Origin of the sequence: Paenibacillus sp. cl6col (assembly GCF_900102125.1) — a bacterium.
In the GTDB taxonomy this organism is placed as follows: domain Bacteria; phylum Bacillota; class Bacilli; order Paenibacillales; family Paenibacillaceae; genus Paenibacillus_B; species Paenibacillus_B suaedae.
Genome location: NZ_FNAZ01000002.1, coordinates 127,180 through 184,850, shown reverse-complemented (window position 1 = coordinate 184,850; position 57,671 = coordinate 127,180). Strand labels below are relative to the sequence as shown.

The window sequence follows — 57,671 nt, the reverse complement described above, 5'->3', positions numbered from 1 at the left end:
TACGTCTGTATAAATATGCTCGTCGGCTACACCGATCAAGGTTAAGAAGTCTTCGAGCAGCTGATGGCGATCCACCAATCGCTTGCCGATCTTCTTCCCCTTGCTAGTCAGCACGAGCCCGCGATATTTCTCATAAATAAGATAATCGTCCTTATCGAGCTTCTGAATCATCTTCGTCACAGAAGAAGGGTGCACTTCCAATCCTTCTGCGATATCGGATACGCGAGCATATCCTTTCTCGTCAATCAGTTTATAGATACGTTCCAAATAGTCTTCCATGCTTGGTGTAGGCATCAAGCGTCCCTCATTTCCTTCCACGTTACACGACTTGTCCAAAAGCGCTTCCTGCTTCAATATGTTCCTCATTTCACATCAATAAAGATTACTTTCCCTTAGCGGGAAATGAAGCATGCATATTCATATACGGAAATAATCGTGTATCTTTAAGTTTACATGGTTTCGAGATCAAGTTCAACCTTAGACCTGTTTTGCTCGACATTTACCATAGCTGCGATCTGTGGAAATTCATAGAAAGACCGCTCCATCTATGAAATTAGACGGCAGCGGTCACGGTAGATATGATTTAATTATGTAGGTTCTGTCAGTTATGTCAGTCTTCTCATCCACTCTGGGGTAATCTGCTGCAGCCAAATATTTAGCTGACTCAAATGATCGGTGAACAAGAGTATCCCCATCACGATCATAATTGCCCCGCCTACCTTCATCATGACGCCCGAATATTTCGTAAGCCATCGAGTTGAGCCAATGAAGAAGGATAGAATAAAGAATGGTAAACCAAAACCAATACAATAGGCGGTAATCATTAACATTCCTGTGCTTGGCTCAGATGCACTTAATGAAATGATGGCAGTCAAAATTGGGCCAATGCAAGGCGACCAGCCTGCGGAGAAGCCCATCCCGAACAAAAAGGAGCCTAAGTATCCGCTCTTCTGTCCAAAATCCAGCTTCCGTTCCTTCATTAAGAGTTGAGGCTTGAATACACCGATGAGCACAAGCCCCATAATGAGAATGAAAATAGCCGAAATCTGACGAATCAAATCTCGATATTCAGCCAAGTAAGAACCGAGCAGTGTAGCGCCCAGACCAAGTGTATAGAACACAACACTGATCCCTAAAATGAAAAACAACGTGTGAGTCATTGTGCGCCATCTAACCTCGCGCTTATTCTGCTTATCCTTTAATTGACTCACCGACATCCCCGTAATGATCGAAATGTAAGATGGATATAACGGCAAACAGCATGGAGATATAAAGGATACAAATCCCGCCCAGAAAGCTATCCACACCGTAATATGACCCAACCGCTTCGCCTCCCCGTATTAGTCGATTGCCCTAACAGGAAGAAGATGGGCGCTGTATCACACCCGAATTCCTCTTCTTGCTATCAATGTCAATATTAACACGGCAATGAGCAATAGGACAATCGTAGCCCCTGGCGCTAAATTCCAAATCCCTGCGGTCAGCAGCCCGCCAACGACAGCAGCTTCGGCTACAAGCACTGATACGATAACTGACTGCTTGAATCCCTTGGCTACAAACAGACTAATGGCTACTGGGATCGTTAATAAGGCCGAGACGAGAAGTGCGCCTACAATTTTGATGGCTGCACTAATTACGAGCGCGGTCAGCACCGTGACGGCAATATTAAGCATTCGTACCGGAAGACCATTTACCGCAGCTGCATCTTCATCAAAGGTAAGCAAAAACATTTCCTTGAAGAAGAGGAGCAGAAATACGACAACGATAAGGGTTACAACCCCAACTACGATCAAGTCAGTGCCATTCAGAGTATAAATACTTCCGAACAAATAATTGTTCACATTCGCGCTAAAGTTCATTCCTAGCGTAAAAAAGAGCGATGCCAGCGCAACACCGCCTGACATGATGACAGCAATGGAGAGCTCAGCGTACGTTTTGTAAGCTTTGCGAAGCTTCTCAATCGCAATCGCACCCACAAGCGCGAATACAAGCCCCATGGCCAGCGGATACACGCCGAGCAGAAACCCAAGTGCTACCCCAGCGATTGTCACATGCGCGAGGGTATCCCCTATCATGGACAACCGACGCAGCACAAGAAACATTCCCATAAGCGGGCCTATGGCGCCAATTAATAATCCCCCGATCAATGCGCGTATAAAAAAATCAGATTGTATGATGTCCAGCAATGACAACGTCCCCTTTAATTCAATTCCATGCTAAGCAAGGAGCAGTCTTTCTTATTGTGCGTGTTCAAAAAGGTCGGTTTTCAGCACCGAAGCTTATGCTTCCGATGTGCGTTTTTTCAAAACGCCTCATTTGGATGAAGCTAGGGCCTGAGGAGCGGAGTGTACGTTTTGGGTACATGAGCACCTGAGATGTTTCCGCAGGAAACATACTTCGTAAGCATCTGCTTAGGCCCGGCTGAATTCAACTTTCGATGTTGAGTCCACCTCATGATTTACTTCGTGATCAAAAGCGGACTTTTTGAACAACCTCTTAGAGTATACCGTGCGATAGATCCGGCTCTGAACATTGCACATTGTGCGAATGCCTCACATAGAAGTTCAGCTTGCCGCATGTCCCCTTCGGATCACAGCCAAGCCATGAATTCACAAGATCCATATCATGAGAAACCATAATGAAGGTCATATGGTGATGTTCATGTAAATGCTGCAGCAGGTTGAAGAAATCGTTTTGCGTTTCCGTGTCGATCCCAACTGTAGGCTCATCCAATATGAGCAGTTCAGGCTTATTCACCATCGCTCGCGCTAGAAATACCCGCTGCTGCTGCCCCCCCGATAACTGCCCGATGCGCTTATCCGCCAAGTCCTCAACCCGCATCACACGCATCGCATCACGGCATTGATTGATTTCCTCCTGCTTCAGCCGTCGGAACATTCGCCGGCGATTGTACATGCCGGATTGTACGACCTCCATCACAGTCGCTGGAAATAATGGATTAAAGGAATTCTTCTGCGGCACATACCCAATCCGATCCCATTCCTTGAACCGATTGATCGGCGTTCCGAACAGCTTAATTTGCCCTGAGGTGGGCTTCAGCAAACCGACCATCAGTCGCAGGAGCGTCGTCTTGCCAGCGCCATTCGTGCCGATAACACCTACAAAATCCCGCTCATATACAGTGAAGTTGACATTGCGCAGAACCGTCTGTCCTTCATAGCTGAAGCCAACATCCTCTATTGAAATCACCTGGTTATGGCAGGTGTCCGTCATATTCATCATTGTGCTCATTGTGCCCTCTCTCTTCCTTGCACGAACCGTCCAGCCGTGCAACTCTCGGTAACGGACTTTGATCCGTTCCTCATTTATTGTAGCGCGACAAGGAGATTTTGCAAATTGCGTTCCATGAGCGTTACGTAATTGTCCCCTTGATCTGCTTGCTGCTTCGTTAAGCCTTCAAGCGGGTTCAATACAAGTGTGCTCACACCCGCTTCACCAGCCAGTGTATTCGCTAATTGATCCGATACAAGCTCCTCAAAGAATACGTACTTTAACCCCTTCTCCTTCACCAGCTTCGAGAGCTTCACCAAATCTTGCGCTCTTGGTTCAGCATCAGGCGTAATGCCCATAATTGCATGCTGCGTCAATCCATAATCCCGGCACAAGTATCCAAATGCATGATGGGATACCACTATCTCACGCTGCTTCAGCGAGCTTAGCTTCTCCGTATATAACTTATCTACGGATTCAATTTTCGACTTTAGCTGCTTATAATTTGCTTCATATTCACCCTTATGCGCACCATCGGCTTGAACGAGTGCATCCTTAACATTGCTTGCCATCGTCAATGCGGATTTTGGACTCACCCACGTGTGCGGATCTGTGCTGCCATGTTCGTGTTCATGCGCATGTTCGGAAGCATCGCCTTCTCCTTCGTGATGCTCGTGCTCGCTTCCATCTGCCTCAATGAGAGGAATGCCCTTGCTTACCTCAAGTGTCTTCACATTAGACGAGGAATCCAAGCCTTTCAAAAAATCGTCCAGCCATGTTTCGAAGCCTGCACCATTGACGAGCAACAGCTGGGCATTCGATGCGTTATGCAGGTCACGGCTTTTTGGTGTCCAATCGTGTGGCTCAATCCCAGTTGGAATGAGATTGATGGTATTTACATGTTCGCCGCCAATTTGTTCTGTCAGAAAGGCAATCGGATAAAAGCTCGTAACAACATTAAGTTTCCCTTCTACAATACCGGATTGAGAACCTTGTGTACATCCTGCCAACACCAATGCGAAGCAGCACAGGGTCAACAAGGAATGACGCAATCTTCTATATTTACTTCTCAGCTTCATATGAATAACTCCTTCTGCGCAAATTATGTAGTTACGCATGTTAATTTTCTGTAATTCGTAATGATTACTATTAAGATTATAAAAAGGCTTCTCTCCCTTGTCAATCCTAACTTTTCTGCCATTCCAATTTCCTGCCTGCATACTCATTGGAAGCAGATGTGACAAAATTGTAAGGCACTCTCTATCATGTTACTCTTTGACATCATTGATAGACGATACTAATATGATAGAGTGCCTATTCCTACCGTTAGGCTCAAAACTATATCGAAAAGAATAAATTAAGGAGTGAATGATTTGGATTGGATCGAATGGCTGAAATATGCCGTGCTTGGATTGGTGCAGGGTTTCACTGAACCAATACCGGTATCGTCAAGCGGGCATTTGGTTATTGCTGAGCGATTATTCGGATTACATATCGAAGGCCTCGGCTTTGAGGTGCTCGTCAACTTTGCCTCCTTGCTAGCTATTTTGCTCATTTATCGTAAAGATATCGTACGGCTTACCGTAAATACGTTCCGCTTCCTGTTCACACGCGCTCAGGATGCGAAAGACGACTTCATGTTCGTTATTTATTTAATTCTCGCTACGATTCCAGCAGGGATTATCGGAGTCGTGTTTAAGGATACGATTGCAGATGTGTTCAAAGGTGTTAAGATTATCGGCGCAACGCTGCTCGTGACCGCATTAGCTCTCTGGCTGATACGCAACTTGCGTGGCCGCAAGGGGGACAAGGATCTGTCCTTCGGTGAAACGTTTATCGTTGGTCTGGCGCAAGCGGTCGCACTCATTCCCGGCATTAGCCGTTCCGGCTCAACAATCGTTGCTGCGATGGCATTGGGATGGAAGCAGGAAACTGCCCTTCGCTTCTCCTTCTTCTTGTACATTCCGGTCAGCGTTGGAAGTATGATTCTCGAAGGGAAGGATATGATCAAAGACCCGACACTGGGGCAAATGATGATTCCATACCTGCTTGCCTTCGTATGCTCCTTCGTTGCATCCTACTTCGCTTTGAAATGGTTCATGGGCATTATGGCACGCGGCAATCTAAAATGGTTCTCGCTCTATTGTGTATTTGCAGGACTGTTCGTCCTATTCTTCGTGAATTAATGACGTTCAACAAATAAAGGCCGGAATCGTTTAGATCCCGGCCTTTTTCTATGGCAATTCATACCCTAATCATCCACGTATGCCTGCCACCTATTTATTTCGTTCAAACCTCTGTTACTTCACAATTGCACCATTCGGCATGCTGTCTGGGACTGTCGCAACCGTCAATTGACCGTCCTTCGAAGCAGCCAAAATCATACCTTGGGACAAGACACCCCGCAGCTTCACTGGCTTCAGATTCGCTACACAGATTACTTTGCGTCCGATAAGCTCTTCTGGCTTGTAATATTGAGCGATTCCAGATACAACCTGACGCTGTTCATAGCCCATATCCAATTCCAATCGCAACAGCTTATCTGCTTTAGGAACAGGTTCACAATGTGTGACTTGTGCAACGCGCAGCTCTACCTTCGCAAAATCATCAATTGCGATTTCTTCTTTGGCATCCTCCGGCTTCGCCGACCCTGTCTCAGCCGCAGCAGCACTGTTGTCTGCTTTAGCTTGGGCAGGTGCTTCTTCAGCTGCTGGCTCTGCCTTCTTACCTCCGTTCATTGCTTCAGCGATGATTTGCACCTCTTCAGCTACTTCCAGACGAGGGAAGATCGGGTCACCCTTCACGACCTTGGTTCCGTTCGGAATGGCTCCGAATGTGCGAACAGATTCCCAAGACGTAATCGTTCCCGCTTCAATACCAAGCTGAGCCCACACCTTCGCTGGGGCTTGTGTCAAGAACGGCTGCAGCAGAATGGAGGAAATACGCAGGCTCTCTGCCAAATGCGCCATAACAGAAGCCAATTCTGCACGCTTGGATTCATCCTTCGCAAGTGCCCAAGGCTGTGTCTCATCAATGTATTTGTTCGTACGGCTAATGAACTGCCAGATGGCAGTCAGAGCTACGGAGAATTCCATATCTTCCATAGCTGCTTCCACTTTATCCACTGTCTGCGCAGCGAAGGCTGCAATTTCACCATCGAAAGCCGTAACTTGGCCTGCATATGCAGGAATCTCGCCGTCGAAGTACTTCTCGATCATTGCAACGGTGCGGTTCAACAGGTTGCCAAGATCGTTCGCCAAATCGAAGTTAATGCGTTCTACGAAGCCTTCCGGCGTAAACGTACCATCTGATCCGAACGGCACCTCGCGCAGCAAGTAGTAACGAAGCGCGTCCAATCCGTAACGATCAATCAGCATAACAGGATCGACGACATTGCCTTTGGACTTCGACATTTTGCCGTCCTTCATCAGTAGCCAGCCGTGTCCGAACACTTTCTTCGGAAGCGGAAGATCAAGCGCCATCAGCATAATCGGCCAGTAAATCGTATGGAAACGAATGATCTCTTTCCCGACCAAATGAACATCCGCTGGCCAGTACTTCTTGTACAATTCATCATTGTCCGAGCCATATCCTAGAGCGGAAATGTAGTTGGACAGTGCATCGATCCATACATAAACAACATGCTTCGGATCGTCTTTCACCTTCACGCCCCAATCGAAAGACGTACGGGATACAGCAAGGTCTTCCAAGCCTGGCTTAATGAAGTTGTTAATCATTTCATTTTTACGGGATTCTGGCTGAATGAACTCTGGGTTCGCTTCATAGAATTCCAACAGTCGATCCGCATATTTGCTCATGCGGAAGAAGTAACTCTCTTCCTTAACCAGTTCCACAGAACGGCCGCAATCCGGGCAGTTGCCATTCTCGAGCTGACGTTCTGTGAAGAACGATTCGCACGGTGTACAATACCAGCCTTCATACGTCCCCTTGTAAATGTCTCCTTGCTGAACCAAGCGGTCGAAAATCGTCTGAACCACATTCTTATGACGGTCTTCAGTTGTGCGAATAAAGTCATCATAAGTGATATCCAGCTTGTTCCACAGTTCCTTAATCCCACTTACAATGTTGTCAACGAACTGCTGTGGAGTTACCCCTGCGTCCTTCGCCTTGCGTTCGATCTTCTGACCATGCTCGTCTGTACCCGTCAAGTAGCGAACATCAAAACCGCGCAAACGCTTATAGCGTGCCATTGCGTCCCCTGCTACAGTTGTGTACGCATGACCGATATGCAGCTTGTCGCTTGGATAGTAGATCGGCGTTGTGATGTAAAATGTGTTGCGTTGTTGACTCATTGTTCGTTCATCCTCCTCAGCATATGCCTCTTCATGCAGCAAATCCGATGTTGTCTTTCTTGCACTTCACTAGAGTTTCAATCAAAGCTTCGACAAAAGCTTCAATAAACAGAAAAAGCCCCCGCCCAATTTGGGACGAGAGCTGTATCTCACGTGGTACCACCCAATTTCCCACCTGCATACATATCGACAGGCGGCTTCATTGTGACCGGTATGTAGCCGATCAAGCATTCGTTAACGGGAATGATGCGCCAACAGCTTACGGTAGAGCCTGCTTCTCGCAGCTCAATCACTCGCTCACCATCAGTTCCTCCCGGACCATGTTCGGAAGAGTGTCCATACCGGTTCCCAGCAATACCGGCTCTCTGAAATGGCATCTCTGCTTACTTATCCGTTCCTCGGAGATATCGATTTCCAATTATGTGCATCCAACAACTACCCTCAAATATAAATCAGGAACTGTCCCTCTGTCAAGGACGCTTCGGAGGAACCTTGTCTATTCCTCCAGGGTGAAATGGATGGCACTTGGCGATTCGCTTCATCGTCAGCCATGTGCCCTTCACAGGCCCATGGACTTCCAATGCTTCCATCGCATAAGTGGAACATGTCGGATAGAAGCGGCACGTAGGCGGTTTGAGCGGTGATATCCATTTGCGGTAGGCTCGAACTGGTGCCTGTGCCACCCTTGTTCCTAGACTTCGTCGAATTTGACGCTTGTCAGCTTGGCACTCAGCGTGTTCCTCACTTAAGGAGCAGCATTGCTTGCCTTCATCCTCCGTCATATTCCGGTTCCACCTGCATCATGGTTAGGTACAGAAGATGATGAATTATCCTTATCAGTGCATGTAGAGCAATATCCAAACACTTCGAATTTATGTTGAACGACCTGAAATTGATCAGGTACATCGGTCTGCGACATCGGGCAGAAATGGATAGGATACGTCTTCTCACACTGCAAACATATCATGTGATGGTGATGATGCCCATCTGCACAAGTTACGCGGAACTTGACTCCATCCTCGAACACTACCTGCTCAAGAACGCCTAGATCGAACATGATTCGCAAATTGCGGTATACCGTGTCGAAGCTCAAGCCGGAATAGCGTTTCCCCATAAATTCGTATACATCCTTAGGTGTTAAATATCCATTCGTGTCAGCGAACAGCTTCGCTAAGGTTCGACGCTGATCCGTAATCCTCATCCCTGAATCAGCCATTTTCTCTATAATTTGTTCTGTCTTCAGCATCGAAGTCCCTCCTCTATGATGTGGAACCCGTCACTACTATAATGCGCTATTACTAGCGGTAAAGTCAAACCCGAAGTATAGAAAAAGGACTGCCCCTATTCTACAAAAATCGGAGACAGTCCTTCTCAAAAAAATGGCTCAATGTTATACAAAATGAGTGCTCTGGTTATTCCTAATGCACAAAAAGATTCCTATTGGGTTAAGACTTCGCCTTCGGAAGTGGCATGAATATGAAATTGACCGGCAAGCTGCTGCCTGCTGCAGGAGAGAATAAAATCTCAACCTTTTCTTCATAATCTCCTGTACGATAGACGACACTTGCTTCATTCGAACCTTTTAGCAATCCCTGATTCGGCGTATTTACCGCCTTACCATTTACTAATATGGCACCCGTATATGATCCTGCGCGCGAATTGAAGGCAATAAGTGTGTTAGGCGCGACCTTGTTCAAGTGGATACGATACAACACTCCATAATTGCCCGCATTTAGACGATCTTCAAACGTCATCATGTCGGATCCGGTAATGTACTTATCGCTATTGTTATCTGCGATTAACAGGCGTTCTTCCTTGGTACCAACTGTTTCGTCCACCGTGAACACCCGATCGGCATTTTCGAATGTTCCGCGGATATGCTTCCCGTCAATCGGCAGCTGAGGCAAATTCTCGAATTCTTTTAATACATCCTTCTTCGCATCCAGCGCTACGATCGTATATTCAAGCGTACTATCTCCGTAGAAATCCGAATATAACGTAAACACATCTCTCGGCTTGAATGTAGGATTACTCAATTCCGGTACTACAATTTTCGTTTCATTCGGCTTCAACTTTGTTTCCGTTGTTTTGCCATCCTCAAATGATTGGAAATAACGAACTGTCGCCTTCATCCCCGTATCTTGCGGACTGGGACTAGGCCCTGCAAAGCCTTGGTGCTGCACCGTCAAGGTAGCCGGATCATCGGATACGTTCGTGACCAAAATGTAAAACTTCATATTATAATTGGTCGAATTCAAATGGTGAGCAAAAATCCGCGCTCCGCCTGCAACGCGATCTTGATATAGGATTCCATCTTTCAATACTTCTTCTGGACTGTTCGCGCGGTACAATGCACGGCGTTCTTCGGTCACTTTTGGTTTGATTTCCTTATAACCAAGAATAGACCCAGCGTCTACTTGATATTTATCCCCTTGTGGTGTGAACAATTTGTTAAAATCATCGAACGTGTACAGCACTTCATCCGTTACAGAGATCGTTTGGCTTACTTCAGCCGTAAGGCCGTACTTGTTCTTTACTTTCAGCGTAATTGTCTTTTCGCCCGGCTCGAAGAATGCCGGTTGCTTGTTCACCCACTCGCGTTTCAATTCCGTATCTTCTTCATCCGTACTCAAATCGTCATATTTAATCGGTTCACCCATTTTATATGTCGTTTTATCCGTACGGAAGCTTGCTACTGGCGGTGTATGCGGTCTTGTAACCGTAATTGTCTGGGAATACGGATCACTCCACTCCCCATCCTCATCACGTACGCGCAGTGTAATCGTATATGTGCCTGGCTCGTCATAGATTTCTTGATTCCCGTCCCAATCTACTTCAACAATCTGCCGGCCACGTGGATGCGTGGATTGATCTGTGAATGTAACACGAGTCTCTCCTGCAATAATGTCTTTCTGATCAACTTTAAACTTCGCAATTGGCTTAGCGCTAAGCTGAATGATGATGCGCTTCGACGCTTGTTCCCACTTATATGGAATTGCCATTGCATCCATCGCGGATGTAACTGGAACCATGAATACGCTATTTGAAATATAAGAAGCGCCCTTCATTTTTGTAGAGACACCGTTTACCCGATAGTCTGCACTTCCCATTTTGTAACGAAGTTCTTTGTCACCGTTCTTGATGATCGTTTCCTTCGTCTTGTTATCAAAGTCCAGCTTGAATCCAAAGCGATCTATCAGTGAACGAATTGCGATATAGGAAACGCCCTTCTTGACCGTAATCGGCTGTGGAGATGTGTATTCAATCCCATCTTGATAGATCTTATTGCTGTCTGCAATTAGGACAACAACATTCTTGTCATATTCCCCAGGTAGAACGGATTGAACACGTGCCTGCGAAACTTGCTTGTTGTCTTGCTGATTCTCTTCCTGATTGCTGCTGTCTTCCGCTGTGTTTGAAGACTTATCCGTTTCGACTGTACCACTTACCTCAGTATTCGTCGTCCCCTCTGCAGCGAACACAGGTACTACTGTGAGCAATTGCACTGCGGCTACACAGGCAACGAAAAGCTTTTTCCAAGATTTCATAGTAAATGTCCTACTCCTCATCCATCATTTATATTTCGAAATGTTAATACAATGTGTACGATTGAACATAGTTATAGACGCATTGCTGGGTAAAAAGTTTCTATTTTTTCATTCTTTTTTTAAGGAATATTAAATGAAAGTCAATTTTTTCATTTCATTTTCTGAAATCGTTGTGATTTACATTGTCTTCATATCCAGAAAAAAAGACCTGCACCGATCGATCGGTACAGGTCTCGAGATGAGTTCTATTGCTGTTTCGCGTAAGAAGCACTGTGCCCAAATGGGTATTGCTCCGAAATCGTAACCGGCAGTTTGCCCTTCGGCTCCTGTAAGCCGAGCAGTACATTTCCCAGCGCCTTCATCGCAGCAGGGCGGTTCTCATAGCAGCACAAGTACGTAGGTACATCAGGGAATTGATTCAGATCATATGGATTACGAGTCGATGCAACAATGACGCGTGTATTGCTGCGTGCTAACAATGCATTCACCACATCAACCTGTCCTTGATGTAGCTTCGATACTGGATTGTAAGTCAGGATCACAATCTGACTATATCCTTCTGTGCTTGCCAAAATTTCTTCCACTTCAACGGAGTCTGGATCATTGTTAATCCGGAGCAGCTCCACATCGTTCATATGTGGTTGCAGTGCAGATGCCAACGTATATTCCTGTACGATAAGATCATCGACCTCTGAACGATTCCGCACTTGAGGCCAGATCACAAGCGTTTTCGCGATGCGATCAAGCGGCAGTGCACCCGCCTCATCCTTAACAAGTGTCGTACTGTCCTCGAACATACGATCAACCAATGCCTTAGATTCAGGCGTAGCGAAATAAGAAGCGAAATCCTCTGGAACTTCTGTCTCTTCGCCCATATGACGCTTATTTTTCAAGGTAATGATACGATCGATGGATTCGTCGATGCGCGATTCAGCGATGCGACCGGTACGAACGGCCTCGCACAGCGCTTGAATCGATGCAACTTGCTCTTCATACGTATGGCTGACTAGCAAAATATCAGCACCGGCTTCAACTGCGCGCACCGCGCCTTCAGCCACACCAACTTCCTTCGAAATTGCATGCATCTCCAAGCAATCTGTTACGATCAAGCCATCATAGCCCATGCGGTGGCGGAGCAGCTTCGTAAGCACATTATGGGACAACGTAGCTGGGATGGAATCCGGCTCAAATGCAGGGAAAATGACATGCGCCGTCATAATGCAATCAACACCCTCTTGAATCGCACGGGCAAATGGAGCAAGCTCAACTGCAACCAAACGTTCCTCATCATGCGTTACAGCAGCAAGGCCGTGATGAGAGTCGACAGCCGTGTCGCCATGTCCTGGGAAATGCTTCGCTGTTGCAGCCACATTTGCCTCTTGCAGGCCGCGAATTTGTGCAGTTCCAAGTTCAGCTACCAGATCAGGACGTTCACTGTATGAACGAACTCCGATTACAGGATTCTCCGGATTGTTGTTCACATCCAAGCTCGGTGCGAAGTTCATGTTAATGCCAAGACGGAGCATCTCTTCTCCGCAAATACGTGCAGCCTCATAAGCATGCTCAGCACTGCGCGTGGCTCCAATTGTCATATTGCCTGGGATCAGCGTAATATCCTCCCAGTCGATCCGTGCCACCATACCGCCTTCTTGGTCAATACTAATGAAGAGCGGAATATTCGTCTGTTCACCGGAAATCTCTTGCAAATGATGAGATAACGCACTTACTTGCTCTTTGTTAACTACGTTGCGCTTGAAATAAATAATGCCTCCAACGTGGTGCTCCTTAATCAAGGAACGGATATTATCGTTTACCTCTGTCGTTGCGAATCCACACATCACCATTTGGCCAATTTTTTGCTCAAGTGTCAGTTGAAGTTTACTCATCTCACTCATCCCATCCTCTTCATATCGTGAATTCTTGATGTGATTCATTTAAGCGTTATCATTTTCCCGTCTGAACGGCATCCTCGCGATATTCCGTCGGCTTCTTGCCTGTGTACTTCTGGAATACCTTGGAGAAGTACCGTCTTTCTGAATATCCAACAAGCGCACCAATCTGTGTAATGCTCTTGTCTGTTGTGCGGAGCAATGACATCGCCAGCTCCATTCGCTGACGCGTCACGTATTCAACAAACGTTTCCCCGAAATGATTCTTAAACAACAAACTGAAATAACTGCAGCTGATTCCTAAGTAATCAGCCATTTCCTCAACGCCGATATCTGAGCCTAAATTGCGGTGAATATAGTCTTTGGCTGATATCATCAGGAGCTCGCTCGACTTCTTGTTCATCGCGTGTTCCTTCGTATGATCGACTAACTCCATAATCGCACACATTAAGTCCTTGACGCCCATCATATGCTGAAGCTTATTCCACACCGCTTCTTCTTCTTGTGGTGTAACTAGTTCCCACTCTCTCATCTCACGAATCAAGTGAATGATGACATAATGAAGGAACGTCTCCGCACGAACGATGGACTGCTCAGACATATACATCAGGCTGGATTGCAAGGCATGCATTCCGTCATCGACCTTAGAGCGATCATTCTGCTTCATCCCCGCCACGATATCTTCGACTAACTGCCACTGTGAGACAGAGGCCGCCTGTCTTGCTACTGAGCCTTCATCGACAGATACGAGCTGTTCATCATCGGTATGCAAAATAAGAGTACGCTGCAGGCGTTTGTACGTATGTGCCAAGCTCATGAGAGGGATCGGCCCATTATCCCATGCAAGGCTTACGGTCATCTTCACATGGCCTCGAACCGCCTGCTGAATTTCCTGTGCCCAGCGCGCCATATCGACCGAAGTAACCTCATGCTGGTCACGATAGCATTGAAGAAGTACGCACCACTCCCCTTCACGCATTTGCAATACGGCATATTTATTCCAATCATCCACTATAGCATCCTGCAGCACGTTGCGAACTGCGAAATTCCACAGCTTGCGCTCATTGTCACTCCAAGAGGCGCTTTGCTGCGCATAGCCATCCAAGTCAACGAGCAGCAGCGAGTAAGCCAACTTGTCAATCGGCTGCTCTTCATCGACCATGAAGGCCGCAAGTGCGCCAGTGGAGAATCCCATAAGAACATCGAACATCATCTTCTCATAAGCGAGACTAATCATGCGCCCCCAGCGCCTTTCCGACAGCTTCTTCTCCAGTTGACGGGTGCGTACAAGATCAGCAAGCTTCTTCACGGTCAATTCCAGCTCATCGTAGTTAATCGGCTTCAGTACATAATCACGAACACCATGCTGCATTGCGATGCGAGCATACTCGAATTCCTGATAGCCCGTCAGCATCATAACCTCGGCTTCACAACCAATTTTACGAATTTCCCGCAGAAAGTCCATACCGTCCATAACGGGCATACGAATATCACACAAAATGATGTCTGGCTCGTGCTGCCGCACCATTTCCAGCCCTTCCACACCATTGCGAGCTGTGCCTACTAATTCAACATTCAGCTCATCCCACGGGATGACCAGCTTCAAGTTGTTCAAAATCGGTACCTCATCATCAATGAGCAATGCCTTCACACTCATAACGTATCACCCTGTTCGTATTTCGGTATCACACACTGAATCATCGTTCCCATCTGTGAAGCGGAACAGATGAACAATCCATAACCAGGACCATATCGAATGCGCAAGCGATCTGCTACACTGCGAACTCCGAGTCCCCTACGTTCCGTATTGTACGACTCTTCTTCCTGCGGCAGAACCGATTTTTGCTCATCGGAGAGCATATATTGGAACTTTCTTAATTGTTCATTCGACATGCCCATCCCATTATCCTCTACCCGAATGAGAATGCGATCTTCATCCTCAAATGCGGTAATGCGGATCCATCCTGTGTGCTCAATTCCATCAAATCCGTGTTGGATTGAGTTCTCGACAAGCGGCTGCAGGGTCAGCTTCATCACCTTGCAGTGCATGATGTGCTCCGGCACGTCAATTTCGAAGTTGAACAGCTCCTCGAATCGGAACTTTTGAATTTCAAGATAGCTCTTCAAATATTCAAGTTCTTCGCGAAGCGTAATCTCCTCTTTATCCTGAATGCTAATGCGTAAAATATTGCCGAGGCGATAAACCATCTGGCTAACTTTTCGCCCTTCATTTTGAATAGCCAGCACATTAATCGATTCAAGTGTATTAAATAAAAAGTGCGGCTTAATTTGAGCTTCCAGCACTCTCATTTCCGCCTTATTCTTCTGCTGCTGCTCATTCTTCACTTGATCAATAAGGCCAGACACACGCTCCATGAGACTATTGAATCCGTGCGAGAGCATCCTTAACTCATCTCTGCCCTCTTCATCAACACGGGCGTTCAGATCTCCATCCTCAACCCTGCGCATAAATCGAACGATGCGCGTAATGTTGCGCGTTATTCGGTTCGTAAACAACAGGTTGAACAGCAGCGCTCCAAGGATGCAGAGGAATAAGATGGTAGACACCCATTTCAGAAATACGACCATCTCCTTCGAGAGAGAGCTCCAGTCGCGCACGGAAATCAAATACCAGCCGTAATCACTCATGGGGTGGTACGTGATCACACTTTCGCGTTCCCCGAATTTGTCCTTGTAGCTTACATATGTATTTTCGAACTTGATCGGCTTCGAAGCATAATCAGCGATCATATGGCCAGCGAGCTGCTTCGAGTTGTCGTATAGAATCTGTCCATCACGATTGACGATAAAGAACTTCGTATTCTCCATCTGATCAGCCGTATAAAACTTGTTAAAGAACGTGTCGAGATCCCAGTTCTTAATCTGGATGATCGATATTCCAATTGGCCTCATCGTCGATAGATCCTTCACAACTCGAATCTGGGTAAAGACCTGCTCGGAGCCCGTCAGTTCTGGAAATTCATTTGGCCCGACCCATAACGGAACCCCGTTCAAGTCCATGACTTTCTTAAACACAGGATGCTTTTTGAATTCATGAAAAGGCATTTCCTTGAAGTTGTCTTTGGAAAATATAGGGATAATCCCTTCTCTTTGTGCATATGGGCTGAAATTGTACAAAAAGGCATAACTAATCGCAGGATGGTTGAACAGCAGCTTGCGGAAATTTTGCTGGCGTTCGTTCATCCGGATATAGTCCGTGCCTTTTAGCGTATCATCAACTTGCTTCCCGACTGGCCGCCCCTGTTCATCCACGAAGTACAGCTTTCCATTATCGTCATATCTGACGACGCTTGAGCTTACCATATCGTGTTCGTAAGGATTAGGCGATACCAACGCCTTCTGGAAGACGTTATTCGCAATGCCTGTGTCGGATACTTTATTGATTTCATCGAATATGTAGCCGATGCTGTGGCTCATGGCCCGCATCGAGAATTGCGCTTGCTCACTATATTTCTTCTCTAGCAAATTGAATGTAATCACAAATGTAATCGTTCCAAGTAAAAGCAAAGGGATAATGATAAGCAAAATAAATCCACTAAACATCTTAAATCGTAAATTCATTGTGCACATTACCCCTTTACTCTCTCTAGTCATCTATGAATATATTAACACGTAAGAGCTTACATTTCATGCAGAAACTATGAAAAGATTAGCCCTTAACCCCGCCTGCTGTGAGACCCTCAATAATTTTCTCTTGCAGGATAGCGTAGATGACCATAACAGGTACGACACTGTATACGATACCAGCCGCCATCTGCGCGTAGTTCGTGTTATACGTATCACGGAAGCCGACCATACCGACCGGAAGTGTACGCAAGTTGTCTGTTGAGATAAAGAAGTTTGCGAGCAAGAATTCATTCCAGTTGCCGAGGAAGTTGACAATGAATACGGTCACGAGCGCTGGTACCGTCAACGGCAAGATGACTTTGAAGAAAATGCCTGGTGCCTTCAAGCCGTCAATTACAGCTGCTTCCTCAATCTCAGACGGGAGACTTCGCATAAATGCCGCCAAGATAATAATCGTAAATGGTATTGCCCCTGCCGTGTAAGGAACATATAGGGCCCAGTGCTTATCGAGCATGTTCAAGTTCTTCAAGATGCCGTAAATCGGAAGCAGCAATGCATTGCCCGGAATGAGCAAGCCTAGCAAAATAAACTGGAACACTGCTGCACTCATCTTCTTATAGCGCATACGTGTAATCGCAAAAGATGCAAGAGACGCGATGAGAATCGTAGACACGGATGCTGCAAGAGAAATGTACAAGCTATTTACGAAATAAGTGCTAATTTTGGCATTGACCCAAGCTTTCACATAGTTATCCCAAGCAAATTCTGTCGGCAAACCGAATGGATTCGCTGCAATGGCTCCGTTGTCTGTCTTTACCGATGAGAACAAGACGAACAGGAATGGGAATAGAATAACCGCCAAATACAACAGTAGGAAAATATGAGGGGTGCCCTTTTTCAGCTGTTTCATCATTAGTATTCAATCCTTTCCGTTCTACGCGCAATAAGTACTTGGTAAAGCACAGTAACGATGAGCGTGAACACGAAGATAAGGACTGCGATGCTGTTCCCATAGCCATATTTGAAGCTTGTAATCGAATGCTTGATCATATAAGTTGCCATAACATCGGTTGCCCCTGCCGGGCCGCCCTTGGTCATAACGATGACGATATCTGCCGCCTTCATTGCACCTGCGATCGATAGCATAATAACCACGGAGATGATCGGCATAATAAGCGGAATCGTAATGCGCATCGCACGTTGAACGCCAGTTGCGCCATCAATCATCGCTGCTTCGTCAAGATCTTTCGGAATCGCTAGAATTGCAGCCAACACCATAACAATGTAGAAACCGGTCCACTGCCAAGCGTTCGTAATCAAGATCGAAATCATTGCCGTTTTCTTGTCTGCCAGCCACATAAGCGGATCGATACCGAACAAACCTAACAGCTTGTTAAGAAGCCCTGTGTCCGGATCGTAAATGAAGCCCCACAAAATACCGATGACGGCCGTGGACATAACAGACGGCATGAATACTGCTGTCTTGTACAATCCTTTCAAACGCTTGACATTGGAGATGAGCAGTGAGAAGAAAATGATTAACGGGACTTGGACTAACAAAGAGAACAAAATAAAGTATCCATTGTTCTTCACCGATTCCCAAAAGTCTGGCTTACTCATCACATTGAGATAGTTGTCAAAGCCAATAAATGTAACGTCCTTCGATATTCCGTTCCAACTCGTAAAGCTGTAGTAAATCGCATTGATTACCGGGTATATAAAGAATGCGATGAACAAAACGAGCGTAGGAAGCAAAAATAACACATATGTTAAGGGGTTTCTTAATGCTTTATTCATATGATTTCCCTCCGTCCGTCCCACATCGTAATCATACTGGTTGACTGCTGCTCAGGATGATAAATGAGCACCACCCCCCGATACGGACAGGTGGTGCTCCTTGTGGTCAAGCTTGCTTTTTATTTATCTTATTTCGATGCTGCGTTCGCTTCTTCTTGTACTTTTTGTACGGCATCCAGAGCCGCTTGTGGTTCAGCTTCGCCGCTAATCATTTTTTGGAGCTGTTGACCGAGTGCCGTATTCACATCCGCTTGTACGAGAGCGTCAAATGCAGGCCATGTGAATTTCACGTCTTTCATTTGAGCCATAATCGCTTGCAGCAAGTCGTTTCCTTGGGAAGCTTCATCCAGCTTCGCTTGGTCAACCTTCATTGCAGGGATAACGCCATCTTCCTTCAAGCCGCGTACTTGCATGTCTTCGTTATACAAGTTCTTGATGAACGCTTTTACCGCTTCCATCTTGCGTGGATCTTCAGCAATCTTGGAAGAGAATGCATAACCGTTGTTCGAGTCGAACATTACGCTGTAGCCTTCGCCTTCTTTAGCTGGAGGCATCATGAAGAAACCAGCTTTGTTATGCAATTTACCGGATTGTGTTGCATCAGCGAATACGGAAGATGCCCAAGATCCATCGAACATCATAACTGCTTCACCATTTACCAACTGTGTACGTTGTGTTGCATAGTCAAGACCAAGCTCGCCTTTTTTGAAGTAGCCTTTCTTGATCCAATCTTGGTGTTTCGCAAATGCTTCTACCATTTTTGGATCGTTCCACTTCGTTGTTCCTTTCGCAAATCCGGAAGTAATGTCCGCACCGCCGAAGTAGGACCACAACGTGTTTGTTGTCATCAATGGCACCCAAGCATCCTTGGAACCAATTGCGAATGGAATTTTGCCGTCAGCCTTTACTTTTTCAGCGATTGCTTCAAGCTCAGCCAATGTTTTTGGAATTTGAATTCCTTTTTCAGCGAAATAGTCTTTGTTATAGAAGTAACCTTCAATTGAAGCACCGATTGGCAAACCGTAGATCTTGTCTTCTACTGTCCATTGTGCAAGGGATTGGAACTTGTCCTTCAATCCAAGCTCATCCAGAATCGGAGCTACATCAAGTATAAGTCCATTCTCCGCGTACAATTTCACGTCTGGGTTACCGAAGGCATCAAAGATATCTGGAGGAGATCCGCTTCCCATTTCTGCACGAAGCTTCTCTTTACGGTTAACCTCAGAGTCAACACCGTCAAGCTTAATTGTTAGACCTGGAACTTCGGATTCTGTCTTCTTCACAACATCTTGCAAGATAGCGAAGCGATTTTTCTTCGAATCGCCTAGCTGCGTATGACGAAGTGTAAGCTCAAATGGTTCAACCTTTTTATCTTCACCAGCTGTTTGGTTCGCTGGCTTCTCAGAACCACTCTCTGTCTTCGATCCGCATCCTGTAAGCGCTGTCGTTGCGATGAACAGAAGCGTCAGAATCATTACCAATCCTTTTTTCATGTAAGGACCCTCCCGTATGTTTTTGTCTGCCAGTATCTTCTTGTTGTTTGGTACGCTTTTATTATAATTCGACAATGTCCTTCCTGTAAGGACGACATTTTAACTATTGGGGGATAAAATCCTCTAACAAATGAGGGATAAAATAAAACAGCGGTCAAAACCTCGATTTGAGGATTTGACCGCTAATTTGTGAAACAACTATAAGATTTGCTTGTCTAGTATTTCCCAATTCAGCTTACGCATTACAATTTTATAGAGCAGGTGATTGAATATAAGCTATTGCATTTGCATCCTCTAATTTAATTCCCTCTTGTGAAATTGTACAGCCTATCATACAGCGCACGTATGCTAGGATTCGTACTGTTTGCTGCATCGCGCAGAACCGGCCCGCTTCCTTTATAATACGCAGTAAAGCCTTTCCCCGCGAATCCATATTGATAGCCTGCGTTCATATAATCATTGAATCGGTTGCGGAACATATTATCCGTTAACATACGGTTGTCGAACTCGACCTCAACGCCCATACCATATCGTTTGGCAGTTTGAATACCATCTACAAGACGATCGATTGACAAATCTTCAAAAAAGTAGTTCGGTTGGTACGTCGCTGCATCGAAGCCTGCGTCCTTCCATATAAAACTCTTATAGGTCAAGGAATGCGGGATCCAGAACGATTTCAACCCTCTTGCATGAACATCCGAGTTCATCATCCGCAGGAAGTCTGGGGCTGACTTGGACCAGCTAATCTCTTCATCCACCCAGTACATGCCAACCAGTTCAAGGTTGGAGTAGTTGTTGGCATTCCAGCGGTTTTGTACCTCTTGCAGCCACCATCTGACTGCCTTCTGGCGTGTCGCCAAGGCTTTCTCTATGCCCACGCTGGCTTCACTAAAATTCTCGGTAATGCCGTCTCCGTCAATATCACCGAAATTCGTCGTTGTTTCTCCCGGATTTGGGAGCATTATGACAACCTTCGTTTTGTGGTTCGGCTGCCCTAGTTGGATTCCTACTTCCTTCGTTGCCTCATTCAACTGCTTTAAGTCACCTTGAGCGCCAAATGTTTTATCCAGATACCATTGCCAATCCGTCAGGAGTGAATTATTTCCGAAATCACGACCCGCCGGAGATTGGAGACCCAGCATCAACACACCATCAAAGAACCAATCCTGAACTTGACCTGCTTGATTCACGTAACCAATTTCCGGAATCAGGCTGTCTTTTGTCCACGCAGGAACGTCAGGATAATACCCATTATAGACAAGCGATAAATTACGAATTCCAGCAGTATCGACGCCTGGATACTGGAATTCGAACGGCTTCATATTCACGACAACTGCTCCATCAGCCTTGCCGTCTGTTCCCATAATTTCAATCTCATCTATAAATGTCCATGCCCGTGGATGCATCGAGAACACAACCTTCACGTAGCGTGCATAGGCCATCGTAGCACCTTGCCCTCCGCCTGCAACCCCATCTTTGCTGCCATCCCATACATAGGTTTGATCAATCGGAGGGCCATTCGTCCAGCCTCGTTCCGTTGCTTTGTGCCCGACAATTCCCCAATTAATACTATCATCTGACACATATATAGATACGCTCAACGGGAACAATATCGCAGAACCCGGCCAATCTTGAAGGAAGTGCGCCTTAACACTTGCTATCGATTTCCGTTGGCCCAAGTCAAACGTGACTTCCCGCGCCTTCTTCTTAATGTGCCCTACCCACGCTGGATCCGTCACATTCGCAGCGCCCTTAACGCCATTAGTCAGCTTGTTGCCTGGATCCGGATAATTCGATTCCGGCGCTTCCGACCAAGTGTAGGTTGAGCTCGGTGCAAGATTGCTGAGCTGTGGTGCCGCTTGAGCATTCGGCATGTTCGGAATGATTGACAATACCAGCATCATGCTAAGCACAAGTGCTGTCATCTTTTTCTTCATAATCAATATCCCTCCTTTATACGTTCATTTTCGAAGAATACGGCCCGGATCATCTAATGATTAAGCTGCAATCATACCTCCTCTATTCATAAATTCATCCAAGAAAGCTGATCCCTCATGATGCCTGATGCCTTTTCTATGTTGAACCAGTAGCTAACAGCATCTCTTCACCTACTAGTCATGAGGACAATAGAATGCATTTCAACAGCATATATGTTTGGCGATAAAATATTTTATATGATAGCGCTTCCATTATAGATTAGGGGGATTTCCTTTTTTTTCATCCTTACAGCGCATTATAGTTTTTTCCTTCCATTTTAGAAATAGTTCTTTTCGATCATTTTACACACAATACTATTGAATGCACGTTCTAAGTGAACACTCTTTCCTCTATTGCAACAAAAAAAGAGATGACCTCTTCCCTGCTAGGCAAGTCATCTCTCTTCCTATATAAATAGATATGAAATACACTATACGCTCGTCTGCCTGCGGCCCTTCTCAATAAGCGCATAAGCACGCTCCACCTCTTCTGCAGTCGGGGAAGGAATCCCTTCAAGCGGATACTTCTCACCTAGCTGTTCCCACTTGTATACGCCCATTTGATGGTACGGCAGGATTTCGAATTTCTCAACACCTTGCAGTGTACCGATAAAACGACCCAGTTCAAGCAAATCCTCTTCATCGTCGTTAATCGTCGGTACGAATACGTGGCGAATCCACATTTTCTTGCCATGCTCAGATAACCAACGCGCCGTATCCAGCGTACGTGCATTCGGCACACCTGTAAGTGCAATATGTTTCTCATTGTTAATATGCTTAATATCCAGCAGTACTAGATCCGTAACATTCATCAATTCTTCGAGCTTCGCTACTTCGTTGAAACCGTTCGAATCCAGGGTTGTATGCAGATCCCAGCGCTGCTTCACTTCACGGAATAGCTCTCTAACGAATGCAGCTTGCAGCGTTGGCTCCCCGCCCGATACGGTCAAACCGCCGCCAGAGCTGCGGTAATAAGGCAAGTAAGGTTCAATTTCAGCAAGTACTTCCTCAAGTGTCATTTCTTTGCCGTCACCTAAGCTCCATGTATCACGGTTATGGCAATATTGGCATTTGAGCGCGCACCCCTGCATGAATAAAATAAATCGTATGCCAGGTCCATCAACGGTACCGAATGTTTCTAACGAGTGAATACGTCCGATCATCTCTATCACTTTCCTCTCCAGCCCATTACAACCTGCTTACATGACAAGAGGGGCGCTCCCTCCCTGCCATTGACCGAAAGGTACTAGGCATGTGGTGTAGTTGCGCCCCTTTACTTATCAAATATCGAGTATATCCTTTACATTGCTCAACTTACTTCGATTTCAACCGTTCAGAAGGTTCTTACATCGAACCATGGAATGTGCGGTTGATTACATCCAATTGCTGCTCGCGAGTCAGTTTGATGAAGTTAACTGCATAACCCGATACGCGAATTGTCAATTGCGGGTAGTTCTCTGGATGTTCCATCGCGTCCATCAGCTGTTCACGGTCGAACACGTTAACGTTCAGATGGTGCGCATTGCTGCCGAAGTATCCATCCATCATCGATACGAGGTTGGATTTGCGAACATCAAGTTCTTTACCAAGCGCCTTAGGCACGATGGAGAATGTGTTCGAGATTCCATCCAAGCTGTGCTCATATGGAAGCTTCGCTACCGAACTAAGCGATGCGAGCGCACCCTTCTTATCGCGGCCATGCATTGGGTTCGCACCTGGAGCGAACGGTTCGCCAGCTTTACGTCCGTCAGGAGTTGTACCTGTCTTCTTACCGTACACAACGTTCGACGTAATCGTCAGTACCGATTGTGTTGGCAATGCATTGCGATAAGCTTTGTGCTTGCGAATCATGTTCATGAACGATTCAACAAGTTCAACAGCGATGCTGTCTACGCGATCATCGTTGTTACCGTAGCAAGGATATTCACCTTCGATTTGGAAGTCAACGGCAATGCCTTCTTCGTTGCGAATCGGTGTTACCTTAGCATATTTGATTGCACTCAGGGAGTCAGCTGCTACCGACAAGCCGGCAATACCGCAAGCCATTGTGCGCAAGATTTCTTTATCATGCAGCGCCATCTCAATGCGCTCATAGCAATATTTATCATGCATGAAGTGAATCACGTTCAGTGTGTTCATGTACAACTTCGCGAGCCATTCCATCATCTGCTTGAAGCGTTTCACGACTTCGTCGTAGTCCAATACGTCGCTTGTGATTGGAGGAAGCTCAGGTCCTACTTGCAAGCCAAGCTTCTCGTCTTTACCGCCGTTGATTGCGTACAGCAAGCATTTCGCCAAGTTGGCGCGAGCGCCGAAGAACTGCATTTGCTTACCGATACGCATTGCGGATACGCAACATGCGATACCGTAGTCGTCACCATAGATTGGGCGCATCAGGTCGTCATTTTCATATTGAATGGAGCTTGTTTCAATCGATACTTTCGCACAATACTTCTTGAACGCTTCAGGAAGCTTCGTCGACCAGAGTACAGTTAAGTTAGGCTCTGGAGCAGGTCCCAAGTTGTACAAGGAATGCAAGAAACGGAAGCTGTTCTTCGTTACACGTGTTGTACCGTCAGAAGCCATACCACCGATCGATTCTGTTACCCAAGTTGGGTCACCGCTGAACAGGTCGTTGTAAGCAGGTGTGCGCAAGAATTTAACGATACGCAATTTCATAATGAAATGGTCAACCAATTCTTGAGCTTCTTGCTCTGTCAAAGTACCTTCTTGAATATCGCGTTCCACATACACATCGAGGAACGAGGATACACGACCAAGGGACATTGCTGCACCGTTCTGTTCTTTGATGGCTGCCAAGTAACCGAAGTATACCCATTGGAACGCCTCTTGTGCGTTGACAGCTGGTTTCGAAATGTCCATACCGTGCATTGCAGCCATTTCTTTCAATTCAGCGAGTGCGCGAATTTGTTCTGAAATTTCTTCACGGTCACGGATAGTAACTTCATCCATTGCATCCAGCTCAAGATTATTCAGATCGTTTTTCTTTTGTTTAATCAAGAAGTCTATACCGTACAGCGCTACACGGCGGTAGTCACCGATGATGCGGCCGCGGCCGTAAGCATCTGGCAATCCTGTGATAATACCAGCTTTACGCGCCATGCGCATGTCGGATGTATAAGCATCGAATACGCCTTGGTTGTGTGTTTTGCGAATGTCTGTGAAAATTTTGATAACATCTTCCGGCATTTCGAAGCCGTATGCTTTACAAGCATCGATCATCATCTTAATACCGCCAAATGGTTGAATCGAGCGGCGGAACGGAGCATCCGTTTGTACACCTACTACTTTTTCTTTTTCTTTATCTAAGTATCCCGGTTTGTGCGATACGATCGTTGAAGGCGTGTTAACATCAACATCCCATACACCACCGCGTTCACGTTCTTCTTTGGAGAGCTGGCTCACGATATCCCACAGATCCTTCGTATTTTGCGTTGGACCTGCCAAGAATGCTTCATCGCCCAAGTAAGGCTTGATGTGTCCGTCCAAGAAGTTCGGGACATCCACGTGTGTTTGCCATTTGCCTGCTTTTAATCCACGCCAAGGATTCATTTCATTTGTTTCTGTCATGTTCTTTTCCATCACCGACATCGTAATCCCTCCATACATGTTTGTTTTTCTGTATGTGTTGTAATCGAATTGAAAGCACACACCCAGCAAGATGTTCTCGTTCCCATTTCACATTGCTTGTGATGATTTTCACGAAAAAGGCTGCAAGGCGGTTATCTTATCTTTCGCATTCGTTCGATAGCTGCCTTTTCGTAATGCCGAGTGAGGCTATGCAGCAAGTTTTTTAGAGGCGAATTCTGAACCTTTTTCGTTCCTCCCTTGCTACGCCTTCATTGTACCTCTTTTCACACTTTCAATTATGTGATATTTATCACAATATAAGCTAGACAAATGATTTTTTTCACATAATATAATTCAAAATGTTGTAATCTCCACTGCTGCCCTGCTTTTTGCAGGTGGTTAGCACTTAATTAGCACTCGTTTACCGCATTATAAGCAATGGTTCAGAAGTTGATTATACAACAAAGACAGCGGGGAAGATCTTCCCCGCTGCCCACTGCCCTGCTATCGTATCATTCTAACTTATTCAAATCGTCCATAGAATGCGTTCCGATATACATCAGCCAACTCTGTTACGAGTGGAAGCTTCGGATTCGCTGTTGTACATTGGTCTTCAAAGGCGCGGTCTGCCAAGTAATCAACATTGGATTCGAAGTCCTTGGCATCGAAGCCAATTGCTTGGAACGATTCTGGAATACCCAGTTCGCGGTTCAATTCCCGAATTGCGTTGATAAGGCTGTTCACGCCCTCTTCCGTGGTGCGGCATGGAAGACCGAGGATGCGTGCAATTTCCGCGTAGCGCTCATCTGCTACGAAGTGGTCATATTTCGGGAACGAAGCGTACTTCGTTGGTTTCTTCGCATTGTAGCGAATGACATGCGGCATGAGAATCGCATTCGTGCGACCATGTGCAGTATGGTATTGCGCTCCCCATTTATGCGCCAAGCTGTGGTTGATGCCTAGGAACGCATTCGCGAATGCCATACCAGCAAGTGTCGATGCGTTGTGCATTTTCTCGCGCGCTTTCGGACATGCTTCATGATGGGATTTCACCAAGTTCTCGAACACGAGCTGAATGGCCTTTATTGCCAGACCATCAGTATAGTCGCTTGCCATTACCGATACATACGCTTCAATCGCGTGCGTCAAAACGTCCATTCCCGTATCAGCAACTGCCGTCTTCGGCAAGCTGTACACGAACTCTGGGTCAATAATCGCTACGTCCGGCGTCAGCTCATAATCAGCTAGCGGATATTTCGTATTGCCTTTTTCCTTATCCGTAATAACCGCGAACGAGGTTACTTCCGAACCAGTACCCGAAGTCGTTGGAATTGCGACGAACTTCGCCTTCTGGCCAAGACGTGGATACTTGAATGTACGCTTGCGGATGTCTAAGAACTTCTGCTTCAGGTTATCGAATTCAGCATCTGGATGTTCGTAGAATAGCCACATGCCCTTCGCTGCATCCATCGGCGAGCCGCCGCCCAAGGCGATAATGCAGTCTGGCTCGAAGCTGAGCATCATTTCTGTACCACGTTCCACTGTTTTCGTCGAAGGATCTGGCTCGACATCCGAGAACACTTCAATGACGACTGGGTTGCGGCGTTGACGCAAATAGTATTCCAGCTTCTCCACGTAGCCCAGCTTCACCATCATTGGGTCGGTAACAATCATGACACGGCTAATATCCGGCATCTTCGCCAAGTACTGTGTTGCACCCTTCTCGAAGTAAATCTTATTTGGCACCTTGAACCATTGCATATTCACTGTACGCTTCGCCACCCGTTTAATATTCAGCAAATTGACCGCTGTTACGTTCGAAGAAGTTGAGTTGCGGCCATACGATCCGCAGCCAAGTGTCAACGAAGGAATATTGGTGTTGTACAAGTCTCCAATCGCGCCATGAGTAGAAGGAGAGTTGACCAGAATGCGGCCTGTTTGCAGACGGTCGGCGAACTTACGAATTACCTCGTCATCATTCGAGTGGATGACCGAAGAGTGACCCATACCGCCAAATGCCACAATTTCAGCCGCGCGGTCAACGCCTTCTTCTGCGGTCTTCACCTTGTAGCAAGCAAGCACGGGGCTCAGCTTCTCTGCAGACAGTGGGAACTTCGGCCCCACACCATCCAGCTCAGCTACAAGTATTTTCGTTGTATCTGGTACTTGAAGTCCGGCCATCTCAGCAATTTTCTTTGCAGATTGGCCCACGATGTTCGGATTCACCGCACAGGTGTCTGTCTTCATTGCCATCGCTTGGAGCTTGCCGGTCTCTTCCTTATTCAAGAAGTAGCAGCCCTGTGTGGTCATCATTTTCTTCGTTTGTGCGTAAATCGGCTCTTCAATGATGACGGCTTGCTCGGATGCGCAGATCATGCCATTATCGAACGTCTTGGACAGAATCAAATCCGTTACCGCTTGATTCAGATCTGCCGTCTTCTCGATGAAGCACGGCACGTTACCTGGGCCAACGCCTAAGGCAGGCTTGCCGCAGCTATAAGCGGAGCGAACCATACCAGCACCGCCTGTCGCCAGGATTAGCGCCACATCAGGGTGGTTCATCAAGCCGTTAGTCGCATCCATCGACGGATACTCAATCCATTGGATACAATGCTCAGGAGCACCATATTTCACTGCTGCCTCATGCAGGATGCGAGCTGCTTCCGCACTGCATTTCTGAGCGGATGGATGGAAGCCGAAAATAATCGGGTTGCGTGTCTTTATCGCGATGAGCGCCTTGAACATGGTTGTTGAAGTTGGGTTCGTTACCGGCGTAATCCCCATGACAATTCCAACCGGTTCCGCAATCTTCATATAAGCACCCTGCGGATTGTCCTCGATGACACCTACCGTTTTGTCATACTTGATATAGTTGTGGATATATTCAGTTGCGAAAATGTTTTTCGTAATTTTATCTTCATACACACCGCGGCCCGTTTCTTCAACAGCCATCTTGGCAAGCATCATATGCTTATCCAAGCCAGCGAGTGCCATTTGCTGTACGATCTTGTCTATCTGCTCTTGGTTCATGTCCATAAATGCTTCCTGCGCCTTATTCGCGCGGTCAATCAGTTGCTGAATGTGCTTCGTAACATCGACTTGCTCCGTTTTTTTCTCTACAGTTGGTTTCGTTTCTTGTTTTGTCGCCATTCTCTCCGCCTCCATTCATGGATACCTTGCAATGAACCTAAGAAAGGGTTTCTCTATACGGTGTGTCTGCTGTTCTGTTACGGTCCTTTTCTGAGGTTCGTGTTGGTTACAATTGTTTGTGAATCATTTCACACTTTCATTGTATCCATCTTTCGCGTGTTAGTATGTGATTAATTTCACAACTCTGATTGATTTTGCTTATTTTTTTATTTCTCCCCGATTTTATTTGATTGGCGTGATATTAATCACTCGATTTAACCAAACTGTAAATAATTTTAATCGTAAATAAATTGACAACTGCGTGCGGAACATCCATGATAGTAATACGTATTCATATAGTGAAACTTGTCACATGGAATTCTTTGGGTCAAAATTACTAAAATTTGAAATATGTAAATTGGAGGGGAACAGAGTGACTAACATCACCGACAAATTTGGAGAGCCCTGCAATACCTCTTGTTTCTCAGAACAGAATGTAGAACGATTAATCAATATCGGTAAAGAACGTACCTATCCTGACAGCTCTCATCTCTTCTGGGAAGGAGATCTATCTGATAAGCTGTTCCTCCTGAAGAGCGGACGTGTAAAAATCACAAAGTCTACAGATGAAGGCAAAGAGCTAATTCTGTACATGTATCAAGCTGGGGATTTAGTCGGCCAAGTTGATCCATTCCATAGTACAAAGCACACATTCACAGCGGAAGTCCTTGAAGAAGCTGAGGTATTGCTTATTGAGCAGAAGGATATTGAGATTCTCATATGCCAGCACTGCGACTTCTCGATCGATTTCATGAAGTGGATGGGGATCCATCACCGCCTGACTCAGACCAAGTTCCGCGATCTAATGATGTATGGTAAACCAGGCGCGCTATGCTCCACTCTCATCAGATTGTCCAATACTTACGGTGAAGAATTAGAAGACGGCGGTCTCCTGATCAACAAAAAAATTACACATACCGATCTATCGAATATGATCGGCGCTACTCGTGAGAGCGTCAATCGTATGTTAAGCGATCTTCGCAAACGCGATGTTATTGAATATGAGAATGGTATGATTGTCATTCGCGAATTAGAACACCTGCGGGAAGTATGTCATTGTGAAATGTGCCCGAATGAAATTTGCCGCATCTAATACAAAACGCCCTCATGCAAGCTCATGGCATGAGGGCCTTACTTCTGTTTACCTCTACAGATAGGGTACTGCTAACGGTTTCCCGATATGAATAAGGAACATGTCCATTCCATTCTACTCCCTACCCATTGTACTTTCCTCACTGATCTTCTAATGCACTTAATTGGCTGTTAGACGGAACACATGTGCAATTGGTGCCTTATCCCCTACTTCATGTGCGGGCAGCTTTACATGCAATCCTGCTTCGTCAGAGTGGAATTGAAGCTTCTCATCCGCCCCTACCAAATGAATAGCCGTTACCTTGTCTGTATACGGAAGAATGATGTTATCGTTAACATTAGTATCTTCAGAAGGATATAAATACGTACAATATACCGTATCGTCCTTACGTGTAAAGGCGCAGCGCTGTGTAAAGTAAGGAGCGCAGATGCGCGTTCCATAGACAGCTTCCCCATAGGTGCCCATCCACGCGCCAAGTTCCTTGATGCGAGCAATCGCCCCTTCAGGAATCCGGCCATCCGGCTGTGGCCCAACATTTAGAGCCAGATTTCCTCCCTTGGCGACTACCTCCATCAGAATATGAACAAGCTGCCGGGTTGTCTTGTACTTGTCCTCAAAACGGAAGGAGAAGGATGTTCCCATTGTAATGCAGCTTTCCCATGGTACATTCATCGCATCACTTGGAATCCTCTGTTCCGGCGTAATAATGTTCTCATATGGCCCTCCAACCGTACGGTCGGCAGATAGCAGCCATGGCTGCTTCTCTCTAGCTTTCTCCACGACTTCTCCGAGACGGATATCCTGAGATACACGGCTCTCCTTGCATACCCAGCCAGCATCCAACCACAATACATCGATACGTCCGTAGTCTGTTAACAGCTCCATGATCTGTTCATGAGTAAACTGAACGAACTGCTCCCACAATTCAGGATACTCCTGCGGATTATAGGACGGGCCCCGCCACGTTGGGTTGCTTCGCTCCATCCCTGGTGCCCAATAGGTAGGTGTATGCCAGTCTGCCTTAGAGAAATAGGCTGCAATCGCCAATCCTCTGTCACGGAAAGCATCAAAAAGATGCCTGCATACATCTGCGTACTTATGGGTATGGAATGGCGTCTGTGCACCTGTTATCCGATAGTCCGTTGTTTTGGTGTCCCACATGCAAAAACCATCATGATGCTTCGTGGTAAAAATCAAATACTTGAAGCCGCCTTCAACAGCAAGATCCGCCCATAATTCCGGCTGGAAGCGCAGCGGATTAAATGTCTTATTTAGATCGAAGTATTGCTGCTTCAGCTCTTCGGCATCATAATCCCAATCCACACTATCTCGCGACCACTCTTCATCGACATCACTAAGCGCCCACGACTCTACGATACCGAGCTGGGAATAGGTTCCCCAATGCATCATTAAGCCCAGCTTCTGATCCTTGAACCATTCCAGCTGTTCGAGCAATTCAGGGCGATCTGGCTTCACCCATTCGTCTTCCCCACTGAAGTTATGTACCCCTTGCTGAACGATCTGCTCATCCTCACGTTGTTCTGCCTGTTGCTGAATGGTTTCACTCATCTCGCTTATCCTCCTCTGTCTGTTCATTGATGAAATAGAACCATTGTACTAACAAAAATATCTATTTCTAGTTAACCAGAAACCGCTCTCAATCTGCAATACAAAAACAAGGACACAAGAAAATTACGGGGAAAATGAATAAACGAGCGGAAAATTCTATAAATGGTGTCTTTGTCAAGGATCGTGCACATCATGCATCTCAACGCAAAAAAGCCCCCAACATGTGACGCGCGTCCCGCGCTCACATTGAGGACTGTATGGATATGCATCCTTTATGGAGTGATGATAAATTCAATCTGGTCATCTGGCTGCAGAACAAGCTTCCGTCCCTCGACCACCGTCATCTTCTTCCCATTTACCTTTAATGCAAAGTCTATCGTTTTTTCCATTTTTCGCTGACCAATGTGCAGCACTTGCTTGCCGTCATCTGACAAGGAGATTTGTGCAAACTCATCAATTAGATCGTTAACATTCATATTCTCTTTCCAGCTGACCACATAGGTATTGGTCATTTCTGGGATCGTAGTGCCTCCGTCGATACTCAATGTCAGTCCTGCAGTAGGCAGGGAATTCGTCTTGACATCCATTCGCTTCACAAACACAACAACCGTATCACCGGGGCCAACGATCTTCTCCATCGCTGCAGGTTGCCTAAGCTCTTCATCATTGACCACGATGCCCCATCCCATCTTCGTATCCAGGGCAACATCTCCGACGGACATGATCACACCATCCTCTTCAGAGATCTTTACAATTCCTGTCTGCTTCAAGGAATCGGTAACGGTCATGCCTGACTTCCAATCAATTTCAATGCGTTCTGACAAGTTCGGTATATAGGAACCGCCCTCGATAGTAACTGTCACCTTCGAAGCCGGACTAGATTGCTCTTCTGCCTGCTGCTCCTGCTCAGTTGTCTTGGAGCAAGCAGTGATTATGCATATCAACAACATCAGTACAACAAGAACTTTGGAGTGTTCGGCGTAGTTGCGAATGCGTAGCCATCGTCTTTTCATTACGTCAACTCACTTTCTTGCCTTCTCTACCTATAAACATACAGGTTTCTTAGTCTATTATGCAATAAGATGAGCAAGAAATCGTATCAATCCCGTAACAAAATCCGTCGGATTTACAACTCGTTCGACATAAATACGAGAGTTAGCCCTTATTTATACAACTACTTCCTCTAATATTTTCCTCATATAGGTTTTTCGTGCAGCGAAGAAGAAGAGCGCCTGCATCACAACGAACATGCTCACGACTGTCAATGCATACCCCATCATGTTCGAATTAACCAGGTTGCTCAGTGTCTTCAAGGCGAACAATGTATGAACGCTCCCTACCATGCATGGTGCGAAGAAGATAAGTCCTACTTGGAACGTAACAACACGACGGATCTCCGCAATCGACAAACCAATTCGCGTTAACCCCTTGAAGTATGCCTGATCATCCTGCAGTTCGGTGAACAATTTGAAGTAGATGACACTTCCGCTCGCGATAAAAAATAACAAACTAATAAACAATCCGATGAACATCCCTAGAGAGGACACTTGGTTCGTGCTGCTCCAATTATACACCCTGCTTGAGATTCTGATACTGTCATCTTCCTCTTCGTTAAACGACACGTGCTCCCTGATCTTTTTGTCTAAGGCCAAGGAATACTCCCAATCCGACCAATTGAATGCATGTCCATATCGAGCTCGGTCAGCCGGCGCCTTATCGAAAAAAGGGGCAAACAAATCATCGCTAACGACTAACACATTGTAAACGCCTATACCTGAATTGATTACATTTCTTGTGGTCTTTTCCCGAATATGCCCGGATACCTTTGCAGACGTATCACGAATATGCCCCGATACCTTTGTAGACGTATCACGAATCATGATCGTTACAGGCCCTGGATATCCCAAATATAGTTTCGAATCACTTGGTTCATCCACATTCAAGGGCTCACGAAGAACAAGAACCATCTCATCGTTCATAAGGGATAGGGGTTGTCCCCCTTCCATCGCAATGATCCGATTATAATCAGACACACTAACCATTGCTCCATAATTCTCTGACAATTCAGCTTGCATGTAATACACTTCAACATATCTGAAGGCAGCATCTTGTTCTATCTCGTTCTTTGTGCTGTCCCCCCAAGCCTTTATCATATCCGGTTTGATCGGCTGCTGTCTGTCCTTCGTCCAGGTGATGACGTAGCTTTGCGGCATATCATTCAACTGCTGCCGCTTCATCGTCTGATCGAACGCATAAAAGCTTGCGGTTGCTGTCAACACTACTGCGCACAAGATGGATACATTGAACAGCACACGGGCATTATCCTTCAGCTTGAATGCTGCTTGCGAGATATTCAGCAGATTGGTTCTTCGATAATAGACGCGCTTATTTCGCTGCAGTATGCGGATAATGGCTACACTGAACTGCGTATAGAAGAAATAGGTGCCCAGCACCGTGAATCCTAATATCGGCAAAGCGGTTAGGCCGAACAACTGTATAGTTGTAACATAAGCCAGACTATATCCCAGCGCTAGCGAAAATACAGCGAGAATGACGAGCACCCATGAGAATTTAGGTGGTGATTTCGGCTCTTTATGCGCCCGTATGAGCTCAACAATTTGGCTGCGCCCTACTTTTCTCAATGAATACACGGTAATACATGTAAACAAAATCAAGTATCCTGCCGATGTTAATAGAATTGCTTTCGGAACAATATAAAAAGTAATCGGGGTATCGACAGCCAGTATGTGGGATAAAGCCATCAAAAACAGCTTCGTCATAAAGGCGCCGATTCCCATTCCTACTGCAATGGCTAGGATGGAAATAATCATGTTCTCATAAAATACAAGTCTTCGTAACTGCAGCTTAGTCATTCCGAACAGAGTAAGTAAGCCGAATTCCTGTTGTCTGGATTTCAAAAATGCAGAACTCGAATATAACGTAAAGAAAAAAGAGAAGATGATGATCAAATACTCGCACATCATCATCACTTCTCGAACTCGATGTCCACCTGGCACTTGTCCATTAACTACGTCAGGATGGTAAATAAATGCCGCATACATAAAGAAAATCATTACCGCGAAAACACTGCTCAAAAAATAAGCGCTGTATCGATGCCAATTCCCCTTAATATTACTTGTAGCGAGCTGTCGGAATGTCATCGAAGTTCCCCCCTAACAAGCTTAGCGAATCTAAGATGTGTTGGAAGAAAATCTGTCGATTGGCACCACGTCGCAGTTCGGAGAACAATCTGCCGTCCTTAATGAATAAGATTCGTTTGCAATAACTCGCTGCAAAAGCATCATGCGTGACCATCAATATGGTACGATTCGATCGCTCATTCAAATCTTCGAGCGCAGTCATAACATCCTTCGCAGCCTTGGAATCCAAGTTGCCTGTCAGCTCATCCGCGAGAAGCAGAGATGGCTGATGAATGACTGCGCGTGCAATCGCCGTCCGCTGCTTCTGACCACCTGAAATTTCATAAGTACGCTTATCCAATATATGATCAATGCCAAGCCAGCTCGCCGTTTCTAGCAGTCTGCGCTCAATCTCTCTAGCCGAGATGCCGTCAAGAGCCAGCGGCAATATAATATTCTCTCGAATACTTAATGTATCCAGCAGGTTGAAGTCTTGGAAGACATAACCGAGTTCTCTTCTACGAAAATAGGCCAGCTTGCGATTGCTCAGCTTCGCCGGATCCGTCCCGTTAATAAATACATCTCCAGAAGTTTGCTTATCTATCGTAGCTAATATGTTCAATAGTGTCGTCTTGCCACTGCCTGATGGCCCCATAATCCCAACAAATTCCCCTTCATCGATCGTTAGATTGATATCTTGAAGAGCCGTATAGGTCATGTTTCCTCGTGTTCCATATACTTTGGATAATTGCTTAGCTTCTAATACAGGCATAGGTGTCCGCCCCTTCCTCCTTGCTTACGCTCCAGAATCCTCATGTATACACACAGTATACCCTTTCCCTTCTTCCTGCCAACATCGAATTGGCTTTCAATCCCCTCTACCACCTTACAAAGTTGTCACATTCGTCTAATCCTATAAGAATAGCCCTCTTCCTCATGGAAAAGGGCTTCAGGGTAAGCGCTTGTTCATCGGGTCATGTACTTAGTGCAATCGCTCCAGCAACTGATGGTGCATAGCTCTGGTCTCGAACTTCATCGTTACTGTCGTGCCTTCATTCAGCTTCGATGCAATACTGATTGTGTGTCCCAGCTTGGCGCAAACTTGTCTAACCAAGTATAGTCCCATACCGGTTGCATCCCCTTCCTTACGGCCATTCTGACCGGTGAAGAATGCATCAAATACACGCGGCAAATCCTCAGGAGCAATACCAATTCCTTCGTCTTGAACATGCAGGAGTATCGAGTCACCTTCCCGCTCCACCTTAAACATTAACGATTTGGAGCCCTCTTTGTCCCTCATATATTTAATCGAATTCGTTACAAGCTGTGTTAAGACGAAGTTCAACCATTTCTCATCACTATCGACAATCACATCATCGGCTTCAATCTTCGGGAAAATTTTATGCTTAATCAGCGATTTTTTATTCTCATTCACAACCTGCCGGATGACCTGCTTTAGATTCAATCCCCCAACATGAAGATCCAGCTCGAACTTGTCCAGTCGTGCCGTACTCAGCATCATGTCCAGACCTCTCGTAAGACGATCAGCCTCTTCACTCACACTCCGCAGCAGCGACTCAAGCTGAGACTGATCAAGCTCATATACTGGCTGCTGTGTAAGCAAATGAATAACAGACACCGGAGTCTTCATATGATGAACCCATTGGTTCGTGAAGTGAACATGCTTCTCTCGGTCTTTCCGCATCGTAAGCAGTTCGTTCATAAATGAGCGATATTGACGTGATAGAAGCGCATGCATTCGTCTCTGCTCTAATGTGCTTGGATGCTGCAAACAAAGCGTGAAGTCACTATCACTTGCATTCGTCTCTGCATTGTACATTTCCTTGTACCAACGCCGTTGATTCGTATAATCATAGACTAAACCAATCATAAGAATGAACACAGCAAGTATGAAGATATAGATGAGACTTTCCTTCGCAGCAAATCGCTGCCCAATGCTAAGATCTAGCCACACAACAAGCAAAGCAATCGCTATCGCTAAGAAGCACGTTAAGATAATTACAGTTCGGTCTCTTACATATTGGAGAAAGGTCATTCCCGGCTTCATTCATTCACCCATGTAGCTGACATGCGATACCCTTGGCCTCGCACTGTCTCTATTGCCTTCGCAATTCCAATCTCCTCCATCTTCTTGCGAACGCGGGTAACATTCACGGTTAGCGTATTGTCATCGACGAAGTCCACATCATCCCATAGCGTCTCCAGCAATGTCTCGCGAGATACGATATAGCCAATCCGTTCCATAAGGCAAGCAACGAGAAGCGCCTCATTTTTCGTCAAGTCCACACGCTTGCCTGACCATTCAAGGGTGTTCTTCGCCCGGTGCAATGTCAAGCCTTGGACAATCAACTCTTCACCATTGCCCCCACCATTAGCTGCGTATTCCCCATAGGTTCGGCGCAGAACTCCTTTTACTTTGGCTAGAAGGACGTCGAGATGGAATGGCTTCGTAATAAAGTCATCGCCGCCATTTTCAATCGCCATTACTTGATCCATTTCTCCCGTACGTGCTGAGACGAATATGATGGGTACATTCGTCTCACTGCGGAATTGTCGACACCAATAGAAACCATCGAAGGCCGGCAAATGGATATCAAGCAAAATTAAATCTGGATTGATTTCCAGCATTTCATCCTTTAATTGGCTGAATTTTGTCGCACGAGCTACATTGTAATTGTATTTTTCAAGAGAAGACTGCAAGATCGATGCAATCTTATCATCATCTTCCACGATCATAATTGTATACATAACAATACCCCCAGTTCGCGAACGTACTTCTATCTATTTTGTTGCTTTCTTGCTTCCATCATAACATAAACTTCTTTTAATCTAGAAACGAACTATCCACCTGAATGCCTATGTACGCAGATTCAGTAGAGCTGAATCTCTCCATACAATGAACACAACAGAACAAAGCTCCCGCTTCTTAAGACGGGAGCTTATCGATGTGTTCCTTCAATAATTCATACGTTGGAAATATTTACGTTGTCTGTGGCAGTTCTTGATACGTGATGAGTACCCCGCCTTCACCTGCATAGGTGCCGATGACTGGGCCCATATTCACGAACAGAACTTGATCGAAGTGATATTTGTCGAGCAATTCCTTCATAAAGGCCTTGGCCCGTTCTTCACAATTCGAATGTGCAAGGGCAATCCACTCTTTGTCAACTTGGTGCCATGCGTCCCCTACCTTCTCAATCAGTCGGCGGAGCGTTTTCTGTGTGCCTCGAATCTTCTCCATCACTTCTATGGTACCCTCTTCGCTTGCCTCCATGAGCAGCTTGATGTTCAACATAGAAGCGACCGTGCCCTTGAACTTGCCCAAGCGTCCGCCACGAATGACATTATCGAGGGTATCCAAGGTGAAATACGTACGAGTGTGTTTCACTTGATGGCTTACAATGTCAGCAACCTCATCAAGTGTCTTCCCCGCTCCAGCCAGCTGTGCCGCACGCACGGCAAGCAAGCCAAGTCCAGCAGATGCTGTCTTCGTATCTATAACTTCAATCCGGTTCGGATGACCTTCTTCCTCGTACATCGTCTTTGCCATTAATGCATGATTGTAAGTGCTGCTTAAGCTAGAGGTCAAGGAAAGGACCAATATATCTTTATCAGTGCCAAGCGATTGATACATATGGTAGAAATCAGCTGGCGACGGACTGGATGTCTTCGGCAGATCCTCCTCCTCTCGCATACGCTCATAGAATTGAGCGGTGTCCATATCAGAGGTTAACACCTCTTTACCGAAACATACGCATAGAGGTACTACATGGATGCCGAACTGCTGGACGATCTCCGGAGTCAAGTCTGAACTTCCGTCCGTAATGATGTGAATGGTCATGTCATTCTCCTGTCCTAAAGTAAAAGTAAGTTATTATCGCTCATTCCGCTTAATTATACGAGCTTGTCCCTATGTTTACAACGTCAAAAAGTAGGCAATCTTGTGGACACAGCAAAAATGCCGAGCTCTAACCTGCTGTCAAGTTAGGCTCGGCATCCGATGAGCTGTCCACTGCGCATTATTCTTGATCCGAATGCTGTAGGACAGAGCTAGTCTCATCGCAGCATCCGATTGATTCGTTCACCCACTGCTCCGCCCACTGCCCTATGGCTTCCATTACTGGCTGCAGAGCCAATCCTTTGTCCGTAAGCGTATATTCAATGCGTACAGGCGTCTCTGGATACACATTACGAACTACAATCCCTGCCGCTTCCATGTCTTTCATGCGTTCACTCAACATTTTGTCGCTCATGGTAGGAATGAGTGCGGAAATATCCTTAAAGCGCTTCGGCCCGCTCAATAGCACCTGAATAAGCAGCCCGTTCCAACGCTTTCCCAAAATGCAGAATGCCGCTTCGAATCGGGGACACATTCCCAACTGATCTGATTGCATCCGTTCATCCCTCCTTCTATACTTACAAAATGTAAGCATATTTATTTTACCATAGCTGATTCGAAAAGAAAACGCGACTGACATCATTTATTACAAAATTTAATGGACTTGCAAAGAATCTGCAACTTTTTTGGTACGTACGATCATTATAATGGTATGGTGAAAACTTACAATCCATTATTTATTTAATCCGAAAATATCGGGTACTTGCAGAGCTGAGGAGGCTTCCATTGAATTCATATCGCGAGAGCAGGAAAGAGCGGCATGCCCGCATAAAGAAGCAGAGGGCGCGCAAACTGAAGCAATTAGCCGGGGTGGGATTGCTGGTAATTATCGGCCTTGGCTGCATGCTCGCGCTGACAGTGGCCATGCGCACTGTAGAGAACCAGCCTGATTTGGTTTCTCCATCTAATGAAAGTGTGACTCCTACGTCCCCGCTGGAGCCAAATCACGAGCAAAAAAAGAAGAACATTGCAGCAAAGGACGAATCAAGTAAATATGTGACGCCTCCTTCGCATGATCCCATCCGAATTGTCTTTGCAGGAGATGCACTCATGGATTGGTCCGTCAAGGAAACCATTCGCAAAAAAGGACCTGATTATCCATTTGAATACGTCAAGGACGAGGTCAGCAGCGCCGATTTTGCAGTTGTAAATCTGGAGACAGCTATCACACACCATACCGAGAAGGATACGAATCAACTGTATAATTTCAAGTCCGATCCGGAATCCTTGCAAGGAATTAAAAATACCGGGTTTGATCTGGTTACGATCGCTAACAATCACACCCTCGATTTTAAACAGAAGGGATTTCTCGACACACTATCATACTTGGAGCAATATGACATCCCCTATGTAGGCGGCGGAAGAAATAAAGAAGAAGCGTATCAGGCGCATACGGTGAAGATTAAGGGTCAAACAATTAAGATCCTCGCCTTCTCCCGATTTATCCCTCAAACGTATTGGTTCGCCGGAGAGAAGCGGCCAGGAATTGCGGAAGCGTATAATAAATCAAGTGTTCTCCCTGTTATCAAAAGAGAACGTAAAGACTGTGATTACTTGCTTGTGTATCTCCATTGGGGGGTTGAGAAAAGTCATCGTCCAGAACCATGGCAGCGTACCTATGCGCGTGAAATCATTGATGCCGGTGCAGATGCCATCATCGGCAGTCATGTCCATGTTCTGCAGGGATTCGAATTTTATAAGGGCAAGCCAATTGCTTATTCGATCGGCAACTTCTTATTTCCAGATTATGTGCGAGGAGACAAAGCGGATACAGGGCTGTTGAATCTAACGCTGGATCAAGGAGATATCTCAATGCACTTCACCCCTTACTTCATCTATAAAGACCAAATAATTAAGAAAGATGAGGCTTATGATCGAAAGCAATTAAAGTATTTGGAATCCATCTCGTTTGATGTTAAAATGGACGGCAAACAGGTACGGGATGCAGTGAAGGCAAATGGGCGCGCAACTGCTCCGCCAACACGCTAACCATGCTAGATATGCCGACATCTCGGTCATAAGACGCGAACCTGTACTCAGGATTCGCGTCTTATTGTATGTAAGGCATAATGCCGCAGCATACACAGCAAGCAAGAGGAAGGAAGATGTAATGTGACACAGCCAAAAATAACAATCATCGGAAGCTTGAACATGGATCTCGTAACGGTCACCTCCACAGTGCCAGCACAAGGTGAAACGGTAACTGGTAAATCGTTCGCGACCATGTACGGAGGGAAGGGCGCCAACCAAGCGGTAGCCTGCGCACGTCTAGGGGCTGATGTCAGCTTCATCGGATGTGTCGGTAATGACACATTCGGCACAATGATGTTAGATAACTTGAATCGTGAAGGCATACATACTGAAGCTGTTGAAGTACTTCGTGATGTATCTTCAGGAACCGCTTCCATTATTGTGAAGGATGGAGATAATCGCATTATTGTTGTACCGGGTGCAAATGCACAGGTAACAGCTGAACGAGTTCGCGGACACGCCGATGTCATTCGCCAATCGGACATCATCGTTCTGCAGCTTGAAATTCCTCTTCCTTCGGTACGAGCTGCCATCGAGATCGCGGCTGAGTCAGCAATCCCTGTCATCCTTAATCCAGCGCCAGCAATGGAACTGGATCATCAATTGCTCAGCCAAGTCACTGTGCTCACGCCGAATGAGTATGAGCTTGCCGAGCTTCTCGGGCAAGCGGATCAGGCAGGCGCCTTCGATTGGCAATCTGCTCTGCAAGCGATGCCAGGTAAAATCGTGTTAACCAAAGGGGCTGATGGAGCCTATTGGTCAGACGCCAAGGGACAACTTCACCATAGTCCAAGCCACCGGGTCGACGTTGTTGATACTACGGGAGCTGGTGACACATTCAACGGCGCTCTGGCCGTAATGCTTGCGGAAGGCCGCTCTATGGAGGAAGCAATTCCGTTCGCGACAGCCGCAGGGGCATTGTCTGTGACCGTATTCGGCGCGCAGGGAGGAATGCCGACTCGAAAGCAATTGACGCATTGGATCGCGCAGCACCAAGAGTAATAGCCCATTTATAAGGAGGAAGCAATATATGGCAACGATTCGCATGCTGCAGGCACTTGATTATGATGCTGCAGCCAGATTGTCTGATGACGTGTTTCGCAATGAAAAGCAGATGTCGATGGCACATAGTTTTTCGTACTTGTTCTCCCCTATTACCGCTCACTCATTTGGTGCGTTTGAGGACGGGGAACTGCTCGCACATATGGGATTGCTTCCATCGGTTGTCCGTATCGGACGATCTCGACTACCTGTATTCTCACTCGGCTCGGTATGCACATCCGAGGCTGCTCGCGGCAAAGGATTCGGTACGGATCTGCTGCACAAGGTTCAAGATCATGTTGCTTCTACAGGCGGAGTGATGATGTTCGTGTCCGGAGGACGATCGCTCTATACTCGCAATCGTTGTTATCCCTTCGGTCAAACACAGATTTATACGGTTACCGCAGATGCAAATGTTGCTGAAGAAGCGGGTGTTACAGCTCGCGTTCTTACTGAGAATGACTGTTTTGCTTGGTATGAACTTGCGCAGCAACGAGAAACTGCTTTTGACTTAAGCTTATGGGATATGCACGGACTTGAGCATGGCGGTGCATTCGCTTCCTGCGTCATGATGAAGCCTAAGGTATACGTACTGGAACGCAACGGTCACATTACTGCATACATCTATATCCTGTTCCCTTCTGCCAACCAGCAGGATGCTGCACCTCGTGTATATGAGTATGGCGGCGCCGCTGAAGAGGTTGTATACTTGCTGCAGCTTGTAATGAAACAGAAGCAAATCACTGCTTCCCAACTGTACGTACCATGGCAGGATACGGAAGTCAGCACTTGTCTGCATGGCTATTCTTCGGAAGAGGAGCCAAACCAAGGGACGTTGTATGTTCCGAGCATGGAGCGACTATTCCGCTATATGCAGAACTGGTGGAGTGATCAAGGTGCGCTGGCCGTGCATATTCAAGTTACGGAGCTTGAAGGCGGTACTGTTCGCCTTGAGTATCCAGATGCAGCGTCAGTTGAACTTACTGAGAGTCAATTGTTCTCCCTGCTATTCGATCCGAAGGCAACTGACATTCTCCCTCCTGAATGGCCTTCTGCCGAGCAATTGAAGATCACAATACCACTTCCTTATACGATCGGACTTTTTTACGTATAACTTAATGTTCTTATCATCATTCCTTCTATCGCAGTTGTACTGCTTCAAAGCGCACTAAAATTAGTGCGCTTTTACTTTTGAAGTATACAAAGTTCCACACTGTTTCGCCTTGCCCCAAGCTTTCCTCTTGATGTGAACCTGAATTTTCGCATACAATGAACAAAAGTAGTAGGATATAATCAGAAGGTGAATCCTAGAAATGATTACCCCTTATACTTCCAAGTATCCACATCCCGATGCAGCCTTCTTTTAATTTGTATAATAGGAGCATTTTCATATGGCTACCATTTATGATATTGCGAGACAAGCCAACGTCTCCGCAATGACCGTATCACGCGTCATTAATAATACAGGCAGGGTCAGCGAAAAGACCCGAACCAAAGTTAAGCAAGTGATGGAAGAGATGCAGTACATACCAAATTCGGTTGCTCGCTGTCTCGTCACCCAAGAGAGCAAAATATTATCTCTGCTTATTACAGATATCACGAACCCATTCTTCACAACAATGGCCCGTGGAGCGGAAGATGCCGCCATGCAGCATGGATATCGTCTTATGTTCGGCAATAGTGATGAGAGCTTAGTGAAGGAAAAAGACTATGTTCAAATGATACTGTCCATGCGGGTGGATGGTGTCCTATTTGCGCCCAGTGGAGACCAATCCAAAGAACATCTGGAATGGCTGACAAGACAAAATGTCCCGTTCGTGCTGCTTGATCGTGAGGTTCCAGGGATCGATTGTGATGCAGTACTCGGGGATAGTCGTGGCGGTGCCAAACAGATGGTCAGTGAATTAATCCGGTATGGACATCGACGGATTGCCCTATTGAACGGGTCTGAAGAAGTATCGACCGCCAGGGAGCGCAAAGCAGGCTATATCGCCGCCTTGCAGGAAGCCGGCATCCCATTTGACGAACAACTATGCATGCAGATGGGCTATTTACATGATCGGGATGCGCTCGATTTATCTCATTGGACGGAATTGGAGCCGCAATCTCGCCCTACGGCTATCTTTGCTGCCAACAACATGCTTGCGCTCTCTATCTTTACGGCGCTGAATCGTGTCGGACTGCGAGTTCCGGATGATATCTCGATCGCTTGCTTTGACGATTTTGGGTGGGTAGAAGAAGCGAATCCTTTCTTTTCTGTTGCTTCACAGCCTGCATATCAATTTGGAGAGACCGGAATGCAGCTGCTGCTTGAACGAATCAAGGATCGGGATCAAGCCTCCCGCCGAATTATTTTACCCTGCCAAGTCCAAATGCGGCAATCTGTACGACAGCTATAGAACCATAATAACCTCGAGCACGTTCACGGCCTGTTCGAACGGGATTTCATCCCTGTTCAGAACAGGCCGTTCTTTTTTGTCCAGTGAATACCACGAAGCTGCCCCAATCGTGTTCCTTGCCTCTTTCTCCGACTCTAATGTATTTTCTTACCTGTAGACCTAGTAAATCAAGCGTACTAGAATAGAAACATTGACGCTTCTCTTGCTTTTATGCATAAAAGCGTGTAAGTGTAAAAGCATCTATCCGATCTTTACATACTAAAAACGTTACCATCAAGGAGTTGAATAACTATGAATACGAATGATGAACAATCAGTCAAGCAGCCACTCCGCTTCGTGCAGAGTGTTACCATCTTTGCGGTCATCATCGCCATTTTACTGCTTACAATACTTGGCTGGGGTGCACAGCCGCACATCCCACTGCTAACAGCAACTGTTGCCGCAGGCTGTCTGCTCTTGCTGTTCGGACAATCGTGGAATCTAGTAGAACGAGCATTGATTAAGGGACTTCAAGCTTCTGTTATGCCTGCCTTGCTCCTATCTCTTATCGGAATCCTGATTGCAGTATGGATGATGAGCGGGACAGTTCCTACGCTACTCGTATATGGAACCTCCTGGTTTCAGCCTCAATGGTTCACGATTAGCGCTCTGCTGCTTACGGTTATCGTCTCGATGTTTGTCGGCAGCTCAGTGACGACAGTCGGAACTTTCGGCGTAGCCTTGATAGGCATGTCGGATTCCATGGGCGTCCATCCCGCAATCGTAGCAGGGGCTGTCGTGTCTGGTGCCTGCTTCGGGGATAAGATGTCTCCGCTCTCCGATACGACGAATTTCGCATCTGCCGTTGCACGTGTCAGTATGCCTGATCATATTCGCAACATGACGAAGACGACCGTACCCGCATTTCTTATTACCTGCATCGCCTTTTTATTTTTCGGTTCTTCCGCTCAATCCAATATGGATCAATTGCTGTCGATGCAGCAGGATATCCGCAGTGTATTTCATATTCATCCGCTAACTTTACTGCCGCTTGCTGTCGTGCTTATCGCTGCATTTAAGCGATTGCCAATCATCATTACGATGCTGCTCGGTATTGGATCGGGTCTGCTAGTTACTGCGCTCATTCAAGGAGACGTAAATGTTCCACAATGGATGGAAGTGATGCAGGGAGGATTCCAAGGGTCATTCCAGATGGAGGAAGTAAGCCGCATCGTGAACCGAGGTGGCCTTCAGTCTATGACTTGGGCAATATCGCTCATTGCGATTGCCTTCGCTCTGGGAGGATTGCTGCAGCATGCAGGCATCATTGAAACGATGTTCAATCGTCTGATTGCACCTGTGAAGACCAAGGAAGGACTTGTTGTCACAAGCGGACTTAGTTCAATCGGGGTGAACATGATTACAGGGGAACAATACATGTCGATTCTGATTCCGGGCCAATTGTTCGAATCCGAATATGATAAGCGCGGCATTCCACGACTCACCTTATCTCGTACATTGGAGGATTGCGGAACATTAGTGAATCCGCTTATTCCTTGGGGGGTCAGCGGTGCAATGATGACAAGCGCTCTTGGTCTTACCGTACTGGATTACATGCCATATGCTTTCTTCCTGTGGGTATCCCCACTGGTTACATTTGCTTTTGCACTATTGCCCGGGTTAAAACGTGTGACACTCGGTAATTCACAATAGCAACTTCATTGCAGGTCATCAGTCGCAACGAGATGATGACTAAGCGGTAGGATACAGAAGATCCTATTGCTTCTTCCAATCCAGTTATGATACTGTCTTCTTAACTAGTCATGGATCATGGAGTGGAGGGGATAAGATGCGCCTTATACATGCCCGCATGCCAAGGTATATATTGCTTGTACTTAGTGTGCTTGCTATCGTATGTACAGCACTTACCCCTCTTGCTTCGAATGAAACGATGTTCATGCATCCTGATGAATCCGCATTTACGTATCCCGAGCATGTAAGCTCTGTAGTAGGCATTCATCAGGTTCAGTCTATTAAGCATTTTTCCATGCCTTTGTGGTTCATCTTATTCATTCTCTATATCGCGATCGCCCTCTTGAGGAGCCGGCTGCCCAGTTACAGATTTGATACGCCGTATATGATTTTACTGCGCAGTCAATTCTTGAGGCCTCTCAAATTCACTTCTAGGTTCGTGGCTCGTCCCCTCGCCTGTACAACTCAACAATCACTTACAGACGAGGAGAATAACAATGACGACAACGAACACGAACACAGAGAAACAATTGAAGCAAGAGAGCGGGCCTTCCGGCAAAGAGCAAGCATTGAAAACAGATATACAGGTTCTTAATCGGGATTTGAAGCATATGATATGGTTTATTATCCTGTCAGCGGTAGTCATTACTGCACTTTATTTTCTCATGTAACGAACGAACTACAAGCATCCCATCACGAAAGCGCATTCAAAAATATAGACACCCTGACGGCTTTCCACTCTGCATCTCAGTTCGATGTGAGGAAGGAGAATGTGAATACCATTTTTTATACAATTTCGAGAAATAAAGAGCATCTTCGTAGCCGACAGCCGCAGCAATTTGCTCGATTGTTAACCTTGTCGTCATCAGCAATGTTTTGGCGCGCTCCATCCGGATGCGCAGCAAAAACTGCATAGGCGATTCCCCCATTTGTTTGCGGAACATCTTCGATAAATAGGTGCGGTGATAGCCTAGCGTATGTGCAAGTTCGTCTATGGATATGGATTTATCAAACTGCAGCGACAGCCAGCGAGCTGCTTGTTCTACCTGACGTTCGATATCGGAGCGTTTATCATCGTTATTCGCATCAGAACCCTTGTCAGTAGTTCGTGCATATTCAGCAAGAACAACACGCATATAGCCCTCAGCTTCCATGTCCCCAGCACTGCCTCCGATTTGAAGTGCTTTATATACATTCCGGAACAACGCTTCTACTCGATGTATGCGATAGCCTTGAACAACTGGTGCATGCGGCCCAATGCCGATTATCGCCAACAGCTGTTCGACACCGCTGCCGCGATATCCTATCCAGCGGTACTGCCAAGGATCTGCTTCATCAGCTACATAATGATGAAGCTCCCCCGGGAAGATGAAGAAGCTCTCTCCTGCCCCAACTTCATAGGCAACCCCTCTAATCGTAAATTTCCCTCTGCCAGACTGTACACAATGCACGATCCCGTAATCATGAACGCTAGGACCTACGTGGTGCAGAGGTTCCGTGATTGATTGGCCGCAGAACAATACGGACAGTTCTCCCTTGGAAGGTGCTTCATTAATTGCGAGATTTGCTCGTTCACCCATCCGGTTCCCTCCTAACTGACAACAATCCTCCATATTCACATTCGTTTTCCCCATACCAAGCCTTAATCGATTCAGATACATTAATTGTACAACAATCATTTCCAAGTTGCATCACACCATGCCGATGTTCCTTACATTTCATGACAGCAGCTCGGAACGAAAGGAGACAAGATGTATGAGTAAAATTACATTTCTCGGAGCAGGAAGCACCGTATTTGCCAAAAACGTATTAGGTGACTGCATGCTCACTCCATCACTGCAAGGATTTGAGCTTGCCTTGTTCGATATTGACCACGAGCGTCTTCGTGATTCCGAAAGCATGTTGACCAACATGCTTGGAACGACTGGCAGCACCTGCCGAGTTGTTGCCTACACAGACCGCAAAGAGGCACTGCGCGGCGCTAAATATGTAGTGAATGCGATTCAAGTTGGCGGGTACGATCCATGTACAATTACAGACTTCGAAATTCCGAAGAAGTATGGCCTTCGCCAAACCATTGCAGATACGCTCGGAATTGGGGGTATCTTCCGCAATCTGAGAACGATCCCTGTCATGCTTGATTTCGCCAAAGATATGCAGGAAGTATGCCCAGATGCTTGGTTCCTGAACTATACAAATCCAATGGCCGTGTTGACCAATGTGATGAACACATACGGCGGGATCAAATCAGTAGGACTCTGTCATAGTGTTCAAGTATGCGTACCTTGGCTGTTCCATGATCTTGGCATCGACAGTGAAGGTGTAAGTGCGAAGATTGCAGGCATTAATCACATGGCGTGGCTGCTCGAGGTAACTCGCAACGGCGAGGACTTATATCCAGAAATTAAACGCCTTGCCTTGGAGAAACAAAAGACAAAGCACACCGACATGGTACGTTACGAACTTATGTTCAAATTCGGCTATTACGTGACGGAATCCTCCGAGCATAACGCTGAATACCATCCATACTTCATTAAGAAACAGTATCCAGAGCTGATCGAGAAGTATAACATTCCTCTTGATGAATACCCTCGACGCTGCATCAACCAAATTGAAGGTTGGAAAAATATGCGTGAACAGCTCGTCAATAACCAGCATATCGAACACCACCGTACCCATGAATATGCCTCATATATTTTCGATGCTATGGAAACAGGAACACCATTCAAACTAGGTGGTAACGTTATGAATACGGGACTTATCACCAATTTGCCGCGCAATGCATGTGTTGAGGTTCCATGCTTCGTTGATCGCAACGGAGTTACGCCTACCTATGTTGGCGATCTGCCGCCACAGCTTGCAGCGTTGAACAACACAAATATCAATACTCAGCTTCTTACGATCGAAGCGGCTATTACAGGGAAGAAGGAACACATCTACCATGCGGCCATGCTCGATCCGCATACGGCAGCTGAGCTTAGTCTGGATGATATCGTCTCCTTATGCGATGATCTGATCGAGGCTCACGGAGATTGGCTTCCGAAGTTCGTATAGGGAAGAACTCATGCAAAAGCGGTACAGTTGTTCGACAACTGTACCGCTTTTTCTACTGCTATATCTTGATGACCGTACATTATTCCCCTTGTGCGCGTTTATGCACTTGTGATGCCTGCGCTGCTTTCTTGGCCTGCTGGCTTCGTTTAATGGACAATCCAGCTGCCACGACAACGATCACCAGTGCGATCTCAAATCCATACTTGATGAATGGATTCGAGAAGAGACCGGCTAGCGAATCGAACTTCATGAACTCACCGACGAACATTTTTGCTGCGGTCCACGCTAGCACCGCTGATCCGATGATAATAATGATCGGGTAGCGCTCGATGAATTTCAGTACAATTGTGCTTCCCCACACGACAATAGGGACGGAAATTGCAAGTCCCAGTACGACTAGCAATCCATGTCCATTCGCCGCACCCGCTACAGCTAGCACATTATCGAGCCCCATCGCTGCATCCGCAATAATAATCGTTCGAACTGCCGCCCAGAAGCTGCCTCCCGCCTGCACATTATGCTCTTTCTCTTCGACCATGAGCTTGATCGCAATCCATATGAGCACGGCTCCGCCAATCACGAGCAAGAACGGAATTTTGAGCAGCCATACAACCCCTAAAGTGGCCAGCGCTCGAATGATTACTGCTCCGATTGTACCGAAGATGATAACTTTCTTCTGATCTTGCTTCGGTAGGTTGCGAGCCGCTAAACCGATAACAATCGCGTTATCTCCTGCTAACACCAAGTCAATGACGACAATGGACAGCAGCGTGGTCCAGAACTCTAATGAAAATAGCTCCATTGATAGTTCCCCCTTGACGTTAGTATGTATAAATACTGTAAAAAACATGAACGCCGCTACCACGATCGTGGTAACGGCGTTCCGATCAGAAAGAGACCTTCACCAACGCAACCATCGTGGCAAAGGTCTCGCAAACAACGTTATACGTTGCCAGTAGCGCCGAGGATGCGCGTTGTGGCGTATCCCGTAATGACGACGGTTACTGTGCTAGCTACTCCCCTTTGGAGTATTCGTTTTTTCAGTGAACTAATCATAACACCGGTAATCGAATTGTTCAACCATCATTTCTCTCTATTTTCTCGCTCTATTACAGATCTGGCGTTGTTCGAATGATAACAATTGGGTATGATGAAGATATACGTATTTAATCATAAGGAGGCTTCCCCATCGTGAGCAAAGAACTATCCAATCATCATCCTTCACTTGAAAAAGCAACCTTTGCCGGTGGCTGCTTCTGGTGTATGGTCACGCCGTTCGAAGAGCTTCCTGGCATCCATTCGATTGTGTCTGGCTATACAGGAGGACACACTGACAGTCCTACATACGAAGAAGTATGCTCAGAGACAACCGGGCATGCCGAAGCCGTCCAAATTACATTCGACCCTGCCCTATTCCCTTATAAGAAGCTGCTCGAGCTATTCTGGCAGCAAATTGATCCTACAGATGAAGGCGGACAGTTCCATGATCGCGGTTCGTCTTATCGAACAGCTGTCTTCTATCACAATGAGGAACAACATCAGCTTGCACTGCAATCCAAGCAAGAATTGGAGCAGAGCGGTAGATTCGATAAACCAATTGCTACTGAGATCGTTCCCGCTGGCACGTTCTACCCAGCAGAAGAGCATCATCAAAACTATCATCAGAAGAATCCAGCCCATTACAAGCGCTATCGCTCCGCATCGGGCAGAGATGCCTTCATCGTGAACCATTGGGGAGTCTCCGATGAAGAGCGTACAGCCCTTCAAGGGAAGCTGACGCCAATCCAGTATCGGGTAACCCAGCAGAATGGCACAGAGCCCCCTTTTTCCAATGAATACTGGAACCACGAAGCAGAAGGAATCTATGTGGATATCGTATCTGGTGAGCCGCTCTTCAGTTCGTTGGACAAGTTCGATGCAGGCTGCGGCTGGCCAAGCTTCTCGAAGCCGCTTCGTTCCAATCATGTGGAGAATAAGCTGGACACTTCTCACGGCATGGTTCGTGTGGAAGTAAGGAGCAAACTGGCCGACTCCCATTTAGGACATGTATTCGATGATGGCCCTACCTCAACTGGACTTCGTTATTGCATTAACTCTGCAGCCCTGCGGTTCATTCCGAAGGAGAAGCTGGAGCAAGAAGGATATGGGGAATTCGCATCCATTTTCTCGCACAACTAGGATTCTCTAGTACGAAGGCCCAAATGAGGAACGACCTAACCGTTCTCATTTGGGCCTATATTTAGATTCGCTCAATTGTTAACAAAATACCGCTCTTGTCGTCGCACATTTTGAATCGGGGTATTTGATTGCAGTAGGCATCCATCCGTTCACGTGCCTCCAAGGCGGCGGCACATTGCTCCATCCCAGTAGTAATGATGTATTGGAACCACCGCTCCATACTGCTCTGTTCCTCATCAACACGCCAAGGATAAATCCCATCAGATACAAGCAGAATATGCGTAACTCCCTGGAGTGGGAGAGCTCCATATTCCAGGCGATGCTGCACGGCCTCATCTCCATTAAGGACGCTGTAACCGAACTCTGTATTCGCACGGGAACGATTCTGCCTCAGCAGCTGCCGAATCTCTTCTGGCTGCCTATGCTCCCTCCAATCCTCCTCATGCTCCATCCACGCTGACAAGACACGCTCATCGAAGGGGGCAACTCGATCATAAGTTACAGGTCGAACCTCCCCGGATTCATATAGCGCGTATATCATGCAATCGCCCGTCTGCGTCCAATACGCATAATACTCATCAAGCCACACAGCGGCATGAACCGCACCGAACCTTCGTCCTGTATCGTATGGAGCGATGCCGTATAGGCGCATCGTATCATCCAACATCCGATTTGCTTCCAAGAGTCGAGCACGCATCACATCAAGCGGAGAAGCCATAGCTGCTATTGCAGTAGTGATAGATTCCAGACCACGAGCAATACTTATGGCAGCCATCTCTCCTGCCGTATGTCCTTCCTCATCTGTAATCGGCTCTAATCCAGATACACCATCGATGACCGCATATAGCTGCTGTTCGGGAAGTGCAATCATCCGGTCTTCATTTCGTCTGCCCTGCCCCTGTCTCGTTGCTGCATCACAATGAATTCGAATCACTGCTGTTCCCCCTTCAATTGTTCTTACGCTCAGCTACCTGACTTCTGCACCATCTTCGCAGCTTGGCCGAACAAACCCATTAGCATGAACACAACGATAATATATAGCAAGAACATCGGCGCCGCCATTGCGGAGAACACCATCGGTGATGCAAACGCGAATCCGAGCATACTTAATGAACAAGCGAGTGCAACTGTAAAATAGATGGATCGTCTACGGGCCATATGTGCGATGTAGCCCCAGTCACGGCGCAGTGCATATTCGCGCAAACCACTGCACATGAAGGTTACTAGTGTAATGTTCAACCCCGTCTCTGCTATACTGCGAAACACTCCAATCCATGCTCTCGCTTCCGCACTGACTCCGCCTAACAGCATCGGCTGCAGCAGCTCATACACCGCTAGAACGATCAGCGGGATACATACTCGCTTCGCATGCAGAAAGCGATCAGATACGGATATCAATTGTGTTACACCACTAAATACCAAGGCAAAGCCTACGATATCCGGCAGCAGATCAACGCCCCTCGGCGCGTAATCAATAAAAAATAACAAACCCCATTGAATTCGTCTAAATGCCTTTGCTTCCATATTCATCATGTTCATCTTTGTTGTCTGCATGTCCTTTCCGTATGTACTTCCACAAGCAAGCTGTACGCAATCATGAAACAGTTCAGCATGCTGTTATCTTGCTTCAGTATAACGTGACGTCTTAAGCGAACGCAATCTCGCGTCCTATTTGGAATATTTTTTCAGCCTATTCACTCAATTCGGATTATGTAAGTCCATTCCTTTTGCAGTATAATGGTTAAATGTCTAGTTGAGTAACATTTCCTTATAGCCTAATAGAAGCTACATACCTTTCAGGAGGAAGCATAATGAATCACATTAAAATATTTTCGGACAGCACATGCGATTTGCCGAAATCACTACTTGAACGTTATGACATTGGCATTATCCCTTTATATGTTACTTTCGGTGACGACGCTTATCGTGATGGAGTGGATATGACCCCTCCGGAATTGTACAAGCGTGTAGATGCATGCGGCAAGCTGCCGAAGACATCTTCGCCATCTCCAGCTGATTTTGTAAAGGCATTTGAGCCATTTGTGAACGAAGGCCGCAAAATTCTATATATCGGGTTGTCTTCCCACTTATCGTCCACCATTCAGAATGCCATTATTGCCGGGGATATGCTCGGTGAAGGTACTGTAACTGTCATTGACTCCTTAAATTTGTCTACCGGTATCGGGATTCAAGTTCTCAAGGCAGCGATGGCACTGGAATCTGGTTCATCTCTGGAGGAAACTGTAGAGCTTGTTGAGGACGTTCGCGGCAAAATGGAAACCGAGTTCATTATAGATACATTAGATTATCTATATAAGGGCGGACGCTGCAACAGTCTGCAGAACTTGATCGGCAGCCTGCTTCGTATTCGTCCTGTCATTAAAGTTGTCGATGGAAAAATGATTGCGGCCAATAAAATTCGCGGCAAACGCGAGAAAGCACTTGAGCAGTTGAAGCAAAATGCGCTGGATCATGTGGATGAGATGGACAAGGATATCGTATTCGTCACTCATTCCTTATCGCCTGAAGATGCCAATATGATTCAGGCCGAATTGCAAGAGAAGACGGGCGCAAAACATGTGATCCTGTCGGATTGTGGTTGCGTCATCTCCAGCCACTGTGGACCAAACACAATTGGAATCGTATACGCGCGCAAATAAATATACAGCGGCTGACCTCGCCACTAGAGCAAGGTTCAGCCGCTGTATTTATGTAGAGAACGTATCGTATTTTATTGCATTGAACGAGTAAAAAAACGAGCAATCCCACCCGCCCCAACAGCAAGGCAGATCCCAAGAAGCATCTGTACAATCACTTCTATGAACTTGGCGCTGTCATCCGTCCAAGCCCGCTCTGCAAATAAAGCCACTTCTTGATTCGAGAGCATAATCAATAGCTTGATAAATTCCGGGATGCTGTTCACGAGAAGCATAATACCAGCAATACCTAGTCCGATATGAAGGGTGGTGCGAAGCACCGGGTTCGCAGAATGCGTCTGGCTGCGCATCGGAAGGACACTTTTCTCGCCGCTACTCGATACGTCTGTATCTTGTGTCTTCACTAGAGTCACATCACGTAGTTTAGACGGTGCTAGCGCCTTCGATAATGATCCTGCCGTGCACCATAGGATGATTCCTCCTATAAGCGGAACAAGGACAGGAAGGAGCAGTATGACGAAATTGGTGATTACCATATTTTCACTTCCAACCTCCATATGAATCATCGAGGAGATCATATTTACCAGCGCAGCTGCAATCTTCGCCAACTCTAAGAAGGCGGTCACGATCCAATAGAGAGCGCCGAGCCGAACAGCCAAGAAGGCCAATGATCGAGCATTCAATTGATTTTCCTCCATTTCTGAGCATGGATTCATAATCATCTATTATACAGGATGTCTGGCGCTTATTGGGAAGTTATTTGCTCTGATGCCTCAGCTGGTATACGTATGGATACAGATGTGCCAATGCCAAGTCCGCTCACAATCGTTACTCCATACTCTGCACCGTAGTGCAGTTTAATACGTTGATCTACATTACGAATTCCATAGCCTGTATTCACATGGTCTCTTCCATCAAAAATATCATGGATTCGCTGAGCGGTCATACCTACCCCATCATCGATGATCCGGAACAGCAGGTCATCCCCATCCTTCTTTGCTACAATTCGAATGAAGATTCGATCTCCACACCAAGCATGTTCCAATACATTTTCAATAAATGGCTGTACAATCAGCTTTACCGTACGATATGGCCATACAGATGGGTCAATATCGAACATAACATTAATCCGATCGCCGTATTTAATTTTCTGAATATCTACGTAAGCCTGTGCCTGCTCCAACTCATTATGTACCGGTATCATCAGCTTGCCGTTGTTAAGCGCAAGTCGGTAGAACTTAGCCAGCCCTAATACCATCTGCTGCAGCTTCTCATTCTCCCCGAACTTTGCTAGCCGATTAATGGAGGACAACGTGTTATACAGGAAATGCGGATTGATTTGCGACTGCAGCATCTCCAATTCCGCTTCCTTCTTCTGCAGCTGCGTCAAATATACTTCCTTAATTAGCGCCTCAACATTTTCGCCCATATTATTCAATGCGGTAGCAATTTGAGAAAATTCGTCTTTGCCCCGATAGGAAATTCGTTTGTGCAGATCGCCTTCCCGAAAAGCATTGAGCACGGACACGAACTTCGTAATCCGAATCGAGAAATATCTTGATATGAACACTCCTGCGAATGACAACACAATAAAGCAAATCAAGCAAATAAAAATAACAAACAACCGAACCTTCATCGAATCTTCCTGTATGATGGAGAGAGGCACATGAGCAACCAGCTTCCAAGATTGCTTCCCTACCGTCTCTTGGATCGTCAAATAGTTGCTCTGCGTATCCGCTTCATTAGCAGGCAACTTGCCAGACTGATAGATGCTTCTCCCCTGTTCATCCACTAGGTAGATTACGCTGTCATTTCCAATCTTCGAATAATTAATACTATCGAACAGCTCCGAGATCGCAACATTAATGCGCAAAAATCCAACTTCTTGCAGCTTCAGAGGATTATTGGTGTCCACAAGCCGACGCAGCAGGGAAATTCGACTATTCTCCGCATCACGCTCAATTTGGCTCCACTTCATTGTGATGCTGTACTTCTCGGGTGGAAAGCTCTTATACCAATCCTTATCTGTAATTCGATTCAAATGATAAATTTCATACGGCCAGTTATAATCCGTAGGATTCTCTTTCCCAAATGTACTGTGATGGATCTCATTTATGGATTCATTACGAAAAAAAACAGAAATCCACAGCTTCATTCCAGTTGCCGAAGATGCCGCTTCTATCTTAGGAATAACATACTTCGTAATGCGATCATAATTTTCCCAGCCTTCCTCGTAGCTGCGCAAATATCGATACAGCTCATAGTCGCCGTACAATATAGAAGATATGCGAATTATATCCTGCATCTTATATTCAATATTATCGCGAATCTGCAGCAGTGTTCCTTGTATATTGTTCCGTGTATGCTTGCGAATCGATTGATCATACATGGAATGAGAGACAAGTCCTATGACTAATACAGGAACAATGATGAAAACCATATAAGTCAGCATGAGTTTGTAGCCAATCGGCAAATAGCGGAACTTCGATCGCTGTTCGTTCATTGACTTCTCCCCTATCATGTTTCCCGCTTGCGATATTCCATCGGGGTCATGCCGTATGCTTCCTTGAATTGTCTGCTAAAATAGGGAAGGTATCGATAGCCTACCTGATTCGCAATTTCATAAATTTTGATGGAGCTCTCATGGAGCAGCTCGCGTGCCCGCTCCATACGAAGCTGTATAAGGACTTCACTGAACGATTTCCCAGTCTCCTCCCTGAACATGTACCCCAAGTAGTTCGGTGAGAATGAGAATTGATTCGCCACGTCCTTCAGTGTAATGTTCTCGCTCATTTTATCCTTCATCACTTGAATCATTTCTCGAATGAGCCGATTATTCTTGGAGGTAGATTTGCTGCGCAAATATTCAGATATTTCAAATGTCTTCCTGACGAGCCAGGAGCGAATATCGCTCACCGTATCAAATTGCAGAAGAATATCCAAGTTATGCAGCTCCATACCCAATATATCGAACAGATTCTCATCCTTTGTCTTCAATTGCTCATCCAGCTTCCATATGATGAACATCGCGAGATTATGTACGGTAAACTTAGAACGGAGCATGCTCACAGATTCGAACAGCCTCTCTATCTCATCGTAAATACAAACCAGCTCATATTCCATCAAGGCGTGAAATAGTGCCTCCATACGTTGTTCCAATGTACGCGCATCCATCATTTCGGGCTTCAAACTTACCGCTTCGTAGCGGATAAGCCTCCCTTTGCCAATAAACATTTTGCCATCAACCGCTTTGGTTGCCTGTTGGAACGAGAGATAGAGCTGTTCCAATCCGTTTACTGGTTCCCCTACCCCAACTGTCATCGTAACGGAGAACTGAGTCTCAATCACCTTATATAAATCATCAATGAAAGGGTCTAAATACTGATCATGAATCAGCACCATCATCCGATGAGGCGTCAACTTGCAGCAATGTGGCATATGATGCTTCAATCCAACCTCATTGACCGCATACAGGAATTCCTTCATTGTAACCTCATGTGACAAGCTCGTATGTTCTTGCGTCCAGGTCATATAGTCAAGTTCCATAACAGCAACTCGGACAGGCCAATTCAGTTTGTCAAGCCCATAAGAGGCAACTAGCTTCATCATTCCATCCTGCTGCTCACTTCTCCACTGCCCGTCAACCAACCGCAACAGCAAATCATTCTTCGCCATCGGAATCATATGCTGATAGGCTTCCTCCACATCACGACGCTTCCGGTCATCATCAAGATCCTGCTTCACCTTCTCGAGTGCAGCGATAAGCTCATCATCATTCATCGGCTTGAGTACATAACTGTAGGCCTTCAAAGATAATGCCTGTTTCACATAACTGAAATCTTGGTGACCGCTTACAAAAATAATTCGGATATTGGAATTTACCTCAATCGCCCTGCGGGCCAGCTCCAACCCGGACATATTCGGCATATTAACGTCACTGACGATAATATCGATAGGCGTACTATCAATAATATGACAAGCCTCAAAGGCGTTATTTACCGCTGCTGCAACTTCTAACCCAAGCTCTTCCCAAGGAATGAATTGCTTCATACCTTCCAGATCAAGCATCTCGTCATCAACTAACAACACGTTATACATGAATGAGGCCCCCCAAACGATGCAGTCATACAATTCTCATTCCAGCATTTCCCTAAACAAAGTATAACAAGTTCAACTATCATTTGAACAGTCAGATGATTTCAAAATAAAAGATTTGATCAAAAGAACGAAGACCCGCTGGCAGA

At 46.2% G+C, this 57,671-nt stretch carries 46 protein-coding genes (1 of these 46 running past the window's edge); 11 read left to right on the top strand and 35 right to left on the bottom strand.

Features of this window, described 5'->3' with window-relative positions:
- From mntR to BLS15_RS04885, 5 genes are all read right to left on the bottom strand, one after another.
- A protein-coding gene (mntR, locus tag BLS15_RS04910) for a transcriptional regulator MntR (RefSeq protein ID WP_021253005.1) crosses the window boundary here: on the bottom strand, positions 1-294 show its 5' portion. Its footprint begins 132 nt before the window's first position; only the first 294 of its 426 coding nucleotides appear in the window; the start codon lies at positions 292-294; its stop codon lies off the left edge, out of view.
- 311 nt (positions 295-605) lie between these two features.
- Entirely contained in the window at positions 606-1,322 is a 717-nt protein-coding gene (locus BLS15_RS04905) for a cytochrome c biogenesis CcdA family protein (protein ID WP_021253006.1), read from the bottom strand.
- Between the two features lie 57 nt (positions 1,323-1,379).
- Complete coding sequence (locus BLS15_RS04900; RefSeq protein ID WP_021253007.1) at positions 1,380-2,186, bottom strand: metal ABC transporter permease; 807 nt, start codon at positions 2,184-2,186, stop codon at positions 1,380-1,382.
- A gap of 310 nt (positions 2,187-2,496) precedes the next feature.
- Positions 2,497-3,243: a metal ABC transporter ATP-binding protein gene (locus BLS15_RS04890; RefSeq protein ID WP_051249872.1), complete on the bottom strand. Its 747-nt coding sequence runs from the start codon at positions 3,241-3,243 to the stop codon at positions 2,497-2,499.
- 83 nt (positions 3,244-3,326) lie between these two features.
- Positions 3,327-4,310: a metal ABC transporter substrate-binding protein gene (locus tag BLS15_RS04885; RefSeq protein WP_021253009.1), complete on the bottom strand. Its 984-nt coding sequence runs from the start codon at positions 4,308-4,310 to the stop codon at positions 3,327-3,329.
- Positions 4,311-4,604: 294 nt separating this feature from the next.
- Between BLS15_RS04885 and BLS15_RS04880 the strand changes: the two genes are divergently transcribed.
- Positions 4,605-5,417 carry an undecaprenyl-diphosphate phosphatase gene (locus tag BLS15_RS04880; RefSeq protein WP_021253010.1) on the top strand — a complete coding sequence of 271 codons (813 nt, stop codon included), beginning with the start codon at positions 4,605-4,607 and terminating at the stop codon, positions 5,415-5,417.
- A 114-nt stretch (positions 5,418-5,531) separates the two neighbouring features.
- Here BLS15_RS04880 and metG read toward each other — a convergent pair whose 3' ends face one another.
- The 15 genes from metG to adhE form a co-directional block, all read right to left on the bottom strand.
- Entirely contained in the window at positions 5,532-7,544 is a 2,013-nt protein-coding gene (gene metG, locus BLS15_RS04875; RefSeq protein WP_021253011.1) for a methionine--tRNA ligase, read from the bottom strand.
- 149 nt (positions 7,545-7,693) lie between these two features.
- On the bottom strand, positions 7,694-7,921 hold the full coding sequence (locus BLS15_RS04870; protein ID WP_021253012.1) for a hypothetical protein: 228 nt from the start codon (positions 7,919-7,921) through the stop codon (positions 7,694-7,696).
- A gap of 93 nt (positions 7,922-8,014) precedes the next feature.
- Positions 8,015-8,251 (bottom strand): membrane protein insertion efficiency factor YidD, encoded by a 237-nt coding sequence (yidD, locus tag BLS15_RS04865; RefSeq protein WP_028533136.1) that lies wholly within the window; start codon positions 8,249-8,251, stop codon positions 8,015-8,017.
- A 71-nt stretch (positions 8,252-8,322) separates the two neighbouring features.
- Complete coding sequence (locus BLS15_RS04860) at positions 8,323-8,790, bottom strand: Fur family transcriptional regulator (protein WP_021253014.1); 468 nt, start codon at positions 8,788-8,790, stop codon at positions 8,323-8,325.
- A gap of 199 nt (positions 8,791-8,989) precedes the next feature.
- The gene (locus BLS15_RS04855; RefSeq protein ID WP_021253015.1) at positions 8,990-11,092 is read right to left on the bottom strand and encodes a stalk domain-containing protein; all 2,103 of its coding nucleotides are present in this window, start codon (positions 11,090-11,092) and stop codon (positions 8,990-8,992) included.
- Positions 11,093-11,337: 245 nt separating this feature from the next.
- Positions 11,338-12,978: a beta-N-acetylhexosaminidase gene (gene nagZ / locus BLS15_RS04850; protein ID WP_028533137.1), complete on the bottom strand. Its 1,641-nt coding sequence runs from the start codon at positions 12,976-12,978 to the stop codon at positions 11,338-11,340.
- A gap of 58 nt (positions 12,979-13,036) precedes the next feature.
- Positions 13,037-14,638, bottom strand: coding sequence for a response regulator (locus BLS15_RS04845; RefSeq protein ID WP_021253017.1), 1,602 nt, complete (start codon positions 14,636-14,638; stop codon positions 13,037-13,039).
- A complete protein-coding gene (locus tag BLS15_RS04840) occupies positions 14,635-16,563 on the bottom strand; it encodes a cache domain-containing sensor histidine kinase (RefSeq protein ID WP_021253018.1) in 1,929 nt (642 codons plus the stop codon). Before BLS15_RS04840 ends, BLS15_RS04845 begins: the two co-directional genes overlap by 4 nt.
- Before the next feature lie 88 nt (positions 16,564-16,651).
- Positions 16,652-17,482, bottom strand: a complete 831-nt coding sequence (locus tag BLS15_RS04835; RefSeq protein WP_021253019.1) for a carbohydrate ABC transporter permease — start codon at positions 17,480-17,482, stop codon at positions 16,652-16,654.
- On the bottom strand, positions 17,482-18,366 hold the full coding sequence (locus BLS15_RS04830; protein ID WP_021253020.1) for a carbohydrate ABC transporter permease: 885 nt from the start codon (positions 18,364-18,366) through the stop codon (positions 17,482-17,484). Before BLS15_RS04830 ends, BLS15_RS04835 begins: the two co-directional genes overlap by 1 nt.
- Before the next feature lie 128 nt (positions 18,367-18,494).
- Positions 18,495-19,859 (bottom strand): ABC transporter substrate-binding protein, encoded by a 1,365-nt coding sequence (locus BLS15_RS04825; protein WP_021253021.1) that lies wholly within the window; start codon positions 19,857-19,859, stop codon positions 18,495-18,497.
- A gap of 299 nt (positions 19,860-20,158) precedes the next feature.
- Positions 20,159-21,796, bottom strand: coding sequence for a DUF4855 domain-containing protein (locus tag BLS15_RS04820; RefSeq protein ID WP_021253022.1), 1,638 nt, complete (start codon positions 21,794-21,796; stop codon positions 20,159-20,161).
- 470 nt (positions 21,797-22,266) lie between these two features.
- Positions 22,267-22,998, bottom strand: coding sequence for a pyruvate formate-lyase-activating protein (pflA, locus tag BLS15_RS04815; protein ID WP_021253023.1), 732 nt, complete (start codon positions 22,996-22,998; stop codon positions 22,267-22,269).
- 181 nt (positions 22,999-23,179) lie between these two features.
- A complete protein-coding gene (gene pflB / locus BLS15_RS04810; RefSeq protein ID WP_090510349.1) occupies positions 23,180-25,447 on the bottom strand; it encodes a formate C-acetyltransferase in 2,268 nt (755 codons plus the stop codon).
- Positions 25,448-25,948: 501 nt separating this feature from the next.
- The gene (gene adhE, locus BLS15_RS04805; protein ID WP_021253025.1) at positions 25,949-28,576 is read right to left on the bottom strand and encodes a bifunctional acetaldehyde-CoA/alcohol dehydrogenase; all 2,628 of its coding nucleotides are present in this window, start codon (positions 28,574-28,576) and stop codon (positions 25,949-25,951) included.
- Positions 28,577-28,988: 412 nt separating this feature from the next.
- Here adhE and BLS15_RS04800 point away from each other — a divergent pair, with 412 nt between their 5' ends.
- Positions 28,989-29,708: a Crp/Fnr family transcriptional regulator gene (locus BLS15_RS04800; RefSeq protein WP_021253026.1), complete on the top strand. Its 720-nt coding sequence runs from the start codon at positions 28,989-28,991 to the stop codon at positions 29,706-29,708.
- 159 nt (positions 29,709-29,867) lie between these two features.
- Here BLS15_RS04800 and BLS15_RS04795 read toward each other — a convergent pair whose 3' ends face one another.
- The 8 genes from BLS15_RS04795 to BLS15_RS04760 form a co-directional block, all read right to left on the bottom strand.
- Positions 29,868-31,277: an alpha-L-fucosidase gene (locus BLS15_RS04795; RefSeq protein WP_090510346.1), complete on the bottom strand. Its 1,410-nt coding sequence runs from the start codon at positions 31,275-31,277 to the stop codon at positions 29,868-29,870.
- A 272-nt stretch (positions 31,278-31,549) separates the two neighbouring features.
- Positions 31,550-32,290: a hypothetical protein gene (locus tag BLS15_RS04790; RefSeq protein WP_090510341.1), complete on the bottom strand. Its 741-nt coding sequence runs from the start codon at positions 32,288-32,290 to the stop codon at positions 31,550-31,552.
- 153 nt (positions 32,291-32,443) lie between these two features.
- Positions 32,444-34,438 carry an ABC transporter permease gene (locus BLS15_RS04785; protein WP_090510336.1) on the bottom strand — a complete coding sequence of 665 codons (1,995 nt, stop codon included), beginning with the start codon at positions 34,436-34,438 and terminating at the stop codon, positions 32,444-32,446.
- The gene (locus BLS15_RS04780; protein ID WP_021253030.1) at positions 34,410-35,189 is read right to left on the bottom strand and encodes an ABC transporter ATP-binding protein; all 780 of its coding nucleotides are present in this window, start codon (positions 35,187-35,189) and stop codon (positions 34,410-34,412) included. The genes BLS15_RS04785 and BLS15_RS04780 overlap by 29 nt, the downstream gene beginning before the upstream one ends.
- A gap of 210 nt (positions 35,190-35,399) precedes the next feature.
- On the bottom strand, positions 35,400-36,485 hold the full coding sequence (locus BLS15_RS04775) for a sensor histidine kinase (protein ID WP_175460720.1): 1,086 nt from the start codon (positions 36,483-36,485) through the stop codon (positions 35,400-35,402).
- Positions 36,482-37,186, bottom strand: a complete 705-nt coding sequence (locus BLS15_RS04770) for a response regulator transcription factor (RefSeq protein WP_021253032.1) — start codon at positions 37,184-37,186, stop codon at positions 36,482-36,484. The genes BLS15_RS04775 and BLS15_RS04770 overlap by 4 nt, the downstream gene beginning before the upstream one ends.
- A gap of 232 nt (positions 37,187-37,418) precedes the next feature.
- On the bottom strand, positions 37,419-38,279 hold the full coding sequence (locus BLS15_RS04765; RefSeq protein ID WP_021261821.1) for a DegV family protein: 861 nt from the start codon (positions 38,277-38,279) through the stop codon (positions 37,419-37,421).
- Positions 38,280-38,457: 178 nt separating this feature from the next.
- The gene (locus tag BLS15_RS04760; RefSeq protein ID WP_090510330.1) at positions 38,458-38,832 is read right to left on the bottom strand and encodes a winged helix-turn-helix transcriptional regulator; all 375 of its coding nucleotides are present in this window, start codon (positions 38,830-38,832) and stop codon (positions 38,458-38,460) included.
- Positions 38,833-39,062: 230 nt separating this feature from the next.
- Here BLS15_RS04760 and BLS15_RS04755 point away from each other — a divergent pair, with 230 nt between their 5' ends.
- From BLS15_RS04755 to BLS15_RS28870, 6 genes are all read left to right on the top strand, one after another.
- Positions 39,063-40,325, top strand: coding sequence for a CapA family protein (locus BLS15_RS04755; protein WP_090510327.1), 1,263 nt, complete (start codon positions 39,063-39,065; stop codon positions 40,323-40,325).
- A gap of 123 nt (positions 40,326-40,448) precedes the next feature.
- Complete coding sequence (rbsK, locus tag BLS15_RS04750) at positions 40,449-41,369, top strand: ribokinase (protein WP_090510324.1); 921 nt, start codon at positions 40,449-40,451, stop codon at positions 41,367-41,369.
- 28 nt (positions 41,370-41,397) lie between these two features.
- Positions 41,398-42,522: a GNAT family N-acetyltransferase gene (locus BLS15_RS04745; protein ID WP_028533145.1), complete on the top strand. Its 1,125-nt coding sequence runs from the start codon at positions 41,398-41,400 to the stop codon at positions 42,520-42,522.
- 277 nt (positions 42,523-42,799) lie between these two features.
- Entirely contained in the window at positions 42,800-43,807 is a 1,008-nt protein-coding gene (locus BLS15_RS04740) for a LacI family DNA-binding transcriptional regulator (RefSeq protein WP_090510321.1), read from the top strand.
- A 291-nt stretch (positions 43,808-44,098) separates the two neighbouring features.
- Positions 44,099-45,499, top strand: coding sequence for a Na+/H+ antiporter NhaC (gene nhaC, locus BLS15_RS04735; protein WP_028533147.1), 1,401 nt, complete (start codon positions 44,099-44,101; stop codon positions 45,497-45,499).
- A 536-nt stretch (positions 45,500-46,035) separates the two neighbouring features.
- Entirely contained in the window at positions 46,036-46,209 is a 174-nt protein-coding gene (locus tag BLS15_RS28870) for a hypothetical protein (protein WP_175460719.1), read from the top strand.
- 36 nt (positions 46,210-46,245) lie between these two features.
- On the opposite strand, the gene BLS15_RS04730 is transcribed toward BLS15_RS28870, so the two are convergent.
- Positions 46,246-47,118, bottom strand: a complete 873-nt coding sequence (locus BLS15_RS04730; protein ID WP_090510318.1) for an AraC family transcriptional regulator — start codon at positions 47,116-47,118, stop codon at positions 46,246-46,248.
- A 175-nt stretch (positions 47,119-47,293) separates the two neighbouring features.
- Between BLS15_RS04730 and BLS15_RS04725 the strand changes: the two genes are divergently transcribed.
- Positions 47,294-48,592, top strand: a complete 1,299-nt coding sequence (locus tag BLS15_RS04725; RefSeq protein WP_090510314.1) for an alpha-glucosidase/alpha-galactosidase — start codon at positions 47,294-47,296, stop codon at positions 48,590-48,592.
- A 79-nt stretch (positions 48,593-48,671) separates the two neighbouring features.
- Here the strand turns inward: BLS15_RS04725 and BLS15_RS04720 are convergent, their stop codons facing one another.
- Positions 48,672-49,394, bottom strand: a complete 723-nt coding sequence (locus BLS15_RS04720; protein ID WP_021253042.1) for a TerC family protein — start codon at positions 49,392-49,394, stop codon at positions 48,672-48,674.
- Between the two features lie 389 nt (positions 49,395-49,783).
- Here BLS15_RS04720 and msrA point away from each other — a divergent pair, with 389 nt between their 5' ends.
- Positions 49,784-50,770: a peptide-methionine (S)-S-oxide reductase MsrA gene (gene msrA, locus BLS15_RS04715; RefSeq protein WP_028533149.1), complete on the top strand. Its 987-nt coding sequence runs from the start codon at positions 49,784-49,786 to the stop codon at positions 50,768-50,770.
- 61 nt (positions 50,771-50,831) lie between these two features.
- Here the strand turns inward: msrA and BLS15_RS04710 are convergent, their stop codons facing one another.
- Both BLS15_RS04710 and BLS15_RS04705 read right to left on the bottom strand, forming a co-directional pair.
- Positions 50,832-51,704 carry a protein phosphatase 2C domain-containing protein gene (locus tag BLS15_RS04710; protein WP_090510310.1) on the bottom strand — a complete coding sequence of 291 codons (873 nt, stop codon included), beginning with the start codon at positions 51,702-51,704 and terminating at the stop codon, positions 50,832-50,834.
- 29 nt (positions 51,705-51,733) lie between these two features.
- The gene (locus BLS15_RS04705) at positions 51,734-52,309 is read right to left on the bottom strand and encodes a hypothetical protein (RefSeq protein WP_231515153.1); all 576 of its coding nucleotides are present in this window, start codon (positions 52,307-52,309) and stop codon (positions 51,734-51,736) included.
- A gap of 272 nt (positions 52,310-52,581) precedes the next feature.
- On the opposite strand from BLS15_RS04705, the gene BLS15_RS04700 reads away from it, so the two are divergent.
- Entirely contained in the window at positions 52,582-53,430 is an 849-nt protein-coding gene (locus BLS15_RS04700) for a DegV family protein (RefSeq protein ID WP_028533152.1), read from the top strand.
- Positions 53,431-53,501: 71 nt separating this feature from the next.
- Here BLS15_RS04700 and BLS15_RS04695 read toward each other — a convergent pair whose 3' ends face one another.
- The 3 genes from BLS15_RS04695 to BLS15_RS04685 form a co-directional block, all read right to left on the bottom strand.
- Complete coding sequence (locus BLS15_RS04695; RefSeq protein WP_028533153.1) at positions 53,502-54,110, bottom strand: hypothetical protein; 609 nt, start codon at positions 54,108-54,110, stop codon at positions 53,502-53,504.
- 62 nt (positions 54,111-54,172) lie between these two features.
- Positions 54,173-55,930 carry a sensor histidine kinase gene (locus tag BLS15_RS04690; protein ID WP_028533154.1) on the bottom strand — a complete coding sequence of 586 codons (1,758 nt, stop codon included), beginning with the start codon at positions 55,928-55,930 and terminating at the stop codon, positions 54,173-54,175.
- Between the two features lie 14 nt (positions 55,931-55,944).
- Positions 55,945-57,525 (bottom strand): response regulator, encoded by a 1,581-nt coding sequence (locus BLS15_RS04685; RefSeq protein WP_028533155.1) that lies wholly within the window; start codon positions 57,523-57,525, stop codon positions 55,945-55,947.
- Positions 57,526-57,671: the final 146 nt, after the last annotated feature.

Bases quoted from the DNA above. Each gene is read 5' to 3' on its own strand.
- BLS15_RS04890 (WP_051249872.1), bottom strand. From the start codon at position 3,243: ATGATGAATATGACGGACACCTGCCATAACCAGGTGATTTCAATAGAG.
- BLS15_RS04885 (WP_021253009.1), bottom strand. From the start codon at position 4,310: ATGAAGCTGAGAAGTAAATATAGAAGATTGCGTCATTCCTTGTTGACC.
- metG (WP_021253011.1), bottom strand. From the start codon at position 7,544: ATGAGTCAACAACGCAACACATTTTACATCACAACGCCGATCTACTAT.
- BLS15_RS04870 (WP_021253012.1), bottom strand. From the start codon at position 7,921: ATGCCATTTCAGAGAGCCGGTATTGCTGGGAACCGGTATGGACACTCT.
- BLS15_RS04860 (WP_021253014.1), bottom strand. From the start codon at position 8,790: ATGCTGAAGACAGAACAAATTATAGAGAAAATGGCTGATTCAGGGATG.
- BLS15_RS04855 (WP_021253015.1), bottom strand. From the start codon at position 11,092: ATGAAATCTTGGAAAAAGCTTTTCGTTGCCTGTGTAGCCGCAGTGCAA.
- nagZ (WP_028533137.1), bottom strand. From the start codon at position 12,978: ATGAGTAAACTTCAACTGACACTTGAGCAAAAAATTGGCCAAATGGTG.
- BLS15_RS04845 (WP_021253017.1), bottom strand. From the start codon at position 14,638: ATGAGTGTGAAGGCATTGCTCATTGATGATGAGGTACCGATTTTGAAC.
- BLS15_RS04840 (WP_021253018.1), bottom strand. From the start codon at position 16,563: ATGAATTTACGATTTAAGATGTTTAGTGGATTTATTTTGCTTATCATT.
- BLS15_RS04835 (WP_021253019.1), bottom strand. From the start codon at position 17,482: ATGATGAAACAGCTGAAAAAGGGCACCCCTCATATTTTCCTACTGTTG.
- BLS15_RS04830 (WP_021253020.1), bottom strand. From the start codon at position 18,366: ATGAATAAAGCATTAAGAAACCCCTTAACATATGTGTTATTTTTGCTT.
- BLS15_RS04825 (WP_021253021.1), bottom strand. From the start codon at position 19,859: ATGAAAAAAGGATTGGTAATGATTCTGACGCTTCTGTTCATCGCAACG.
- BLS15_RS04820 (WP_021253022.1), bottom strand. From the start codon at position 21,796: ATGAAGAAAAAGATGACAGCACTTGTGCTTAGCATGATGCTGGTATTG.
- pflA (WP_021253023.1), bottom strand. From the start codon at position 22,998: ATGATCGGACGTATTCACTCGTTAGAAACATTCGGTACCGTTGATGGA.
- pflB (WP_090510349.1), bottom strand. From the start codon at position 25,447: ATGTCGGTGATGGAAAAGAACATGACAGAAACAAATGAAATGAATCCT.
- adhE (WP_021253025.1), bottom strand. From the start codon at position 28,576: ATGGCGACAAAACAAGAAACGAAACCAACTGTAGAGAAAAAAACGGAG.
- BLS15_RS04795 (WP_090510346.1), bottom strand. From the start codon at position 31,277: ATGAGTGAAACCATTCAGCAACAGGCAGAACAACGTGAGGATGAGCAG.
- BLS15_RS04790 (WP_090510341.1), bottom strand. From the start codon at position 32,290: ATGAAAAGACGATGGCTACGCATTCGCAACTACGCCGAACACTCCAAA.
- BLS15_RS04785 (WP_090510336.1), bottom strand. From the start codon at position 34,438: ATGACATTCCGACAGCTCGCTACAAGTAATATTAAGGGGAATTGGCAT.
- BLS15_RS04780 (WP_021253030.1), bottom strand. From the start codon at position 35,189: ATGCCTGTATTAGAAGCTAAGCAATTATCCAAAGTATATGGAACACGA.
- BLS15_RS04775 (WP_175460720.1), bottom strand. From the start codon at position 36,485: ATGAAGCCGGGAATGACCTTTCTCCAATATGTAAGAGACCGAACTGTA.
- BLS15_RS04770 (WP_021253032.1), bottom strand. From the start codon at position 37,186: ATGTATACAATTATGATCGTGGAAGATGATGATAAGATTGCATCGATC.
- BLS15_RS04765 (WP_021261821.1), bottom strand. From the start codon at position 38,279: ATGACCATTCACATCATTACGGACGGAAGTTCAGACTTGACTCCGGAG.
- BLS15_RS04760 (WP_090510330.1), bottom strand. From the start codon at position 38,832: ATGCAATCAGATCAGTTGGGAATGTGTCCCCGATTCGAAGCGGCATTC.
- BLS15_RS04745 (WP_028533145.1), top strand. From the start codon at position 41,398: ATGGCAACGATTCGCATGCTGCAGGCACTTGATTATGATGCTGCAGCC.
- BLS15_RS04740 (WP_090510321.1), top strand. From the start codon at position 42,800: ATGGCTACCATTTATGATATTGCGAGACAAGCCAACGTCTCCGCAATG.
- nhaC (WP_028533147.1), top strand. From the start codon at position 44,099: ATGAATACGAATGATGAACAATCAGTCAAGCAGCCACTCCGCTTCGTG.
- BLS15_RS28870 (WP_175460719.1), top strand. From the start codon at position 46,036: ATGACGACAACGAACACGAACACAGAGAAACAATTGAAGCAAGAGAGC.
- BLS15_RS04730 (WP_090510318.1), bottom strand. From the start codon at position 47,118: ATGGGTGAACGAGCAAATCTCGCAATTAATGAAGCACCTTCCAAGGGA.
- BLS15_RS04725 (WP_090510314.1), top strand. From the start codon at position 47,294: ATGAGTAAAATTACATTTCTCGGAGCAGGAAGCACCGTATTTGCCAAA.
- BLS15_RS04720 (WP_021253042.1), bottom strand. From the start codon at position 49,394: ATGGAGCTATTTTCATTAGAGTTCTGGACCACGCTGCTGTCCATTGTC.
- BLS15_RS04705 (WP_231515153.1), bottom strand. From the start codon at position 52,309: ATGAACATGATGAATATGGAAGCAAAGGCATTTAGACGAATTCAATGG.
- BLS15_RS04700 (WP_028533152.1), top strand. From the start codon at position 52,582: ATGAATCACATTAAAATATTTTCGGACAGCACATGCGATTTGCCGAAA.
- BLS15_RS04690 (WP_028533154.1), bottom strand. From the start codon at position 55,930: ATGAACGAACAGCGATCGAAGTTCCGCTATTTGCCGATTGGCTACAAA.
- BLS15_RS04685 (WP_028533155.1), bottom strand. From the start codon at position 57,525: ATGTATAACGTGTTGTTAGTTGATGACGAGATGCTTGATCTGGAAGGT.